A 57,671-nucleotide genomic window follows, 5' to 3' on the forward strand; every position below is an offset into this window, starting at 1 on the left:
ATCGACATGATGCCGGTGGAGTCGCCGCCGCCGTCGCGCCTGAGCGCGGCCGGGGTGGACACGTCGAAGCACTTCTCGCTGCGGGTGGCCTCGGGGAGCACGATGAGGTACCCGTACCGGTCGGCCGCGGTGACGTAGTCGTGCCCGTTGCCGTTGAAGATCGCACTGGCCGAGCCGCCGCAGTAGTGGACCAGCACCAGCAGCGCCGGCCGTGCCGCGACCCTGTCCGGCACGTAGAGGTACATGTTCAGGTTGGTCGGATTGGTGCCGAAACCGGTCACCCGGGTCAGCGACGCCGCCGCCGCGGGCCGGACCCCGAGGAGCATTCCCGCCACCACCAGAGGCAGGGCAGCGGCCGCCAGTATCGCTCTGAGCCTTCGTTTCACGCCATGTCCTTCCATCGTGATGACGCGGATGCCTGTTCAGCCACAGGCGGGTGGCCGGTCGGAGGTGACCGAGATCGGCCCGACAAGTGCCGGCCCTCCCGGGGAGAGGCCGGAGGGCCGGTCACCGGAGGGGACTCAAGCGCTTGTCAGCTCTGTTAGCGCTAACATAAACTGGAAGCTCCTCGTGGCGACCGGCCGGTGGTGGTGCGCCGGAGCAAATCCGACGCGGGGAGGCGCCGTCAAGGGCCCCCGGCGCAGGCCGTTCCACGCCGGCAGGCGAGGCGGACGTCGCCCAACTGGGGTTATCGGCGATGGCCGGGCCTCGATCGGGACGGTATCGTCCTGAAACTTTCATCGACGAATCTTCTCGCTTGGCGAGGCTATCTCCCTGTTTTCGGTGGCTGGAGCCCTCATCAGAACGCACATTGGGCTCGCCTTGAGAGCAGGATCTCCGAAAGTTTCAGGATAGTCTTGACACATTTCGGCGAGGTTTCCAGACTGAGTCCCCGAGGCGGTCCCCCCTGCCAGGTCGGTGGTGAAGTGGCAGGGGGTCGCCGTCCGCGACGCCCCAGTGGCGTGCGTTCCGTGCTGGGACGCGGTGCCGATCCCGCGGATGTCTCGCTTTACGTGTTTCAGTTGGAGGCTCAGGCATGGATACAGACGCCACCCCCTCTCGGCTCCGGCGACCGCGCCGCGGCCGGGTGCTGCTCGCCGGCGCCCTCGGCGTTCTCGGCGCGATCACCGCCGTGGCGGTGTCGGTTCCCGCCGACGCCGCGGCGAGCACCCTGGGTGCGGCGGCCGCGCAGAGCGGCCGCTACTTCGGCACCGCGATCAGTGCGAGCAAGCTGGGTGACTCGGCGTACACCACGATCGCGAACCGCGAGTTCACCATGGTGACGGCCGAGAACGAGATGAAGATCGACGCCACTGAGCCCAACCAGGGGCAGTTCAACTTCACCAGCGCCGACCAGATCTACAACTGGGCGGTGCAGAACGGCAAGCAGGTGCGCGGCCACACGCTGGCCTGGCACTCCCAGCAGCCGGGCTGGATGCAGTCCCTCAGCGGCAGCGCGCTGCGCCAGGCCATGATCAACCACATCAACGGCGTGATGGCCCACTACAAGGGCAAGATCTACGCCTGGGACGTGGTCAACGAGGCCTTCGACGACGGCAGCGGCGGCCGGCGCGACTCCAACCTCCAGCGCACCGGCGACGACTGGATCGAGGTCGCCTTCCGCACCGCGCGGGCCGCCGACCCGGCGGCAAAGCTGTGCTACAACGACTACAACATCGACAACTGGACCTGGGCCAAGACCCAGGGCGTCTACAACATGGTCAAGGACTTCAAGCAGCGCGGCGTGCCCATCGACTGCGTCGGGCTCCAGGGCCACTTCAACAGCGGCAGCGCCTACAACAGCAACTTCCGCACCACACTGCAGAGCTTCGCCGCTCTGGGCGTGGACGTGGCCATCACCGAGCTGGACGTCGAGGGCGCCTCGGCCACCACCTACGCCAACATCGTCAACGACTGCCTCGCGGTCTCGCGATGCGTCGGCATCACCACCTGGGGCGTGCGCGACAGCGACTCCTGGCGCTCGAGTCAAACCCCGCTGCTGTTCGACGGCGACGGCAACAAGAAGCCCGCCTACACCGCGGTCCTCGACGCCCTCAACGCCGCCGGCCCGAACACCTCACCCAGCCCCACCCCACCGGTCAGCCCCAGCCCCACCCCACCCGTGTCGCCGTCGCCGTCGCCGTCGTCGTCGCCGGTTACGGGGGCGTGCTCGGCGACCCTCACGACGATCAACAGCTGGCCCGGCGGCTTCCAGTCCGAGGTCACGGTCCGCGCGGGCAGTTCGGCCATCAACGGCTGGACCGTGAAGTGGACCTGGCCCGGCGGGCAGACCTTCAGCAGCCTGTGGAACGGCACGCAGAGCGTGTCCGGCTCCTCCGTGACGGTCCGCAACGCCCCCTACAACGGCTCCATCGCGGCCGGCTCGTCCACCACCTTCGGCTTCACCGCCAATGGCACCGCGGCCACCCCGTCCGTCACCTGCACCAGCCCCTGATCCCTGACCCCTGACCCCTGACGAAACCGGATCCGGTTCGGACGATGTCCGGCCGGATCCGTTTCGCGTTGTCGCAGCCACATACCGGGTGGAGGAGCGGGCGCCGGCGGCGGGATGATGGTCGTCTGATGGACGGGACTCTGCTGCTGCTGGACGTCGACGGGGTGCTCAACCCCATAAGGCGCTCCTCGCCGCGCTTCCGCCGCTTCGAGTGCGTGCTGGAGGGCGAGGGGTTCCGCCTGCTGCTCGATCCCCGGCACGGCGCCAAGCTGACCGCGCTGCGCCGGGAGACCGGCGCGGCGCTGACCTGGGCGACGACCTGGGGTGAGCGCGCCAACGAGGAGATCGGCCCCAGGATCGGGCTGCCCCCGCTGCCGGTGATCCCGATCGACGGCGACCCTCCCCGCCCGCCCGGGGTGAACCTCAAGACCTGGCACGTCGCCGAGTACGTCCGGGGGCGGCCGTTCGTGTGGTTCGACGACGATCTCGGGCCGAGCGATCTGGAGTTCCTGCGCGGCCATCCGGGGGTCGGCGAGTTCCTGGTCGTGGCCGTCGACCCCAGGGACGGGCTGGGCGACGCCCACCTGGACGCGGCCCGCCGGTGGCTGATCGCGCGGGGAGCGCGAGCCGCCTGGTGACGCGTGGTGGGGTCGCAGGTGAGCAGGGGGTGGATTCTCAGGGAATTCCCCGGAAGCCCCGGTAATCTCGCGGGCCATGACATGGCAGCGGAGGATCAACGGCGCACTCGTCAAGTTCACAGGAGTCCAGCTCACCCGTGTCCGGCCCGCCGCCCCGTCCTCGCCGCAGAGTCCCGCCCCGGCTCCGGCGCCGGAGGAACTGGTGCGTCCTCCCGCCGACCCTCGCACCGACCGCCTCCTCGTCGCGCCGGTGTTCATCATGTCCCCGGTGCGCTCGGGCTCCACCCTGCTGCGGTCGATCCTGAACGCCCACCCCGACATGCACGCCCCGCATGAGCTGCACGTCCGGCGGCTGACCGTCGGGTTCGGGACGCCGCTGGCCCGCGAGGCCATGGAGGCGCTCGGCCACAACCAGGCCGACCTGGAGCACATGTTGTGGGACCGGGTGCTCCACCGCGAACTGGTGCGGAGCGGCAAGCGGACCATCGTGGACAAGACCCCCGCCAACGCCTTCGCGTACGCCCGGATCTCCGCCTGCTGGCCCGACGCCCGGTATGTCTTCCTGCTGCGCCACCCCGCCTCCATCGCCGCCTCCTGGTACGAGGCCGACCCCGTAAAGCGCACCCGGGAGGAGGCCGCCGCCGACGCGCTGCGCTACATGAAGGCGGTGCAGCGGGCCAGGAAGGCCCTCACCGGCCTGACCGTGCGATACGAGGATCTGACCGCCGAGCCGGAGAAGACGACCCGCGCCATCTGCGACTTTCTCGAGGTGGAGTGGGAGCCCGGCATGCTGGCGTACGGCGAGCAGAAGGTGGTGCGGAAGGGCCTGGGCGACTGGAGCGACAAGATCCGGTCGGGCACGGTGCAGCCGGGACGCGACCTGCCCGGGCCGGACCAGATACCCGACCTGCTCAAACCCATCTGCCGCAGCTGGGGCTACCTCCCCAAGGAGGAGGGCCGATGAGGATCCGTTACATGCTCCTGCACGCGTACGGCATGGGCGGCACGATCCGCACCGTGGTCAACCAGGCGAACGCGATGGCGGCGCTCGGCCACGAGGTGGAGATCGTCAGCGTGGTGCGCCGCCGGGACGAGCCGCAGTTCCGCCTGCGTCCCGGCGTGGCGCTCCACACGCTGGTGGACCAGCGGACCGGCGTGCGGGCCGACTCCCTCGGCCGGCGCGTGTGGCGGCGGCTGCGCGGCAAGATCGTGCCGTACGGCGAGTTCGCCGCCGGCTACTTCACCGAGCGGGTCGAGAAGGCGGTCATCGACTACGTCGCCTCGGTGGACGACGGAATCCTCGTCACCACACGACCGGGGCTGAACCTCATCTCCGCGCGCCGCGCCTCCAAGAACGTCGTGCGGGTGGCGCAGGAGCACATGAACCTCGGCACCTATCCCGCCCCGCTGCGCGAGGAGATGGTGCGGCACTACGGCGCGTTCGACGCGGTCGCCGTGCTGACGGCCGGCGACCGGCGCGAGTACGAGCGCGCGCTGCCCGGCACCAGGATCGTGCGCATCCCGAACGCGGTGCACTCGGTGAACCAGGAGCCGTCCCGGCAGGAGCACCCCATCGTGGTCGCCGCCGGCCGCCTGGTCAGGCAGAAGGGCTTCGACCTGCTGCTCCCGGCCTTCGCCCAGGTGGTGAAGGAACATCCGGAATGGCGCCTGCGCGTCTTCGGCACCGGCCCGAGGAAGGCCGCCCTGCGCGCGCTGATCGGCGAGCACGGCCTGTCCGCGCACGTGACGTTGATGGGCAGGACCAACCGTCTCGACGACGAGCTCGCCCGGGCCTCCGTCTACGCGCTGAGCAGCCGATTCGAGGGCCTGCCGATGGTCATGATCGAGGCGATGACCCACGCGCTGCCGATCGTGGCCTTCGACTGCCCGACCGGCCCGCGCGACGTGCTCACCGACGGGACCGACGGCGTCCTGGTGCCCTGCGAGGACGTGGACGCCCTCGCCGCGGCGCTCAACCGGCTCATCGCCGACCGCGACCTGCGCCTGCGCATGGGCGCCGCCGCGGCGGCCACCGCCAGGGAGTACGCGCCGGAGAACGTCATGCCGCTGTGGGAGAACCTGTTCGGCGAACTCCTCCGGGCCAAGGCGGGCAGCGACGCGCGGGCGCGGCGATAACCCTGCTCATGCGGCTCGGGCTCATGCGGCTCCCGCTCCGGTCAACCGGTCGCCCAGGGAACTGCGCCGGTAGAGGACCTGCCGCCCGTCGCGGGCCCGGGTGACCAGGCCCGTGGCGTACAGCACGCGCAGGTGCTGGGACACGGCGCTCGGGGTGACCCTGAGCCGGCGGGCGATCTCGACGGTGGGCAGCGGCTCGCCGAGGAGGCCGAGCAGCCTCGCCCTCGGCGCGCCGAGAAGCGACACGAGGGCGGTCTCGTCCGCGACGGGCGCCGGAGCCCAGAGCGTCGCGACGCCACGGCTGGGATAGACCAGCGAGGGAGGCTCCTCCGGGAGGACCGGGGGCGCGGGCTTGTGCGCGAACACCGAGGGCACGAGCAGCAGTCCCCGCCCGGCCGCCGCGACCCGGAAGCTGCTGATCATCTTGTCGACGTGCAGCACACCGTCGTCCCAGCGCAGGTTCGGGTGCATGCCCGCGAACAGCAGGCGGGCGCCGCCCACGGCCAGCTGCCGCGCCCGGTAGGTCATGTCGGCCTCCAGCACCAGCCGCATCTGCGGCCATATGGGCCTGACGGCGATCTCCCAATACCGTTCCAGGAGATCGCAGACGGCGTCCCTGAGCCGGGCGACCGGTGCGTCCTCGGTGGCGGCGGCGTCGCGCAGCGGCCCGGGCGGCGGGTCCGGCGCGTGCGTGGCCCGCAGGTCGCGGCGGACCAGGCCGGGAGGGGTCCGGCGGACCACCGCCAGCTCATCCTCGAAGTCGGGGGCGAAGGTCCCGGGCCTCGGGGTCAGGAAGTCGGGGACGGTGAACCTCTCCGCCACCAGTGACATCAGCAGGCCCGTGTCGAGCGTGCCGAGCCTGCCGAGAACGGACCTGCGCCATGGGAGATGCACCGCCGACAGGCCCGGATCGCGCAGCACCCGCAGGCTGAGCACCGTCTCGGTCAACGGCGAGAGGGCGAACCTCGTGTCCGCGAGATCCTCGACGCCGAGCACAAAACTGATCATTAAGCCATACGCTACATCCATTGGCGCCGGTAGGCCCGTGGCGTGGACTTCGGTCCATGACCCACGCATCGACCCACGAATCGACCCACGAATCGACCCACGCGTCCCTTGCACGGCGCACGTCGATCGGCGCCGGTGGCCGAAGCATGAGCCGCCGCGTGCTCGCGATCCTGACCGTCGCCTGCGCGGTGGCCGTGGGCAACGTCTACTTCCCGCAGGCGGTCGCTCCGCTGGTCGCCGCCGGGCTGCACCTGCCGCCGGACGCGGGCGCCCTGGTGGTGACCGCAACCCAGGCCGGTTACACGGCCGGGATCGTCCTGCTGGTGCCGCTCGGCGACCGCTTCCCGCACCGCACGTTCCTCGTGGTCCTGCTCGCCCTCACCGGCCTGGGCCTGCTCGCCGCGGGCTGCGCGCCGGCCCTGCCGCCCCTCGTCGCCGCCAGTGCCCTGGTCGGCCTCACCACCGTGGGCGCGCAGGTCGTCGGCCCGCTGGCGGCCGGTCTCGTGGCCGCCGACCGCCGGGGAGCGGTGCTCGGCACGCTGCTGAGCGGATCGACCGGCGGCATGCTGCTGGCCCGCACCTTCAGCGGAACCCTCGGCGAATGGCTGGGCTGGCGGGCCCCGTACCTGGTGGCCGCGGCGCTGGCGCTGCTCCTCTCGGCGGGCCTGGCCGTCACGGTGCCGGTCACGCCCGCGTCCACCCACCGCCGATACCCGGCGCTCCTGGCCGAACCGCTGCGCCTGCTGCGCGCCGAGCCGGACCTGCGCCGCTCCTGCGTCTACCAGGCGGCCGTCTTCGCCGGGTTCTCGGCCGTCTGGACCTGCCTGGCGCTCCTGCTCACCGGCCCGGCGTACGGCCTGGGCGCCCAGGCCGTCGGCATGCTCGCCCTGGTCGGCGCGGCCACCATGCTGTGCACTCCCGTCGCCGGCCGCCTGGTGGACCGCCTGGGGCCCGATCCGGTGAACCTCGTCTGCATGCTCGGGGTTCTCCTCTCGGCGGCGGTCCTCGCCGCGGGGTCGCTCGGCGGCACGGCGGGCCTGGCCGCGCTGACCCTCGGCACGCTGCTGCTCGACGTCGCGATGCAGTCCGGCATGGTCGCCAACCAGGCCCGCGTCTACGCCCTGCGTCCCGACGCGCGCGGCAGGCTCAACACCGCCTACATGACCTGCGCCTACCTCGGGGGCAGCGCGGGGTCCTGGCTCGGGGTCCGCGTCTGGGGCGCGGCCGGCTGGCGGGGCGTGTGCGCGCTCGTCGCGCTGCTCGCCACTCTCGCCCTGACCCGCCACCTCCTGGCACGTGCCCGGTGCCGCCCCAGAAGACGGCGCCGCACCGGAAGACCACGTGCCGGAGCACGCGTGGCGTGCTCCGGCACCGGTCGGGAGCCGGCCGGCACCGGCTCCCCGTCATCAACTCACAGGCGGGCCCTCAGGTAGGCACCGGCCGCGAGCAGTTGTGCGCGGACCGACTCGTCGGTGGCGGTACGAGCCGCCGCCGTGAACCGGTCCAGGGCAGCCTTGGCCTGGGCCGTCCGGCCTGCCGCCGCCGTGGCCTTGGCCGCCTGGAGCTGGCCGAACAGGCGGTCGGCGAGCTCGTCGCCGAGCAGACCCTCCGCCTGGTATCGCCGCACCAGCGCCTGGGTCTTGTCGTAGGTGGCGACGATCTCGAAGGCGACCGTCACCTCCGTGTCGTTGCCGGCCAGGTCGGTCGCCACGACGGTCAGCTTGTGACCGCCCGCCGTGGGCTCGGCACCCGCACCGCTCTCGATCGCCACCCCGTCCAGGCGGAGGGCCACCGAGTCGACGCCCGACGTGGCGTCCCGCGCCGCGGCGGCGATCGGCAGTGAGGTACCGACGTCGTACTTGCCGCCCTTCGCCACGCCGTCCACGCTCACGACCGGGGCCGTGGTGTCGACGCGCAGGGACACCGCTGCCGGGGCGGAGACGTTGCCGGCCTCGTCGATCGCCCGGAACCGCAGCTCCCGCAGGCCGTCCTCGGCGACCCGGACCGGCTCGCGGTACTGGGTCCAGGTGCCGTCGCCTTGGGCGAACTCGATGCGGACCGCGCCATCGCGGTCGTCGCTCGCCGACGCGGTGACCGTCGCCGGCGAGGTGTACCAGCCACGCCGGCCGTTCGGCTGCGCCGGATCGACCGACACGGTCAGGCGCGGCGCCGTCGTGTCGAGGACCCGGAAGTAGTCGAACGCGACCGTGACCGGCTGCGCCTGCTGCGGACCAATCGCCATCAGGCCGAACGAGGTCATCGCGGCGTCGTTGGTGACCGGCTGGCCGAGTGAGGTCCAGTTGACCCCCCCGTCGCTGATCTGGGCCGAGTAGGTGTTCCCACTCCGGCTCAGCCGCAGGTAGTACCAGCCGCTCTCGGACGAGTCGGCGATGTCGATCGACCGGTTGCCGCCGTTGCCGAACTGCGCGTTGCGTTCCGAAACCAGCTCGGCACGCAGGTTGGCCGGCGTTCCGGCGTCATTGTTGGCGACGACGTCGAACTTCACGTAGTTGTCGTCGTTGTTGTAGACCAGGAAGCCGGCCAGCTGCCACTTGTGCAGCATCGTCGGCGTCAGCCTGGTCTCGATCGTCCAGTTGCCGGCGGCGACGTCCGCGGGGATCTTCTGCAGGATGAAGTTCCGCGGCGAGGCGTTGTCGGTGCCGTTGATGTCGCCCGGCTGGGTCTCGATGCGCAGCGCACCGCCGCTCACCGCGACCTTGGATGAGTCGTATCGCACCACCGAGTTCCACCGGCAGCCGTCGACAGCGCTGCCGTCGAACTCGTCGCCGGGCGCGCGGACACCGTCGTCCGTGCCGTCCGGCGTGATGGTGAAGTGGTCGAACACGGCGTTGACCTGCGCCGCCCCGGTGTCCCCGGCGGCCACGAGGCCGACGGTCGCGTTCGGGACGACGTTCGCGGAGCCGGCGAGTGCCGTCCAGGCCTGGCCGTCGGCGGAGTACGCCGCGGTCAGCTTCTGACCGTCGCTGACCAGCCGCAGGTGCGCGGTGGACGGGAAGTCCGCCGGCACACCCACGTTGGCGTGCCAGGTCCGCGTCCCGCCGGCCTCGGTCTGGAACTCCATGATCCGACCGCCGGACGAGTTACGGGTGAACGCCAGCTTGACGTAGTCGTTGTCGGTGCCGTGCATGAGCAGACCGGCGTGCTGCCACTCGCGGTTGTGCGGGATGGTCACCTTCGTGGTGATCGTCCACGGCCCGGTCCTGGCACGCTGGCCGACGTAGCTGATCGGCCCGGCGGCACCCTCGTTGATGTCACCGTTCGTGACCGGCAGCACCAGCCCGCCGTTGGCGACCCGTACGGGCAGGTTCGGCGCGTTCCGCACCGTGCTCCACCGGCTGGTGTTCAGCGTGTCACCGTCGAAGGTGTCCGAGCCGCGGATCGCGCAGATCGGCGCGGTCTCCGGTGGTGACGGGTGGATGGCCCGGTCGACCAGCGAGAAGCCGCTGAACTTCACCTCGCTGGTGGCGGACGCGTTGTGCGCGGTGACCGCGAGGCCGACGTCCTGCGGGCCGGCCGCGCCGGGCAGCGTCACCGGGTCGCCGACCAGGGTGAACGACTTCCCGTCCTTGCTCCAGTAGCCGTAGTACTTCCCGCCGTCCCGCACGATCCGCACCCAGGACGGATAGCTCGTCGTGCCGGCGCCGGTGCTGGCGTCGAGCTGGCCGTTGCCGTCGGTGTCGCGCAGCCACTCGAACCCGAGGCCCGCCCGCATCGTCATCGCCGCGTACCCGGGCGACACGCCGGGACGGGTGATGTCGTTGCGGACGATCAGGCCGGCCTTGGCGGAGTTGTTCGTGTTCGTCTGACTCTCGATCTTCACCGTGGCGGTCCAGGTGTCGCCGGCCGCTGCCGGCAGGTACACCGAGCCGTACTGGTCCGTGCCCTGCCACATGTTCTCTCCGCCGGCCTTGACGATCCAGGTGTCCTGGTCCGGCCGGTCGAAGCTCGCGGTGGTGTTGGCGTAGGTCTGCCAGGCGCCGAAGAGGTCGCCGACCTCGACCTGCACGACGCGGGACTTCGTGCGGTAACCCTTGTCGCTGGTCGCGACCGCGGTCAGCTGGTAGCGCTTCTCGGCGGAGGCGTTCCAGGTCACCGAGTACGGCGCCGTGGTGTCGGTGCCGATCGACGTGCCGTCGGCGAAGAACTCCACCTTGGTGATCTTGTTCTCCGCGTCGCTCGCGTCCGCGGTCACCTGGATCTCGCCCGGCTCCAGCTTGTCGGCCGGCGTCGGAGAGGTCACGGCGACCTTCGGCTTGCTCGTCGGTGAGACGCCCTTGCCGTCGGCCTCGATGAAGTTCAGCCGCCGCTCACCCGCACCCGGGAACACCGCGTACAGGGTGAACGTCTCGCCGGGGTCGGACACGTCGACCGGGACGTCGGCGTAGCCGCCGCTCGCGGTCGCCGGCACCTGCGCGGTGCCGAGCAGCTCACCGTCCGGCGCGCCCCGCCGCAGCTCGATCTTGCTCGCGCCGGCAGCCGACACACGCAGGACCAGCCGGTCGACGTTGTGCAGGTTGACCGGGTCGTACGACGCCCAGGCGCCGTTCTGACCGGTGATGGAGTTCCCGTGCCCCTCGATGTCCCGCGACGGGCCGACCGTCACGTTCGACGAGTCGTCGAAGAACTCCGCCTCCCGCTGCTTCGGGAATATCAGTGTGGTGTCCGAACCCGTCAGGCTCGGGGTGCCACCCGCGCCGCCGGAGTCGGAGTAGCGGCCGTCGAGCGCGTAGAAGACGTTCATGTCCTCGCCGTGCCCGCCGCCGAGAGCGGCGACCGCGGAGCCGGTGCGCCCGTGCAGCGGCTCGGCCGGGTGCGCGTGCTCGTCGTGGCCCATCGCCGGCTGGATCACCACGTCGGCGTCATCGATCTTGGTGTCCTCGGCGTCGGTGACCGACAGGTCCCAGCTCACCTCGTCACCGAAGTCGAAGAACGCGCCGTTGGGCGGCTGGTTGAACTTCACCTCGGGACGGGTGTTGCCGACCGTGATCGGCGCCGTCGTCATCCCGGTCTTGCCGGCCGGGTCGGTCACCGTGAGCCGGGCGTTGTAGACGCCGTTCGCGGTGTAGGTGAACTCCGGCTTCACCTCGGTCGAGTCGACGACGCCGTCGTCGGTGAAGTCCCACTCGTACCGCAGTTGCTCCTTCTCCGGGTCGGTGCTGCCCGAGCCGTCGAAGCGGACCCGCAGCGGCGCCTGGCCGGAGTCCGGCGAGGCGATGATCCTCGCCGTCGGCGAACGCGAGCCGGAGATGTAGTCGACCCGGTAGAGCCCCGAGTTCGGGTTGTCGCGGCCGAACCCGCCACCCCAGTCCAGCACGTACATCGAGCCCTCAGGACCGAACTTCGAGTCGATCGGCGCGAGGAACTGCTGCTGCGGCAGGAACGGATTGACCTTCTCGACCCCACCCTGCCCGTTCGGGATGATCGAGTACATCTTGTTCCGCGACCACTCGTAGAAGAACGGCTTCCCGTCGTAGTACGCCGGGAACTTGGTGTCCGACTGCAGCTTCGGGTCGTAGTCGTAGAACGGGCCGCCCATCGGAGCCAGGCCGCCACCCTGCGGGATGACCGACGGCACGGAGGACCGCTTGTAGCCGTACCACATCTTGGCCGGCTTGGCCGGCGGCAGCTCGGTCAGGCCGGTGTTGCGAATCGAGTCGTTGATCGGCTTGGCGCAGTCGAAGTACGGGCCGACGGTTACCGGGTTCGTCCGGTAGTCGACGTCGCGGAACGGCTCGTTGTTGCCCATGCACAGCGGCCAGCCGTAGAAGCCGGGCTCGGTGATGAGGTTCCACTCGGCGATACCGGCGGGCCCCCGGGTGTCCGGGCTGTCGTTGCTGTTGTCCGGCGAGTAGTCCGCCAGCCCGACGGCCCCGGTCTTCCGGTCGATCGAGAACCTGAACGGGTTGCGGAAGCCCATCGCGTAGATCTCCGGCCGGGTCTTCGGCGTGCCCGGCGCGAACATGTTGCCCTCGGGGATGGAGTAGGTGCCGTCCGACTCCGGGTGGATCCGCAGGAGCTTGCCCCGGAGGTCGTTGGTGTTGGCCGAGGTCGCCCGCGCGTCGTGGAAGGTTCCGTCCCGCTCGGACAGCGGTGCGTAGCCGCCGGACGGCTCGGAGTGCGGGTTCACGTCGTCGCCGACGCCCAGGTAGAGGTTCCCGCCCGGACCGAACGCGAGGCCGCCGCCGGTGTGACCGGGCTCGTCGGGGAGCCGGCGCGCCGGCACCTCCAGCAGGACCTTCTCCGTGGCGCGGTCGATCTGCGAACCCGGCCCGACCGTGAGGCGGGACAGGCGGTTGACGAAGTTCGCCGGGTCGCTGTCGTTCGCACTCGCCGGTGAGTAGTAGATGTAGAGGTAGCCGTTCTTGGCGAAGTCCGGGTCGAGCGCGATGCCGAGCAGCCCGTCCTCACCGCCGGAGTACACCGGGATCGTGATCGCCGTGGAGGTGGTCCTGGTCCGCGGGTCGTAGACGCGGATCTGGCCGCGCACCAGTTCGGTGAAGAAGACTCGGCCGTCGGGCGCGACGTCCATGGCGTACGGGGCGCTGGTGTTCTGGTCCAGCGGGACCCGCTCGAAATTGTCCCAGTTGGTGCCGCCGCAGTCGCCCTTCTCCATCCCGGCGGCCCACTTCACGCCACCCACGATGTGCTGCACCAGCGCCGCCTCGCCCGTGTAGTGGGCGCCGAAGTGGCCCATGCCGGTCATCCAGGCGCGGCCGCCGTCGTACGGCTTGCACCAGGAGATCGGGTGGTCGTAACCCATGGCGTTGCCGCCCGGGGCGTACGTCGTCTCGTCCATCGTGGCGAGCACGTGCGCGTTGCCGCGGACGTTGAGCGCGTAGTTGTACCACTCGTCGGCGCGCCCCCACCGCTGCGGCAGGTGCTTGGTGGACGGGTGGACCTGATCCTCCACCCGGACGGTGCCGGGCAGGCCGGGGCTGGTGCCGGTGGCGGCGTGACCGGGCATCAGCGTGCCGATCATGTTGTCCCACCACGCGTAGTTGCCACGCATGTCGGTGGCGTTGTGGATGGCGACGATGCCGTGGCCGGCCCGCATGTAACGCTCCATGGCCGCCTTCTGGTCGGCGGTCCACGGGTCGCCCGAGGCCTGGAACATCACCAGCGCGTCGAAACGCGCGAGGTCCTCGTCGTTGAAGACAGACGAGTCCTCGGTGTGCTCCGAGGTGATGCCGGCCTCGGCGAAGGCGGCCTCCAGCACGGGAACGCCCTGCTCGATCGCCTCGGTGTGCCGGAACTGAGTGGTCTTCGTGAAGATCAGCACGCGGGCTTCATCCTGCGTGCCCTCGTGCGCGGTCGCCGGCGTCGAGCCGATCATGGTCAGCGCCAGCGCGCCGGCCACGGGTATCGCGAACCACCGTCCCCACCGGGGACGCCAGGTCACGTTCATGAGATGCGGTACCTCCATGACGCGAGGAACTACTGGTGTGGTCGTGACCGTGCGGCGTGCCGGCGCCGTCGGGCTGGTGTTGAGTTGGCCGTCGGGTCCAGGTCGTGTCCCGTGATCTTTCTCGCCTGCTGCGGTCGCTGCGGAAAAAGGTCACGGGACAACTCCCTAGGGCATCACCCCCCGAAGGAACTCGAGTCCGTCCGCGGCGATCGCGTCCTGGCTCACGGCGAGTGGGCGCCAGATGGAGGCGGCTGTCGCGATCGTCGCGTTCTCCGCCGTGAACGACTCGATGCACAGCGGGCCGGCGTAGCCCGCGTCGTCGATCGCGGCGAGGATGGCCGGCCAGTCCAGGTGGTCGGCGCCGGGCGTGCCCCGGTCGTTGCCGCACACCTGGACGTGCGCCACCCGGCCGGCGGCCGCGCGGATCGCCGCCGGGATGTCCGTCTCCTCGATGTTCTGGTGGTAGAGGTCCAGCGCGACGCCGCAGTGCGGCAGGTCGCCGATCGCATCGAGGGTCTGGCCGACGGTGTTGAGCAGGCTCGTCTCGTAGCGGTTGAGCGGTTCGACGGCCACCGTCACGCCGGCCGCGCCCGCGTACTCGACCACGGGGGCGAGGCTGTCCCGCAGTTGCGCGTACGCGGAGGCCCGCTCGGCCGGTGACATCCGCCAGGTCCGGCCGACCGAGGCGTACGCCGGCCCGGCGATCACCGGCGAGCCGACCGTCGCGGCGGCGTCCACCACGCCGAGCAAATAGTCCTGTGTGGACCGGATGGTGGCCGGGTCGGCCGCGGTCAGCTCACGACCGGCCGGCATCACCAGGCATACGGTGGCGCCGAGACCGTGATCGGCGAGCACCTGGGCGGCCCGTCGCGGCTCCCAGTCGCCCAGGTTCTCCACCGGGAGTTCGAGCACGTCGAAGCCCCACCCCGCGACCTTGGCCGCGAGGGCGCCCAAGGTCGCGTCGGTCAGCGGCGAGGTCCACACCCAGGTGTTGACCCCGAGCGGATGTCTGGTCACTTCCACGGCCCCGGGTAGCCCGGCATGTCCTCGCAGCCGCACATCGCGTAGTGCAATGGCGGCATGTCCTGCTTGACGTAGTCCTTGACGCTGTCGCCGGTGATCCGCGGCTGCGGCAGCACCCACTCCTTCGGTACCTGCTCGCCCTTGAGGACCTTCAGCGCCGCGATGATCGGAGTCCGCCACTGATAGGTGGGATAGGTCGGCGCGACCGCGGTCAGGCCCTCGTCGGCCCACAGCCGCAGGAAGTCCTGCTGGTCCTCGCCGACGATGGCGGGGACATCGACCCCGGCGTCCTGGAACGCCTCCGCCGCGGCGACGGCGGTGGCACCGGCGTCCATCCACACGCCGTCGATCTGCCCCTCGCGCTGGATGTAGTCGGTCACGATGCTCTTGGTCTTGGCGGCGTCGCCGTCGGTGAACTCCACGCCGACCACCTTGAGCTCGCTGCCGGCGAAGATCTCGTTGGCGGCCGCCCAGCGCTGCTCGAGCACGTCCACGCCCGGCAGAATGCGCAGGGCGAGGACCTTGCCGCCCGGCTTGACCTTCTCCTTCAGGAACTCCGCACCGTCCGCGCCAAAGGCGAAGCCGCCGATGGGGTGGATGAAGGTGGCCGGGCAGCCGGTGTTGACGCCTCGGTCGAACACGATCACCGGCACGCCGGTCTTGCACGCCTGCTCCACGGCCGGCGTCAGCGTGGCGGTCGTGTTCGGCGAGATGATGATCGCGGAACAGTTCTGGCCCGACAGCGACTGGATGTCACTGATCTGCTTGTCGTCCTTCGCCTCCGCGTCCAGCACGGTGAACTTGGTGATCTCCGGGTGCAGCTTCACCTCCTGCTGCATGGTCTTGTAACCCACCTGCCGCCAGGGGTTGTCCACGGAGGCGTTGGAGAAGCAGAGGGTGTAGTTCCCGCCCGGCTTCGCGAACTTCGCGGTGTCGACCATTTCCGGCTGGAGCATCTGCTCCCACGGCTTGCCGTCCGGGCCTTCCGGCGTGGCGGTACGGAACGCCAGCTGACGGTCGTACTCGGCCTGGTCGAAGAACTTGGACTTGCTCGCGTCCGAACTGGACGATGCCCCGCTCGAACTGGTCGATCCCCCGCTCGGGGCCGCCTTGTCGTCGGGCAGGTCGCTTGAGCACCCTGCGAGCGCGAGCGCGCCCGCCACGACCACCGCGGCCCATCGTCTGGTCATATCGTTGATCTCCTTGCTACCGGGGGGACTTCAGGAGGAGACGGGTTGCGCCGGTCGCGCGGGGTTTCGCTGTTTCGGCCGCAACCCCAGCCGCTGCCGTACGCCGCTGCCGAGGGAGGCGTAGGCGACGGCGGCGATGATGATCACGCCCTGCACGGCCGACTCGAGGGCGCCGCTGACGCCGAGCAGGTTCAGCAGCGTGAACAGGGCCTCCAGGGACAGTGCGCCGGCGGCGGCCGCGACGACCGACCCGCGCCCACCGCCGAGGAGCACACCGCCCAGCACGACAGCGGTGATCGCCCGGAACTCCAGGCCGTTGCCGACCTGCGCCGAGACGCTGGCGAACCCGCCGAGCAGGATCGAGGCGACCGCGGCGAGCAGTCCGGAGAGGACGAACGCGAGCAGCCGGAGCCGGTCGACCCGGCCACCGGAAAGGCGCACGGCGGCCTCGTTGTCACCGGCCGCGACCAGCGCCCGGCCGGTGCCGCCGCGCATGAACAGCGCCGCCGCCACCAGGACCGCCAGCAGGATGAGCACCGACCACGGGACCTTGCCGAGCACCGGGACATCCACGGCGCCGCGCCCGAACATCCGGAACCCGGCGGACAGCGCGCCGCGTGGCGCGCCACCGGTCCACAGGAAGACCGCGCCGTCGAGCACGAGCAGCATGCCGAGCGTGACGATGAACGACGGCACCAGGAGCTTCGTCGTGACCAGACCGTTCACCAGGCCGACCAGCACGCCGAACCCGAGCACGAGCAGGATCACCCACACCGTCGCCGACTCGCTCCCGTTGATGAGCCGGGCCGCGATGACCACGCCCGCGGTCACCAGCGCGCCGACCGACAGGTCGAATCCGCCGGAGACGATGACGAAGTACTGCCCGACCGCGAGGACCATGAGCGGCGCGGCGCGTTTGAGGAGCGCCAGGTAACCGGACGGCTCGTGGTAGGCCGGGCCTACGATCGCCAGGCCCACGAGCAGCAGAAGGAGCACGACGAGCACCGGCGCGGTGCCCTCGGCCAGGCGTGGACGCCAGGTCATGTCAACCTCCCGCGAGCGCGATCGGCCATCATGCGCCGCGCGTAGAGCGCGACCGCGGTCACGAGCACGACGCCGCGCACCACGTCCTTGAAGAACGGATCGACCTCGAGGTCGTCGAAGATCGTGTCCAGGGTGGCCAGGATGAAGACGCCGCCGATGGTGCCGACGACGCCGCCCCGGCCACCGGCCAGCAGCGTCCCGCCGAGCACGACGGCGGCGATCGACTCCAGGTCGTACCCGGCGTCGGTGCCGACGTACGGGGCGCCCGACCCGAGCCGGCTGGCGAGGTAGATCCCGGTGAGGCCGGCGGCGACCGAGCACAGCACGTGCGCGGTGACGATGACCCGGCGGGTCGGCACCCCCGACAGCCGGGCCACCTCGATGTCGCCGCCGACGGCGTACATGTGGTAGCCGGGGCGGGTCCGCGACAGGTACCACCAGGACAGGGCGGCGACGGCCAGCATGAGCAGCGCCGCGACCGGCACCGGGCCGATCCGGTCGTAGCCGAGGTGCTGGAAGCCCCGCGGTACGTCGCCGGCCGGACCGGTGTAGTTGTCCTCGAGGTAGCCGCGCAGGACCAGCGCCACGCCGAGCGTCGCGATGAACGCGTTGGCCTTGAGGACGGTGATGACCAGCCCGTTGACCAGACCGACGCCGGCGGCCACGCCGAGCGCGAGCAGCACTCCGGGCACGATCATGCCGTCCCGCCCGGCCATCGTCTCCGCGGCGATCAGTGAGGTGAGGCCGACCAGATAGGCGACGGACAGGTCGAGGGATCCGGTGAGGATCGCCATCGTCTGTCCTATGGCGACGAGGCCGAGCGCGGTGGCCCGGGTGAAGATGTTGAGGATGCCGCCCTGGTCGAGGAGGACCTCGCCGCGGAGCCCGACGAGCACGCTGCCGACGATCAGAAGTGCGGCGAGTGCGATGTAGACGATGGCGACCGGGGTGAGTCGCCGGTGAACCGCCGGCCGCCTGACCTTCCGCGTGACCGGTACGGTGTTCCCCTCGAGAGCGCTCACGCCGCCTCACCTGCTGTTCGCGACCGCGGGCCGGCAGACCCGGCCGGACCCGCCTCACTCCTCGCGCTCACGCCGCCTCACCGACCCCGTGACCGGTGGCCAGCGCCATCACGGCCTCCTCGCTCGCACCGGCGGGCAGTTCACCGGCCGGCGCACCGTCGTGCATGACGAGGATCCGGTCGCTCATTCCGATCAGCTCGGGGAGCTCCGAAGAGATCATCAGCACCGCCACGCCGCGCCGCGCGAGATCGCGCAGCAGCTCGTGTACGGCCCGCTTCGCGCCGACGTCGATGCCGCGCGTCGGCTCGTCGACGACCAGCACCTTCGGCTCGACCGCCAGCCACTTGGCGAGCACGACCTTCTGCTGGTTGCCGCCGGACAGGTAGCGCACCTCCTGGTGCTCGCCGTGGGCCACCACGGTCACCATGTCGAGCAACGCCTTGACGTCCGACTTCGCGCGGGAGCGTGCGCCACGCAGTGCGGCGCGGCGCACCAGCAGCGTGTTGTCGCGTACGGACTGGCGGAGTGCCAGCCCGTCCCCCTTGCGGTCCTCGGTGACCAGCGCGATCCCGAGGCGCACCGCGATCCGGGGCCGGGTGACCCGCTGTGCCACCCCGTCCACCTCCAGCACGCCACGGGTGAACGGCTCGACGCCGAACACCGCGCGTGCGACCGCCGAGCGGCCGGATCCCTGCAGCCCGGCCAGTCCGACGATCTCTCCGGCGCGCACCTCGATGTCCAGGTCGTGGACGCGGTCGTTGCCGGCGCCGCGCAACGCGAGACGGACCGGCCCGAGGTCGCCGGGGGCGGCCCGGTCCGGGTAATACTCGCCCAGGTCGCGGCCCACCATGTGCCGGACGAGGTCCTCGGAGGTCAGCTCGCCGGTCGGGGCGCAGGTGACGAACCGGCCGTCCTTGAGCACGGTGATCCGGTCGGAGAGGTCGAACACCTCCCGCATGCGGTGCGAGACGTAGAGGATCGCGATGCCCCGCTCGCGCAGCCGGCGCACCAGGTCGTAGAGCAGCTCGACCTCGTGATCGGCGAGCGCTGCGGTCGGCTCGTCCATGCCCAGCACCCGAGCGTCGGTCGACAGCGCCTTGACGATCTCCACGACCTGCCGCTGAGCGACCGACAACGACGACACGGCGTCGGTTGGATCGATTCCCTCCTCGCCGAGCCAGTCCAGCAGCTCGCGGGTGTCGGCCACCATGCGCCGCCGGTCGACCTGCATCCCCCGCACGGGCTCGCGGCCGAGGTAGACGTTCTCGGCGACACTGCGATGCGGCAACAGGGTGAACTCCTGGTGGATGATCGCGATGCCGGCCCGCTGCGCGTCGGTCGGGCCGGCGAAGGACACCTCGGCGCCGTCGACCTCGATGGTGCCGCCGTCTGGGCGGTGCACCCCGGCCAGAACCTTGAGCAGCGTGGACTTGCCCGCGCCGTTCTCGCCCATCAGCGCGTGCACCTCGCCCCCGCGCAGCTCCAGGTCCACACCCTGCAGCACCGGCACGCCGAGGAAGGACTTGGAGATCCCGGTCAGCCGCACGTTCGTCGCGATGCCGGACGTCATACCGGCACCTCTCTCCACGCGCCATCCGCGGCCGCCGAGGCCAGCACCGCCTCGGTGATCCGGACGGCGCGCAGGCCGGCCGCGAAAGTGGGCAGGCCGTCCGGCATGTCCTCGCCGCGCACCGCCCGGTAGGTGTCGGCGACGAACGCGTTGAAGCAGTCCTGGTAGCCCTGCGCGTGCCCGGCCGGCAGCCGGACGTAGCGCGCGGCGGAGGGGTGCAGCGTTCCGGGGTCACGCAGCAGCGTCTGGCCGCCCTCGCGCCGGCCGACCCACAGCCGCTCCGGGTCCTCCTGGTCGAAGCCGAAGCTCGCCTCGGTGCCGGAAAGCTCCAGGTGCAACCGGTTCTTGCGACCCGCGGCGACCTGCGACACCACCAGGGTGCCGACCATGCCGGCGGCGGTGGTGAAGTGCACGGAGGCCAGGTCCTCGGTGGGCTTCCCGTTCCCGCGGGCGCGCTCGTGCACGACCGCGGTGCGCGCGGACAGGCGCGCGATCCGGTCGCCCGTAACGAACTCGAAAAGGTCGCACCAATGCGAACCGATGTCGGCGAACGCCCGCGACGGCCCGCCGAGCGCGGCATCGACCCGCCAGTCGTCGTCTGACGGGCGAGACAGCCAGTCCTGCAGGTAGCCGCCGGTCACGCTGGCGACGACGCCGGCCTCACCCGCGGCCAGCCGCGCCCGCAACTCACGCACCATCGGGTGGAAGCGGTAGACGAACGGCACCATGGCCACCCGGTCGCCGGCCGCCTCGACGAGCGCGACGGCCTCCGCGCTCCCTGTGGCGAGCGGCTTTTCGCAGATGACGTGCACACCGGCGGCGAGCGCGGCGGCGGCGACGGGGGCATGCGACGCGTTGGGCGTACAGACATGCAGCACGTCGATCTCGGCGTCGTCGAGCAGGGCCGCCAGGTCCGGGTAGCCCTCGTCCGCACCGACCGCGCGTGCCGCGGTGGCGGCCCCCTCGGGGCGGGACGCCACCGCTGCCACGACGCTCGCCCCGGCGTGCCTGGCCGCCTCCGCGTGCACCTGTCCCATGAACCCCGCGCCTACAACCGCCACGCGCAGCGGCGGTTGCTCCGACTTGGTCCCACCAGACGCCCGTAATAGATCGGTTACAGACATGCGTTGACGGTAAGCCAACTTATGTCGACGGTCAACGAAAGTTCCTGCATAAAAGCTAGAACTTTTTGTGATCAACGTTTTAAGTGGCCCTGCTTCCGACGAACTAGGGTCGCTTCGCTTTAATTGAGGGGTGAGCCACGGGCAAAGTGCCACCTCAACGTCGCCTGGCGAGCTGCTTTGGCTGCTGCGGGACGGGCAGGCACGCACCCGTACCGAGCTGGCAACCGAGACCGGATTGGCCCGGTCGACCATACGCCTGCGTCTCGACGCGCTCATGAACGCCGGACTGGTCGCCGAGTGGGGCGACGCCGTCACCGGCGGCCGGCCCGCGAGCAGGTTCGCGTTCAACGCCCGCGCGCGAGTGGTGCTGGCGGCCGACGTCGGGGCCACCCACGCCACCGTCGCCATCGCCGACCTGATCAGTGAGCCGCTGGCCGTCGAGAGGCTCGCGCTGGACATCGCCGACGGCCCTGACGCGGTGCTGGGCCTGCTCATCGACACCTGGCGACGCATGCGCGCCGACCACGGCCCCACCGCTCCCGTGGCCGGCGTCGGCATCGGGCTGCCCGGCCCGGTCGAGCACTCGACCGGCAAGCCGGCCCATCCGCCCATCATGCCGGGCTGGAACGGATACGACGTGCCCGCGCGGATCGCCGCCGACTTCGCCGTGCCGGTCCTGGTGGACAACGAGGTCAATCTGATGGCGCTCGGGGAGCACGTCCGCTGCTTCCCCGACGAAGAGAACATGATCTTTGTCAAGGTCGCGACCGGCATCGGCTCCGGCCTGATCAGCAACGGCCGGTTGCATCGAGGCGACGTCGGCGCGGCCGGCGACCTCGGGCACATCCTGGCCCCGCACGCCGGCGACGTGCGCTGCCGCTGTGGCAACAGCGGCTGCCTGGAGGCCGTGGCCGGCGGGCCCGCCATCGCCGCCAAGCTCCGCGCCGCCGGCCTCGATGCGACGACCAACGCCGACGTCGTGGCCCTCCTGCAGGCCGGCGACCCGATCGCCGGCCAGGCGGTGCGGCAGGCGGGCCGGGACATCGGCGAGGTGCTGGCCGCCGGCGTCAGCCTGTTCAACCCATCGCTGATCGTGGTCGGCGGGGCGCTCGCGCAGGCCGGCGAGATGCTGCTGGCGGGCGTGCGGGAATCGATCTACCGTCGCTCGCTGCCGCTGGCCACCGAGCGCCTGCGCATCGTCACCTCACAGGCCGGCGAGAACGCGGGCGTCGTCGGCGCCGCTGCGATGGTCGTCCAGCACGCCCTTTCCCCCACCGTGCTGGACCGCGAGCTGGCCTAGAACTGCCGGGAAGGTACGCCGAGCGCGTGCCGCTGCCCCGCGACCTTCTTCACGGGGTTCCGCGCGACGCGCTCGGCCCTGCCTTCGCAGTGGAATGAACCGATCAGGTCAGGCGGCCGACGTGGGCGAGGGCCTGCTTGAGCAGCACCCCCTGGCCGCCGGTCATCTCCTGCTGCACGATCGGGGAGGCCGCCTCCTCGGGCGTGAACCACTCCAGGTCCAGCGCGTCCTGGCGGGGCCGGCAGTCTCCGCGAACCGGGACGATGTACGCCAGGGAGACCGCGTGCTGGCGGGGATCGTGGAACGGCGTGACCCCCGGGGTGGGGAAGTACTCCGCCACGGTGAACGGCGTCGGCGAGACCGGCACGCTCGGCAGCGCCACCGGCCCGAGGTCCTTCTCCAGGTGGCGCAGGAGGGCGTCGCGGATGCGCTCGTGGTAGTACACCCGCCCGGACACCAGCGCCCGGCTCACGGTGCCGTCGGCGCCGATCCGCAGCAGCAGGCCGACGCGGGTCACGGTGCCCGTGTCGTCCACGCGCACCGGCACGGCGTCCACGTACAGGATCGGCATCCGGCCCCGCACCGACTCGATCTCGTCGGGAGCGAGCCAGCCTGGCGTCGTTTCGGTCATTTCGGTCACGGGTCGATCGTACTTGCCCAGGCGGGGGACGGTTCGCAGGTCGGCGCAACCCGTGCCGCGCCTTCCGCGGCCGGCCGGCGTCAGACCCTGGCGGCGGGGCCGCGGCGGGCGCGGACGATCTGGTTGTGCTGCCAGACACGAGGATTGACATCGGCGGGCGCCGATCCCCTCGGCAGTTCTGCCAGGACCTCCCGGCGCGAAATGCGGGCCACGGCGACTCGCCGCCGGTAGTCGCGGAAAATCTGCATCTCGCCTTCGCTGCGATATGGCCCCATGCGATTGGAGCCGTCGAGATAGACGTAGTCCATGCCGTGGTACCAGTGCTCGCCGAGCATGGCCGCGTCGACGGCCCACAGGCGCAGCCGGGACGGCGGGGCACGGAAGACCAGCGCGCCGCCGGCCCGTTCCACGGCCGCGCCCCTGTCGTCCACGGGCGGCTCCCAGGCGGGCCAGCGGCGCTGCTCCTGGCGCTCGCGAACGCGGGCCACCTCGCTGTCCAGCCCCCACGTGTGCCACCGTACGGTTCCCAGCGAGGCCGCCCGCGTCGGGAGTCGGCGGCGCAGCTCCCGGATGCCCTGCCGGGTAAGGGTCGTCAGATGGGCGGGGACCAGCACGATCGGGTCGGCAGGTTCGGCGTCGAACGGGTTCGGGTCGAGGTGCGGCCGGTCGATGACGACCACGGTGCCCGGCAGGCGCTGGAAGGACAGGCCCCACAGCAGGCGGCTCAGCAGCAGGGCGCCGTGCCGGTCGGACAGGATGTGCCAGGTCTCGTGGAAGCGGTTGGTGGAGAAACGGGCCCGCGTGCCGGGCCTCAGGGTGATGACGCTGTAGTCGCGCCGGTCCGCCCGCAGCGGACGGCGGTGCAGCTTGAGGCGATCCCCATCGTCGCCCGCGGTCCTCGGTCTCGGTCGCTTATGCTCCGGCACGTCTCACCGTCGTCTCCCTCCCCGGCTCTGGCACTGCTCATGAAAGCCTCGCCCGCACCTGAGCACAACTGAATTAGCCGGGCCGGTGCCGCCGGTGGTCCGCGCCGTGCGGGGGGCCGAGCGGGCGGGCGAGACCGGGGTGGGGCTCGTGCCGCTCCAGCCAGTGGGCGGTCGACAGGGTGGCTCGCTCGATCATGTCGGCCGTACCACGGAAGTCGACGGGCAGCACCTCGACCGGGCAGAGCGGCGGCAGCACGTGCAGGCGGGTGCGCCGCCTGTTCTGCCGGATCGAGGCGCTGATGCGCTGCTCACTGAGCAGGTTGTAACCGTGCAGGGCCATGGCGATCGCCGTCGAGGGCGCGGCCGGCAGGTGGCAGGAGAATCCGGGCGCCAGCAGGTACGCCTCGTCGGCCCCCGCGTCGACGGCGTAGTCCAGGGTGGTCAGGTCCGCGACGCCGCCGTCCATGAGCACGTGGTCCCCTATCGTCACCGTGGGATACAGGGCCGGGATCGCGGTGCTGGCCAGCAGGGCCGGCAGCGCGGGCCCTCGCGACAGGACCACCGGCCGCCCCGTCCGCACATCCGCGGTGAGCACCGACAGCGGGGTCAGCGTCTCCTCCAGGGCGCGGATCGGCAGGATGCGTTCGAGGAACCGCCGCAGGGAGGAGTTGTCGAACAGGTAGTTGCGACGGCCGAGCGCGGCCGCGGCCAGGGTGGCCGGATTGAGCGGGAAGGTGTAGTTGAGCATGCCCAGCGCCTGCAGGGCTCCCCGCAGGGGATGGAAGGGCAGGCTTCCCGCCAGCGTGCGGAGCACGTCGGGCCCGCTCACCGGGTACACGTCGTGGCTGCTCACCGACAGCCACAGCCGGGCCAGTTCCTCCACCCCCGCGGCGTCGGGGCGTGAGGCGTAGTAGGCGCCGTTGAGCGCACCGATGGAGGCGCCCACCACCATGTCGGCGCGGATCCCGTGAGCGGTGAGCGCGCGGAGCATGCCGACCTGCGCGGCTCCCAGGCTGCCGCCTCCCCACAGGATGAACGCCGTCGTCATCGGCCGCTTCCCCACGCTCCCCCGGCCCCGGTCCCCCTTCCTACCCGTACGGGCCCATGCGCCGTCTTTCGCCGCCATCACGAGAGGGCAAAAGGGGGCGAGGACGGGGGTGCCGTGACGCCCACCAGGCGGCGGGCAGGTCCCGCATCGGCCCGGCCTCCCCTGCCGTGCGGGACGGAAGACCGGATCACACGGGCAGGACAGCCTCCGTTCACCCGGCGCACCGGAGCGCGTCGAACGGCCCTTCTACCGTTGCAGCCGCTCTGAGTACGGTCCCCCTGAACTCCGTATTGGAGGCGCCCCCCATGGAACGCCGTACCTTCCTCCGTTCGTCGGTGCTCGGCGCGAGCGCCCTGGCCTTCACCGGCAGCCTCTGGCAGGAGGCCCTCGCGGCCCCGGCGCAGAACGCCCCCGGCCCCTACGGCCCGCTGCTGGCCGCTGACGCCAACGGCATCCAGCTCCCGGCCGGCTTCACCAGCACCGTGATCGCCCGATCCGGTCAGCCGGTGCCCGGCACCTCGTACCGATGGCACCCGGCACCCGACGGCGGCGCCTGCTTCGCCGACGGCAGCGGCTGGATCTACGTGTCCAACTCCGAGGTCGACCCGGGCGGCGGCGCCTCGGCGATCCGCTTCGACTCGGCGGGCAGCGTCCTGTCGGCGGCCTCGATCCTGTCGGGCACCCGGCAGAACTGCGCCGGCGGCGCGACGCCGTGGAACACCTGGCTGTCGTGCGAGGAGGTCAGCCTCGGCTACGTGTACGAGACCTACCCGTTCGGCGGCGCGGCGGTGCGGCGGCCCGCGATGGGCCGCTTCAAGCACGAGGCCGCCGCGGCCGACCCGGTCCGCAAGGTGGTCTACCTGACCGAGGACGAGACCAACGGCCGCTTCTACCGGTTCATCCCGAACACCTGGGGCGACCTGTCGTCCGGCCGGCTGCAGGTGCTGTGCGCCGGGTCGGCCACCTCCGGCACGTTCACCTGGGCCGACGTTCCCGACCCCGACGGCTCCCCGACCGCCACCCGCAACCAGGTGAGCGCTTCGAAGTCCTTCAACGGCGGTGAGGGCTGCTACTACGCCGACGACACCGTGTGGTTCACGACCAAGGGCGACAACCGCGTCTGGCAGGTGAACCTGGCCGCCGGCACCTACGAGCTCGCCTACGACGACAGCCTCGTCAGTCCGGGCACTCCCCCGCTCACCGGCGTCGACAACGTGACCGGCTCGTCGTCCGGAGACCTGTACGTGGCCGAGGACGGCGGCAACATGGAGATCTGCCTGATCACCCCGGACGACACCGTCTCACCGTTCCTGCGGATCAACGGCCAGAGCTCCTCCGAGATCACCGGACCGGCCTTCAACCCGGCGGGCGACCGCCTGTACTTCTCGTCCCAGCGCGGCACGTCCGGCTCCTCCTCCGGAGGGATCACCTACTGCGTGACGGGTCCGTTCCGCGGATGACCCCGCGGGGCCGTACGGCGTCGCCCCGCGACGCGAAGCGCCGTACGGCCCCGGCGCCGGGCGCCGGTCACCCGCCCGGCGGTTCCCATGTGCCGAGGTCCGCCGCCGCCTGCCCGCGGACAACCCGATTTCCGGATCAGGAGCGTGAGATGGTCGCGCGCACAGATCGGCAGTTGATTGAGCATTGCTCCCGTCACCGGAATCAGCTCAGGTCGATTCGCCCTGTACGAGCCAGTATTCGCCCACCCCTGTGAGACCGTCGTCGGTTGTGTCGTCCTGCTGGGTGACGGCTCGCGCGAGGCTCCGCATGTCCGTGTCCATGTCGAAGCCGATGGTGGTCAGGCGGGGGGTGGTCTGGGTGGCCACCGGGGTGTCGTCCACCCCGACGAAGCCCAGGTCCTGTGGCACCCGCCTGCCGATCACCCGTGCGGCTCCCAGTGCCGCGGCGGCGGTGTCGTCGTTGTAACAGGCGATGCCCGTGCCGGCCGGCAACGAGGCGATCACCTCCAGGTCGGCGTCAGCGCGGAGCGCCACGGTGATCACCTGGGGCTCGGCCAGGCCGGCGAGCCTGCACGCCTCGCGCACGCCCAGCTCGCGAGCGTGCATGAGAACGTCGTTGCGGGCTTCGGAGAGCCGGGCATAGACGATGCGCCGATATCCGCGCCCTATCAGGTGCTCAGCCTGTACACGTCCCATGGTCCAGTTCCAGCCGCCGGGGCGGGAGGTCGCCCGGGCGACGTCGAGGGTGCGTACCCCCGTCGAGTCCACCACGGCGCGCTCCGCCTCGGTCAGATCCGAAAGGGCGATGACCGCTCGAGGCCGGACAGTGGTGATCATGGCACGGAAGGACTCCGGGGAGGAGGTGGCCGAGCGCATGAGCAAGGACAGGCCCTGCTCGGCCAGCGCGTCGGTCAACACGTCGATCGCCTCCCCGAACCGGCCGTTCGCCGCGATGGGCATCACGAGGAGGACCAGATCGCTCTGCCCCCGTGCGAGCGCACGCCCGGCGGCTTGGGGGCGGTAACCGAGTTCGGCCACAGCTCGCTCGACGGCCTCGCGGGTTGCCGGACTGAACCGGTCGCCGTGCCCGTTGAGGATGTAGCTCACGGTCGAGCGGGACACGCCCGCGCGACGGGCGACGTCTTCGCTACTGACCGTCAACGATCATCTCCTTCTTCCGCGCTCCTCGCCGTTTTTCTCTCGGTCAGATGCTAGACGGCACGGTCGGCCACCGCCTACGCTCGCTGTTCACGCGCGTGTTCACGCGCGTGAACAAGATCGAAAGGTGCCCTTCGTGGCCGATCCCACCTCCACCCGACCCGGCGGCAGCGGCTGCCACCGACGCCGATACGGCCAGGAGCGGCCGCATCCGTAGCCGCGCTGGGCCCGGCCCTGCCGGTGCGCCTCATCAAAGGTGTCCGCTGACGGGCACGTCCCCCCGCCCGCCCACGGTTGGGGCGCGGCATCGTTTCCCAGGAGAGCCATGATTCGCGAATCGTTGAACGACGGATGGCGCGTCGCCGCGCGTACGTCCGTCTTCGAGCAACTGGGCGGAGCCGGCAACGCCCAGGCGGTCCCGGTGACACTGCCGCACGACGCGATGCTCGCCGGCGGCAGGTCGGCCGAGGGCTCGGACGGCTCCCACACCGGCTACCACCGGCCCGGCGCATGGCAGTACCAGAAAGACCTCGAGGTGCCCGCCGCGTGGGTGCGCAAGCGGGTCACCCTCGAGTTCGAGGGCGTCTACCGCGACGCCATGGTGTTCATCAACGGCGCGTTCGCCGGGCAGTGGGCTGGAGGCTACTCCACCTTCCACATCGCCGCCGACCCGTACCTGCGATACGGCCAGACCAACACCATCCGGGTGGAGGCCCAGGCACACCAGGACTCGCGCTGGTACAGCGGCGGCGGCATCCACCGTCCCGTGCACCTGCTGATCGGTGGCCTGCTGCACGTCACACCGGCGGGACTGCGGGTGACCACCCCGCAGATCGACGACGAGCTCGCCGTCGCGGCGGTCTGCACGGAAGTGGCGAACGAGGACATCACCACCCGGACCGTCGAGGTGATGCTGGAGGTGCACGACGGCGCCGGAGCGGTCGTGGCCTGCGACCGCGCCCCGCTTACCGTGCTCGCCGGTGAGCGGGCAGTCGTCCGCCAGCGGGCCTACATCCGCAACCCCGCCCTGTGGAGCGTGGAGGAGCCGCATCTGTACACGGCCACCGTGCGCCTGGTCGACGCGGACGGGCAGGCCGACGAGGCCCGCACGACGTTCGGCATCCGCAGCGTGTCGGTGGACCCGATCCGGGGCCTGCGCATCAACGGCGCCACCGTCAAACTGCGCGGCGCATGCGTGCACCACGACAACGGTCCCCTCGGAGCCGCTGCCATCGGCCGGGCCGAGGAGCGTCGCGTGCGGCTCCTCAAGGAGGCCGGGTTCAACGCCATCCGCTCCGCGCACAACCCGATCAGCACCGCCATGCTGGAAGCCTGCGACAGGCTCGGCATGCTCGTCATGGACGAGACGTTCGACATGTGGGCGCAGTCGAAGAGCAACGACGACTACTCGCGCCGGTTCCCGCAGTGGTGGGAACGCGACATCGACGCCCTGGTCGCCAAGGACTTCAACCATCCCAGCGTGATCTTCTACTCGATCGGCAACGAGATCCTCGAAGCCGGCACCCCGCACGGCGCCCGCCTGGGGCGCCTGCTCGCCGAGCGCGTACGGGCCCAGGACCCTACGCGCCTGCTCACCAATGCCCTCAACGGCATGCTGGCGGTGCTGGACAAGATGCCCGAGCTCATGGCTCAGGGGCGTGACGACTCCACCGGGGACGGTGTCTCCGGCGGCGGTTTCAACGACGCGCTGGGGTCCATGGCCGAGGTCGTGGCCGGGCTCACGGCCCTGCCCGAAGTCGGCGAACGGCTCGCCGAGTCCGCCGCGGTGCTGGACGTCGTCGGTCTCAACTACGGCGATTCCCGTTACCTCAGCGACCAGGACACCTTCCCCAACCGGGTGGTGGTGGGCTCGGAGACGTTCCCGACATTGATCGACCGGTACTGGAAGCTGGTCACCGAGCACGGGCACATCATCGGCGACTTCACCTGGACGGGCTGGGACTACCTGGGCGAGAGCGGCATCGGCCGTCCCGTCTACCCCGGGGAGGGTCCCTCCTTCGGCGCTCCGTACCCATGGCTCACCGCCTCGACCGGCGATCTCGACATCACCGGCCGGCGACGCCCTGTCTCCTACTACCGCGAGATCGTCTTCGGCCTGCGCGGCACCCCGTACCTGGCGGTGCAACGCCCCGAACACCGCGAGCATCCCTTCGAGGCCAACGCCTGGTCCTGGACCGACTCGATGGCAAGCTGGACCTGGGACATCCCGGTCGGCACGCCTGTCTGTGTGGAGGCCTACGCCGACGCGGACGAAATCGAGTTCCTCCTCAACCGTGACGTCGCGGCCCGCGTCCCTGTCGGCGGCGGCAAGGCGTTCGTGGCCACGGCCGAGCTACCGTACCGGCCCGGCACGCTGGAGGCCGTCGCCTACCGGGACGGCGCCGAGACCGGCCGGTGCCGGCTCGTCACCGCGGCAGCACCCTCGCGACTGCGGCTCACCCCTGACCGCGAGCAGGTGAGCGCGGACCAGCAGGACCTCGCCTACCTCGACATCGCCTTGATCGACGAGCACGGCACCATCAACCCGATCAGCGACCGCGTCATCACCGTCACGCTTGACGGCCCGGCCACCCTGCAAGCCCTGGGCACCGCACGACCGTCGACCGAGGAGTCCTTCCTGGCCACCTCCTGCACCACCTACGAAGGCCAGGCGCTTGCCGTGCTCCGCCCCACCGGCGCCGAAGGTGTGGTGACGGTCACCGTCCACGCCGACGGACTCCAGCCCGCCGCCGTCTCCGTCAACCTGTGCACCCCGATCAGCAGGGCTCTTTCCACCGGCGGAAGCGGCTGGAGCCGAAGCGGCGCGCGGCCGACGGGCCCCTCATCGCCCCTGTGACGTCGCCCCTGTGACGTCGCCCCTGTGACGAGCCGGCCCACGGCGCGGCACACGGAATCACCCCATTTCACGGAAGAACCGAAGGAGATCCTTCATGTCCACTGCCGATGTGTCCGGCAAGTCCCTGACCGACCTCGTTTCCCTGCGAGGGCGATGTGCGGTTGTGACCGGAGGCGGCCGGGGGCTGGGCAAGGCCATCGCGCTCCGCCTCGCCGAGGCCGGCGCCGACCTGCTGATCGGTGACATCGACGAAGAACCAGCCGTGACCGCCGCCGAGCAGCTCGCCGAACGTCACGGAGTGCGCGCGATCGGCGTCGCCATGGACGTCACCGACGCGGCGTCCGTCGCCGCGGCGGCGGACCGCGCGGTCGCCGAGTTCGGCGGCCTGGACGTCTGGGTGAACAACGCCGGCGTCTTCCCGAACATCCCCCTGCTGGAGATGAGCGAGGAGGCCTGGGACAAGGTGTTCGCGGTGAACGCCCGCGGGGTTTTCACGGGCGCGCGTGAGGCGGCACGCCGCATGGCGGCCGCGGGCCCCGACGGTGGCAGGGGCGGCGTCATCGTGAACATCGTCTCGACCGCCGGCTTCCGTGGCAGCGCTCCGGGCCTGGCCGCCTACGTCGGATCCAAACACGCCGCCCGCGGCCTCACCCGGGAACTGGCCCTCGAACTCGCCCCGCTGGGCATCCGCGTACTCGGGGTCGCACCCAGCTACGTTCCCACGGAAGGCAACATGATGGCGGCCGCGGCCGCGGGCGTGAACCCCGGCGACATCCCGCCCACCGACCTCATGGCGACCAGCCCCATCGGCCGCAGCGGCGTCCCTGACGACATCGCACGCGTCGTCCTGTTCTGCGCCTCGGACCTGTCGGCCTTCATGACCGGCAGCACGCTGCTCGCGGACGGCGGCGCCACCGCCTGACAGTGATGATGTCCCCGCGTCGGCGGGTCCACAGGGGAACCGGTGGGCCCGCATCGGCGGCACTGAGCGGGTGCGGGCCGCCTTGACCGGCACAGGCACATGGGCAAGATCGTGATCTACGGCCGGAGTGGCTAGCGGACGGGGAGGCCGGTGACGGCGCGGCCGATGATGAGGCGCTGGATCTCGCTGGTGCCCTCGAAGATCGTGAAAATCTTGGCGTCGCGGTGGAAGCGCTCGACCGGGTGCTCGCGGGTGTATCCGGCCCCGCCGAGGATCTGGATGGCCTGCTCGGTCGCCCAGACGGCCGTCTCGCTCGCGACCAGCTTGCTCATCGAGCCTTCGGCCTGCTCGAACCGCCGGCCGTGCCGGGCCATCCACGCCGCCCGCCAGGTCATCAGCCGGGCGACGTCCACCCGGGTGGCCATGTCGGCCAGCAGGAACGCGACCGCCTGGTTCTCCCCGATCCTGCGGCCGAACTGCTCACGTTCACGGGCGTAGTCCCGCGCGTACTCGAAGGCGGCGCGGGCGACGCCGACGGCCATCGCGGCGACGAGGGGGCGAGTGGTCTCGAAGGTCCGCATCGCGGCCTGCTCGCCGGACCGCGCGCCGGCGCGCACCCGGGCGAGCCGCTCGTCCAGCTTCTCCTTGCCGCCCACCAGGCACCGGCCGGGCACCCGTACGTCGTCCAGGACGACCTCGGCGGTGTGCGAGGCGCGGATGCCGTGCTTCTTGAACTTCTGCCCCTGGGACAGGCCGCGCGTGCCGGGCGGGACCACGAAGGACGCCTGGCCCCGGGTGCCCAGCGAGGGGTCGACCGAGGCCACGATGACGTGGACGTTGGCGATGCCGCCGTTGGTGGCCCAGGTCTTCACGCCGTTGAGGACCCACTCGTCCTTGGCCTCGTCGTAGACGGCCCGCGTCCTGATCGCGCCGACGTCACTGCCGGCGTCCGGCTCCGAGGAGCAGAACGCGCCGAGCTTGACGTCGTCGGGAGTGCCGAACATCTGGGGCAGCCACTCCCCCATCTGCTCGGGGGTGCCGTTCGCGGCGATGGAGGCGGCGGCGAGGCCGGTGCCCACGATCGACAGGCCGATGCCGGCGTCCCCCCAGAACAACTCCTCGAACGCCACGGGCAGGCCGAGTCCCGACTCCTCGAACCACTGCTGCGCGAAGAAGTCCAGCGAGTACAGCCCGATCTTGGCGGCCTCCTGGATGACCGGCCAGGGCGTCTCCTCACGCTCGTCCCACTCCGCTCCCGCCGGGCGGATGACGTCCCGGGCGAACTCGTGAACCCAGTCGCGCAGCTCGCGGACGTCGTCGCTCAACTCGGGGCAGAAGGTCATCGGGGGCTCTCCTCTCCTTGGTGTTACCAACGGTAACACCTCGGCCGGAGGTGCCGGTCAGCGCAGCCGGGACGCGTACTGCGGGATCGTCGCCATCGGCGGGCGCTCGGCCACCCCGACGTCTCGCGTCAGCGGGCGGTGCCCGGCGGGGCCGCGCTCGAACTGGACGAGCCGCGCGGACGGCTCGTGCAACGGAACGATCTTGTCCTGGCGCTCCAGCCGAGCCCAGGCGGTGTGCATGATCTGCCCGGCCATCCCGCCGAGCGCCTCCGTCGACTGGTGGGAGTGGACGCGGCGGCCCAGGTCGACCTGGGCGAGCGCGTCGAGTCCCACCAGGTCAAGCAGGTCGATGAGGAGCCCCAGCTCCACGCCGTACCCGGTGACGAACGGCACCCGCTCCAGGACCGCGCGGCGGCCGGCGTACTCGCCCGCGAGCGGCTGCACGAACCCGGCGAGCAGCGGCCAGTGCAGGTTGAGCAGCGGCCGGGCGACCAGCTCGGTGACCCTGCCCCCGGCGTTCGGTTCCGCCGCGCCGAGCAGCGGCCGGTCGTAGCACGCCTTCACGTATCCGACGGCGGGGTCGGCCAGCAGGGGCCCCAGCAGGCCGGTCACGAACGAGGTGCGGAACTCGCGCAGGTCGGCGTCGACGAACACCACCAGGTCGCCGGTCGTCACCGCGAGGGACTTCCACAGCGCCTCGCCCTTGCCGTCGTAGCGCGGATCGTGCAGCTCGGGCAGGATCTCGTCCTGCGCGAAGACCTTCGCCCCGGCGCGTAAGGCCCGGGCCGCCGTGTCGTCGGCCGACCGGGAGTCGATCACGACCAGCTCGTCCACCAGCGGCACGGCCTCGACGAGGTCGCGGCGCACGGCGGAGACGATCTCCCCGACCGTCTCCTCCTCGTTCCTGGCCGGCAGCACCACCGAGATGGTGGCGCCTCGCTTGGCTGACAGCAGGGTGCGGGCCGGCCAGTCGGCCGCCGACGAGGTACGCCGACTCAGCCAGGCCTCCACCTCAGGCAGCACGCCCGTCCTCCCCCTGTCCGCCACGTTCACTGGCATCACCTTATGCGGCGGCCGGAGGAGGCGATCAGCACGAGCCCCCCTCCCAGCGCGAGCACCCCCGCCACGCCGTACATGAGGGCGGCGAAGCCGTACGGCGCGGCGGCCGAGGCCGCGACCGGGCCGACGCTGGCTCCGGTGAACAGGAAGAAGGTGAACAGGGAGACGGCCGTGCCCCGCGCGGGACCGGCCAGCAGGCCCACGGTCTCGATCACGGCGGGGGCGGCGACGCCGATCGCGAAGGCGAAGACGGCCAGCAGCACCGCCAGTGCGGCGACACCGGGGGCGGCCAGCCCGACCACCAGCGCGAGCGCCGCGGCGAGCCCGAGGGCCAGGGCCGCCCTGCGGGCCGGGGAGATCCGGGCCAGGTACGGCGTGGTGAACGGGATGGCGATGATCGCCGGCAGCGCGGTGGCGCGCAGCGTCAGCAGCGCGGAGGGGTCGCCGGCGATGCCCGCGGGGCCTTCGAGCTGCAACGCGGTGTAGAGGGCGACGAACGCGCCGAGGACCGTCAGCGTGGCGGCGTACACCAGGACCAGGCGCGGGTCGCGCAGCAGCACCGGGACGGCGGCGTAGGGGTTCGTTCCGGCCCTGGGGGCGGTGTCGGGCAGCATCACCCGGCGCAGCACCACGGTCACGACGGCGAACGCGGCGCCGCCGAGCAGGAAGACCGGCCGCCACCCGAGCAGGTCGGCGAGGGCCTTGGCGGCGAGCTGGGCGACCACGGCCGAGGCGAACAGCGCGCTGACCACGGAGGTCATCGTCACGGCCCGGCGGCGCGGTTCGACGCGCTCGGCGATGTACGCGAACGCGGTGGGGGCGAAGACGGCGGTGGTGACGCCCTCGACCACCCGCAGGGCGAGCGCCACCCCGGGCCCGGGGCTCAGCGCGACCAGCGAGGTCGTCACCGCCGTGGCCGCCATGCCCCAGGTCATCACGCGGCGCCTGCCGCACAGGTCGGACAGCGGGCCGAACAGCAGGAAGCCGCCCGCGTAACCGAGGCCGAACGCGCTGACGAGCCAGGTGAGGACGGCGGCGGGGGCGCCCCAATCGGCCGACATCCGGGCCAGCAGGGGGATCACGACGTAGAGGTGCCCGGTGGCGAGCAGGCCGGCCGGCACGAACGCGGCCACGGTGCGCCGCGCCGGGGCGTAGGTCTCGCCGGCCGCGGGTGGGAGGAGGACGGGCGTCGATGTGCTCATGGCGAGGACGGTAACCAACCAACCAGTTGGATGTCAACCAACTAGTTGGTGGCAGGTGTGGGTATGCTGAGGGAACACCCGTGAGCCCCGTCCGCCCATGAACACGGAGGAAGCCGATGTCGCCCCGCAAAGACGCCAAGGACCCCACCGCCGCCACCAAGGCCGCCCTGCTGGAGGCCGCGCGGACGGAGTTCGCGGCGTACGGCGTGGCGGGCGCCCGGGTGGACCGCATCGCCGAGCGGGCCGGCGTCAACAAGGAGCGGATCTACGGGCACTTCGGCAGCAAGGAGAAGCTGTTCGACACCGTCATCAAGTCGGCGATGGACGAGGTCGCCGCGGCGGTGGCGCTGCCGGGCAAGGACCCGGCGGAGTACGTCAGCAACCTCTTCGACTTCTACTCCACCCACCCCGACCTGGTACGCCTGCTGATGTGGGAGGCCCTGCACTACCGGGGCGAGGACGACCTACTGCCCGGCCAGGAGCTCCGGGTGGACAAGTGCCGGTCGAAGACCGAATCGCTCGCCGAGGGCCTCGGCCGGGAGCCGGACGTCTCGGTCGCCCGGATGGTGTTCACGTTGGTGGGCATGGCGATGTGGCCGAGTGTCATGCCGCAGCTCGCCCGGATCACGGTCGGGGAGGAGGCGGCGACCCCCGAGGGCCGCGAGGCGCTGCGCGAGCACCTCGTGGCGTTCGTCCGCGCCGCCGTGGAGGGCCGGGCCGGGGACGGCCTCTCCGCCGTCGGGGGCCGGCCCTGAGGCGCGTTCCGCGACGCGCGGCGGCCAGGTCGCCCCGCACAGTCCGGGGGATTGGGTTGCCACGAGGTCTCCGAGCTGACGGTCGTCCCGGTCTACGATCCGTCCGCCGGAGACCTCGCTGTTCGGCCCCCGCCGTCGCGCGGCGGGCGGGCCGTCCCTATAAAACGGCCACTCGCCCCTATGCCTGCGGGCAGAGCACCGTCTTGGCCGCTTGCCGGGTGACGTCGTTCATGGCGTTGCGTTCGCCGTCGGACATGGCCAGCGTGGTAGACACGGCGAACTGCATGCGGCCGTCGGCCGACGTGTAGGTGACGGAGACGAACCCGGGGAAGCTACCCGCGATCGCGGGGGCGATCTCGGGACTGCCGCCGCACATGCCGCCGGTCGGCAGCGGGGGCAGCCCCTCCGGCGGATCCGTGATCACCTTCTGCAGCGACGCCGGCAGCAGCTTGCCCCGCCGGAAGGCGCGCTGGAAGGCGCTCATGTCGTGCGCGGTGGACACCACACCCCCGGCGCCCAGCAGGAAGCTGGCGTTGACCCGGTCGACGTCGCGCATCCTGCCCGTGTCGTCGGCGGCGTAGCCGTGCCCGTGCGGGCCGGTGATTCCCTGCGGCGGCGCGACAGGCAGGTAGGTGTCCTTCATCCCAAGTGGAGTGAACAGCCGCCGCTTGAACTCGGTTGCCAGGCTGTGGCCGGTCAACTTCTCGATGATGAGGCCGAGGAGGATGTAGTTGGTGTTGGAGTACTGGTAGGTCCCGATCTCGACGGTCCGGGACTTCTTCCGCGAGAGCGCCAGCAGGTCGGCCGGGCTGTAGCGGGTGGTGAAGTCGAACAGGCCCACCGGCATGTAGTCGGGAATGCCGCTGAGGTGCCGGAGCAGATGCCGTACCGTGATCTCTCCCGCCCGCTCCACCTGGTTCTTCGTCACCACGTCCGGCAGGACGTCGGCAAGCTTGTCATCCAGACTGATCTTTCCTTCCTCCACGAGTTGCAACAGCAGCGTGGCCGTCATCTGCTTGGTCTGCGAGCCGATCCGGTAGCGGGCACCGGAAGGAATCTTGCCGCCCTTGCCGCCGAGCAGGCGGGAGCCGGCCGAGCCCGCGCCGACGCGTTTGCCGTCGACGTACACCTCGCCGATGGCGCCGACGACGCCGGAGGTCTTGGCCAGGGTCTCCATGGCCTGCTGAACGTCGCCCACCCGCGGCTTGGTCCCAGTCGTTGTAGTGGCGGCGGTCGCGGGCACCGCGGTGCCCAGTGTCAGGACCGCGCAGGACAGAGCGGCCGCCCGGGCCGCCCTTGAGAGTTCGCGTCGAATCATGTGATCACCTTGGTGGCCGCGCGGCCCTGCCCGCGTCTGGCGGCGGTCACATGAACGCCTCTGTCCGAGGATGTACGCGAGGGGCGAGATGTCCCTCCTGAGGCAGACGTGACGGCACACGAGCGGACCCTAGACTTGGCAAAACCATGACAAAGCCCCACACCACGACAGAGCACAGTGCGGCCGTCCTGCGCGGTTGGGTGCGCCGGGCAGTGGTGCAGGACACCGCGCTGGGGGCCGGGCTGCTGGCGGCCTGCGTGACGGTGAACCGCCCGCAGGCCACGGTGGAGGCCGCGCCCGGCGCCCATGGCATGGCCGGCCTGTGGGTGTGGTGGGGCATGACGGCGCTCATCGTGACCGGTGTCGCGTTGCGCCGGAGCCTGCCGCTGCCGATGCTGGCGCTGTCCACGGCAGCGGCCGGGGTGCACCTGGCCGCGAATGTGCCCCCGATGATCGTCGATCTGGGGGTGCTGATCGCGCTCTACACGGTCGCCGCCCGCACCACTCGGATCGTCTCCGCTGCGGTGCTGGCCGCCCTGCTGCTGCTCGTCACGGCGTGGAGCCTGTACCAGGGGCTCGCCGGTCTGCCGACCCCGGTCTTCCAGGTGCGCCACGCTCAGAACCCGCCGCCCGGGCCCGAGCAGGCGGCGACCGCGGGCCGAGAAGACGGGCGGGTCGCCTGGAGCGGCGTGTTCGTCCTGGGCTCGGGGCTGGTGTCCGCCTGGGCGATCGGATCGAGCGCGCGCAGCCGCCGCGCCTACCTGAAACAGCTCCACGAACGCGCCCGCGACCTGGAACGCGAACGCGACCAGCAGGCGGCGCTGGCCGTGGCCGCCGAGCGCGGGCGGATCAGCCGGGAGATGCACGACGTCGTGGCGCACGGCCTGTCGCTGATCGTCATCCAGGCCCAGGGCGCCGCCGCCGCGCTGGACCAGCGGCCCGCCGACACCCGCGCCGCCCTGGAGACCATCGTCACGACCGGGCGGGCCAGCCTGGCCGACATGCGACGGGCGCTCGGCGCACTCGGCGAGGTGGACGACGCCTGGCATCCCCAGCCCGGGCTGGCCCAGCTCCCCGCCCTGCTGGCTCGGGTACGGCGAGCGGGCACACCGGTGCGGCTGCGCGTCGACGGTGTCCCCGCCACCCTGACCGCCCCGGTGGACCTGACGGCATACCGGATCGTCCAGGAGGCGCTGACCAACACCATGAAGCACGCTGGCGCCGGCGCGAGCGCCGACGTGGTCCTGACCTATGGCGACACGGCAGTGAACATCGAGGTCACCGATGACGGGCAGGGCCCACGACACGACCCGCGCCACGGCAACGGACTGCGCGGCATGCACGAGCGCGTGAAGCTGCTCGGCGGCACCCTCCGCACCGGGCCGGCGGCCCGGGCCGGCTTCACCGTGCGGGCGGCGCTGCCGGTGGACGAGCCGGTTGACGGGCCACGCGCATGATCCGCGTCCTGCTCGCCGATGACCAGGCCCTGGTCCGCACCGGCTTCCGCATGATCCTGGAGAACGCCCCCGACATGGAGGTGGTCGGCGAGGCCGGCGACGGCGCCCAAGCGGCCGTGATGGCGCGCGAGCTGCGGCCGGACATCGTGCTGATGGACGTGCGCATGCCGGATGTGGACGGCGTCGAGGCGACCCGCCGCATCTGCGCCGGCGCCGAGGACGGTCCTGGAACAACTGTCCGGATTCTGATGCTGACGACCTTCGATTTGGACGAATACGTCTACGCCGCCCTTCACGCCGGCGCGAGCGGCTTCCTGCTCAAAGACACCCTCGCGCCCGATCTGCTGTCGGCGATCCGCGTGGTCGCCCGCGGCGACGCGGTCGTCGCGCCCAGCGTGACCCGCCGGCTCCTCGAGCGCTACGTCGGCACCGGCCCCCCGCCTGCCGCATCCGCCACCCGTCCCGACGCCCTGACCGAACGCGAACGCGAAGTGCTCGCGCTCATCGCCCGCGGCCTTTCCAACAGCGAGATCGCCGGCCTCCTGCACCTCACCGAGGGCACCGTCAAGACGCACGTCAGCCGGATACTGTCCAAGCTCGGCCTGCGCGACCGGGTCCAGGCCGTGGTGTACGCCTACGAATCCGGTGCGGTACGCCCGGGAGCCGGCTGAACCTTGAGCGGGACGACGGGGCGGCGTGGCGGGCCACGCCTGAGGCTTCAGCCGTGGGCGGCGTGGCGCTCCAGGAACGCGTACACGTCGGCCTCGTCGACACCCGGGAACGACCCGGGCGGCAGCGCGGCGAGCACGTGGGAGTTGGCGCGGGCCGACGGCCAGGCGTAGCCCTCCCAGCGCTGCGCGAGCTCGGCCGGCGGGCGGCGGCAGCACTCGCCGTTCGGGCAGTTCGACTTGGTGCGGTGGGTGGTCTCGCGCCCGCGGAACCACCGCGACTCCCGGTACGGCACGCCCAGCGTGATCGCGAAGTCCTTCTCCTGCGACGGGTCCACGTGGGCGACGCAGAAGTACGTGCCGGTGGGCGAGTCGGAGTACTGGTAGTACAGCGAGAACCGGTCGGGCGAGTGGAACACCTGGCGGCCCGACCACTGCTGGCACATCCGCTGGCCCTCGATCGCCCCCTGCTCGTCGGCCGGGAAGACGATGCCGTCGTTCTCGTACGCCTTGTAGATGATCCCTCCGGCGTCGTTGCGCACGAAGTGGCAGACGAGGTCGAGGTGGCGGGTGGCGAGGTTGGTGAACCGGTGCGCCGCCATCTCGTAGGACACCGCGAACACGTCGCGCAGGTCCTCCACCGACAGCGCCTTGTCCTGCTTGGCCTCCCGCAGGTAGGGCACGGCCGCCGCCTCGGGCACGAGGACGGCCGCGGCGAAGTAGTTGGCCTCCACCCGCTGGCGCAGGAAGTCGGCGAAGTCGCGCGGCTTGTGGTGCTGGAGCGCGATGTGCCCGAGCGTCTGCAGCAGCACGGTACGCGGCGTGTGCATGCCCAGTTGCTGGCGTTTGACGTAGATGCGCCGGTTGCGCAGGTCGGTCACCGACCGCGCCGACCGCGGCAGGTCGGGGGCGGTGTGCACGGCGAACCCGAAGTGCGACACCAGCGCCTGCACCGTGCTCTCCGACAGCGCGCCGGTCCGGTAGCCGACGGCGGTCAGCGCCTCGGCGGCGGCCTTCTCGATCTCCTCGAAGTAGTTGCCCAGCTCGCGCTGCTTGCGCCGCAGCTCGGCGTTGGCCGCCCGCGCCTCCTCCGGGGTGGCCGTGCCCTTCGCCTCCCGGGCCTTGAGCTCCTCGAACAGGCTCAGGATGTGCTCCAGCACGTCGTTGGGCACCCGTGAGGAGACCTTCAGCCGGCTCAGTCCGAGCCCCGCGTAGAGCGGGTCGCGCTGGGCCTCCTCCAGGGCGATCTCGAGCTGGGCCCGCCGGTTCGGCGCCTGCCTGCGCAGCAGCTCCTCCACCGGCACGTTGAGCGCGGCGGCCAGCGACTTCAGCAGCGAGAGCTTGGGCTCGCGCTTGCCGTTCTCCAGCAACGACAGCTGGCTGGGCGCGCGCCCGACGCGCTCCCCGAGCTCGGAGAGCGTGAGACCACGCTGCTTGCGCAGGTGCTTGAGCCGCTGACCGAAGGCCAGGAGATCGAGCTCGTGCGTCAAAGACAGCGGTTCTTCGCCCAGGACGGAGGTCATAACCCGATCTTATGCGGAAAATCGGCGTTTCTTCCAACCGCACGTGATCCACCTCACACGGATTGGTCTAGTCCATAGCGAAAACTCTGCAATTCTTCACTGTCGAATACCCACCAGTCTTCCCAGAAGCAGAAATTTTGGCGTTCTTTCGGCTGGAAGCACCTTGTGAGTGTCTTGATATCGACACAAACTCGGAAGCAAGCCCCAGGTGACGACAACGCACGCAACAAGGGAGTGACCGGAGATGTCGGATCGCCTCACCACAGCCGCCCAGCGGCTGCAGCAAGACTGGGACAGCAATCCGCGGTGGACGAACGTCGAGCGGACCTACACGGCCGAGGACGTGATCCGCCTGCGCGGCTCGGTGCAGGAGGAGCACACGCTGGCCAGGCTCGGCGCGGAGCGCCTGTGGAGTCTGCTGCACCACGAGGACTACGTCCACGCCCTGGGCGCGCTGACCGGCAACCAGGCGGTCCAGCAGGTGAAGGCGGGCCTCAAGGCCATCTACCTGTCCGGCTGGCAGGTGGCGGCCGACGCCAACCTCAGCGGTCACACCTACCCCGACCAGAGCCTCTACCCGGCCAACTCGGTCCCCGCCGTGGTCCGCCGGATCAACAACGCGCTGCTGCGGGCCGACCAGATCAGCTGGGCGGAGGGCGACGAGGACGCCCCGCACTGGCTGGCGCCCATCGTGGCCGACGCGGAGGCCGGCTTCGGGGGCGTGCTCAACGCGTTCGAGCTGATGAAGGCCATGATCGCGGCCGGCGCGGCGGGCGTGCACTGGGAGGACCAGCTCGCCTCGGAGAAGAAGTGCGGCCACCTCGGCGGCAAGGTGCTGATCCCCACCGGCCAGCACATCAAGACCCTCAACGCGGCCCGCCTCGCGGCCGACGTGGCGGGCGTCCCCTCCCTGGTCATCGCGCGGACCGACGCCCAGGCCGCGACGCTCCTGACCAGCGACGTGGACCCCCGCGACCGCGCCTTCTGCACCGGCGACCGCACCCCCGAGGGCTTCTACCGGGTCCGCAACGGCGTCGACGCCTGCATCGCCAGGGGCCTCGCCTACGCGCCGTTCGCCGACCTGCTGTGGATGGAGACCTCCACGCCCGACCTCGACGTGGCCCGCGAGTTCGCGGAGGCGGTCAAGCGGGAGTACCCCGACCAGATGCTGGCCTACAACTGCTCGCCGTCGTTCAACTGGAAGAAGCACCTGGACGACGCGACGATCGCCAAGTTCCAGCGCGAGCTGGGCCACATGGGATACAAGTTCCAGTTCATCACCCTGGCCGGCTTCCACTCGCTGAACTACTCGATGTTCGACCTGGCCCGCGGCTACGCCGAGGAGGGCATGACGGCGTACGTCGGGCTCCAGGAGGCCGAGTTCGCCGCCGAGCAGCGCGGCTACACCGCCACCCGCCACCAGCGCGAGGTCGGCACCGGATACTTCGACCTGGTCAGCACGGCCGTCGCGCCGGACTCCTCCACGACGGCCCTGAAGGGCTCGACGGAGGAGGCGCAGTTCGCCGGGGCTCACTAACCACAGCGGACATCTCGGACACAGGTCGGTGGCGGGCCCCGCCGCCCATCCGCAGGTCACCCCCGGGGATCTGACGGATCGGCGGCGGGGCCTCGCCGTACGCGGGGCCGGTCAGACGCGCAGCGCGCGGGCGTACCAGCGGCCGTCCAGCGAGTCGATGCGCAGCCGCCGGCCGAAGCAGTCGGACAGGTTCCGCCCGGTGAGCACCTCCCCCACGGGACCGGCGGTCAGGATGCGGGTGTCCCGCATCAGCAGGGCGTGCGTGGTGGTGGCCGGCACCTCCTCCAGGTGGTGCGTGACCATCACGGTCGTGAGCCCCTGCCGGGTGCGGGCCAGGTCCTCCAGCGCCTCGATCAGGTCCTCCCGCGCCGGCAGGTCGAGGCCCGCGAACGGCTCGTCGAGCAGCAGGATCGCCGGGTCGGCCATCAGCGCCCTGGCCACCCGGATCCGGGCCCGCTCCCCCTGCGAGCACACCTGGAACCTCCGGTCGGCCAGGTCCTTGCAGCCGAGGTCGGCCAGCAGCCGATGCGCCCGCTCCCGCTCCTCGTCGCCGTACCGGTCCCACAACGGCGCGCTCGTCCCGGTGTGCCCGGTGAGCACGACGGTCAGCGCGGTGGCGCCCTCCTCCTCCAGCAGCGACTCGTCCACGAGCCGCTGGCTGGCCGCGACCAGGCCGATGCTCCGGCGCAGCTCCCGCAGGTCGACCCGGCCGAGCCGCCGCCCGAGCACCGTGGCCGTCCCCGAACTCGGGTGCCGTACGGCCGCGGCGACCGAGAGCATCGTCGTCTTCCCGGCGCCGTTGGGGCCGAGGATCACCCAGTGCTGGCCGTGCTCCACCCGCCAGTCGGCCCCGGTCACCAGGGTCCGGCCGACCACGCGGACGGTCACGTCGTCAAGTTCGAGAGCTGCGTCCATGAACACACAGCATGCTGCATCGAGGCACCCGATCGAGACCGCGTTTCAGGGGATGGACGGCGCGGGCGTGGCCACCACGCTGGGCGGCGGGCTCTCCGGCGGCGGGCTGGGGCTCGGCGGGGGCGACTCCCCGTCGCCCCACTGCGGCTCCGGGCTGATCGCCGGGGGCGAGATCGGGGAGCGGGTCTGCCCGGGCCATCCGGGCTGCCCAGGCCGGCCGGGCTGTCCCGCCTGTCCCGGCGGTGAGGGCCGGGTGGAACGGCAGTCCCTCGGCCGCCCGGTCACGCAGTGCCCGTCCGCCGGCGGGCGCAGGGTCACCCCGACCGGCGGCGAGGGCACCGAGGTGGTCCGCGCGCCGTCCGGAGTCGCCGGCGGCGGCATGGTCCGCGTGGCCGTCACCGTCGCCTTGGGCCGGGCGGCGTCGGCGATGGGCACCACCGGCGGCCGGGTGGTGCCGAGCACGTCCTCCGGCGGCAGGGCGCTGTCCTCGCCGGGGATGACCACGGGCAGCGCGGGCGGCGGGTCGGCGGTGCCCTGCATGCGGGCCGCCCCGGTGCCCGCCGCGACCACGGTCACCGCGGCGATCGTCACGGTGGCGAGCGCCGCGAAACCCGCGTGGGACACCTGTGCCCGCGAGCGCGCCGCCCGGCGCCGCGCCGCCCTCCCCTGCACCGGCTCCTGCGCCGGCCACCGATCCGGCCCCTGGTCCGGCCCCTGATCCGACCTCTGTGTGGCCCTGCCCCGGGTGCGCTGACCGCGTACGGCCCGGCCGGGGGCGGTCCCCGACGGGTGGGGCACGGGCTGCCAGATCTCGTCGAGTACGGCGGCGACCGCCCGCCGGGGGTCGGCGGTCGCGTGGACCCCGCCCGCCGCGAGCAGGGCGGCCAGCAGCCGGGCCGCGTCCGGACGGTCGGCCGGCTCGCGCCGCAGCGCCGCCGCCACGCCGTCCCGCAGCGGCTTCGGCACGGTGTCGATCCGCGGCTCCTCGACCAGGATGCGCCGGGTGAGCACGTCGAGGTCTCCGGCGCCGAACGGATGCAGCCCGGTCGCCGCGAACGCGACCAGGCAGCCCCAGGAGAAGACGTCAGAGGCGGGGATGGCATGGTGTCCGCGGAGCCGCTCCGGCGCGACCCAGCCCGGGCTGCCCATGATCTGCCCGGCCTGCGTGTGCGCCATCGCGACGTCCAGGTCGCGGGCGATCCCGAAATCGATGACGAACGGCCCGCGAGGCGACAGCAGCACGTTGCCGGGCTTGAGGTCCCGGTGGACCAGCCCGGCCTGGTGCGTGGCCATGAGCGCGGCGGCCGTGCCGAGGGCCACGCCGTACGCGAGGTCGGGGGTGAGCGGTCCCCGGGCGGCGACGACCTGGGAGAGCGCGGGGCCGGGGACGTACTCGGTGACGAGGTAGGGCCGGTCGCCGTCGAGACCGTCCTCAAGGACGGCGGCCGTGCAGAACGGCACCACCCGCCGGGAGAACGCGACCTCCTCGGCGAAGCGGGCCCGCAGCGTGGGATCCCCCAGGTGCACCGGATGCGGCGTCTTCAGCGCGACGTACCCCCCGGCGGGGTGCTCGGCCAGGTAGACCACGCCCATTCCGCCGCTGCCCAGCCGCCCCAGCAGCAGGTAGCGCCCGATGACGACCGGGTCGCCCACGGTCAGCGGGCGCACACCGGGAGGCATGCCGTTCTGGGGGGCCGTTCCGCCACGTGCCATACGGAAGCTACCTCTCTCGAAGTGCCGCACAGCCACTGTGGCCGTTTGGAACGCACCACGTGCTCAAGTAGCGCCAAGCGGCATGAGAGGTAAGCCCAATGGCACCGTTCGGTTAGGCCAGAGGACGAAACCGCAGGTCACATAGGTCTCATAAGCCACAAAAAGATCCACCCTCGACGGGTGCCGAGTTCGGCCGGATTCGTGGATCATGTGGTTGTCCGGCGCGATCCGGACGCCCGCATCGCCACACGCGAGGCTTTCAGATGTCCTTCTTGACCACAGCGGCGAAACGGAAGGCCACCTCACCCCAGGCGGCCCGCGACAGGGGGTCGGCGGTCACGGCGGCGGCGTACAGCTCGTCGAGGTCGAGACCCCGCCGGCGGGTGTGCTCGGCGTCCCACCGCAGGATGCGTTCGGGCCTCACCTCGGGGTGGAACTGCACGCCCCAGGCGCGATCGCCCAGCCGGAAGGCCTGGTAGGGGCAGCGTTCGGTCTCGGCGAGCCAGACCGCGCCCGGCGGCAGGGCCGTGATGGCGTCGATGTGGTTCTCGATCGCCGGGACGGCGGCGGGCAGCCCGCCGAAGACCACGTCGTCCGCCGCCTCGGCTCTGATGGTGATGGACGTGCTGCCGTGCTCGGGGGCCCCGGCGTCGCCCTGGACCTTCCCGCCGCCGGCCGAGGCCAGCATCTGCCCGCCCAGGCAGATGCCGAAGAACGGCACCGACCGGGCGAGGGCCTGCTCGACGAGGGCGCGGGTGGCCGGCAGCCAGGGCGCCTTGTCGTCGTCGTCCGGCAGGTAGCCGCCTCCGAGCACGATCAGGCCGTCGTGCTCCAGCCGTGACGGGAGGGCGGACCCCTCGAAGGCGGCGATCACGTCGACGGCGACCCCGGCGGCGTCCAGCCATTCCCCGAACCGCCCAGGACCACCGTTCGCTCCGTTCTGTACGGCAAGCACTCGCGGCGTTTCCGGCATGAGCCCCGACTCTACCGGCCCCGCCTCATGCACTCCCCTCGGCGGGGAGACCCCCGGATCAGGCGGCCTCGGCGCCGGAGGCGGAGTGGTGGGCGTGGACGGCGTCGAGGAAGCGGGAGACGTGCTCGAAGAACAGGCGGCCCTCGGGGAGGACGTCGGCAAGGAGGGGGAAGATGTGCGGCATGCGGTTCCACTCCTCGTAGGTCACCTGCACGCCGTTCTCGCGGGCGCTGACGGCGACCCGGCGGGCCTCGTCGCGCAGGACCTCGGTGGAGCCGGTGACGATCATCAGCGGGGGAATGCCGGTGTAGTCGCCGTACACGGGGGACACGAGGGGGTCGAAGCAGTCGAGGCCGTCGGTCCAGCGGCGGGCGAGCCAGTCGACGCGGCCGGCGGGGAGCATGGGGTCGGACCAGACGTTGGCGCGCCGACGGCTGGAGCTGAGGTCGGCCCAGGGGGACAGGCAGATCCCGGCGGCGGGGAGGGGCATGCCCCGGTCGCGGAGGGACAGCAGCGTGGCGAGGGTGAGATGGCCTCCGGCGGAGTCCCCGGCCAGCACGATGTCCTGGGCGGCGTACCCGAGGTCGAGCAGGCACTCGTACGCCTGGAGCGCGTCCGACAGCGACTCGGCGAGGGAGTGGACCGGCCCCTGGCGGTAGTCGAGGGAGAACACCGGGCGGCCGGTGACGGCCGACAGCCGCCAGGTGATCGGCCGGTGGGTGGCCGGGGAGCAGACGAAGTACGCCCCGCCGTGGAAGTAGAGCACCACCTTGCCCTCGTCCAGGCCGGTCCCGCCGTGCACCCATTCCCCGGTGCACGAGCCGAATTCGTCTGGAACGATGGACACGTGCTTGGGGAGGATGCCGGGGACCCGCTCGCCGAGGCAGATGATACGGCTGGCCACGGCCATCCCCGCGGTGTTGCGCACGAGGATGGTGGAGATCGGCTTCATGGTGCCCCGCAGGACCCCGTTGATCGCGGCGGCCTGCCAGCTGACCGGATATTCCGGACGGATGTCTACATTCAGCCCATGCCCCATGCAAGCCTCCCAAAAGGGACATTCCCCATTTGGTCATCCGTTCTACCGGTACGTATGTTTCACTCTCCTTACAGCGGTGTTACGAGAAGGTAACGGCCGCAGGACATGAGGCACCCATGAATGGATATCCGGGGGCACCGCTGCCCCGGAAGCTCGGTGTCAAGCCCGGCCACCGCGTCTTGCTGGTAAACGCTCCGCAAAATCTGCCGATCGACGGCCACGAGAAGGACGACGGAAGCCCCGAGCCGTACGACGTGATCGTGATGTTCTGCCCCGACGAGGCCGCCCTGCGGGCCGGGTTCCCCCGGGCACGCGAGCGCCTGGCGCGGGACGGCGGCCTGTGGGTGGGCTGGCCCAAGAAGTCGAGCGGCGTCGTCACCGACCTGTCGGGCGACGTCGTCCGCGCCTTCGGGCTCGGCGAGGGCCTGGTGGACAACAAGGTGTGCGCCGTGGACGAGGTGTGGTCGGGGCTGCGCTTCGTCTACCGCCTCGCCGACCGGTGATCCTCGCCCACGGCGCCGCCGTCTCCCTCTATCCGCGGCTGGCCTGGTACGGCTTCCGCAGGCACGCGACCTACTGGGCCGCCGCCCTGGCCGGGGCGTTCACCAACACCGTCTTCGGGGTGCTGCGCGCGTACGTGCTGATCGCGCTGTGGCAGGCCCGCCCCGGCCTCGGCGGGTACGACGTGGCGGGCGTGGTCACCTACACGTTCCTCACCCAGGCGTGCATCGGCCCGATGCAGCTGTTCGGCGGCGGCCTGGACCTGCCGCAGCGGATCCGCAGCGGCGACGTGGCGCTCGACCTGGTCCGTCCGGCGCCGCTGCAACTGTGGTGCCTGTCGGAGGACCTGGGCCGGGCGGCGTACCTGTTCGTCGTCCGCGGCGCCCCGCCGACCCTCGCGGGCGCGCTGCTGTTCGGCATCGTCGCCCCGCGCGCGCCGGCCGCTTTCCTGGCGAGCGTGGCGCTGGGGGTGGTGGTGAGCTTCGGCTGGCGCTACATCGTCGCCCTGGCCACCTGCTGGGTGATGGACGAGCGCGGGCTCTCGGTGTTCTCCCTGGTCGTCACCACGTTCTTCAGCGGGCTGATGCTGCCTCTGGCGATCTTCCCCGGATGGTTCGGCGCGCTGGCCCGGGCGCTGCCGTGGTCGGCGATGGCGCAGGTGCCCGCCGACGTCTACCTGGGCACGGCCGACCCGGCCCGCGCCCTGGCCTTCCAGGCCCTGTGGGCCGCCATCCTGCTGGCGCTGGGCGCGCTCATGACCGGCGCCGCCCGCAGGAAGGTCGTGATCCAGGGTGGTTGAGCGCCTGTGATCAGGACGTACGCGCTGCTCGCCTGGACATGGACGCGGGCGGCGGCGCAGTACCGGGTCTCGTTCGCGATCATGACGGCGGGCGCGTTCGTGATCGGCGGCCTCGACATCGCCGTGATCTGGATCATCTTCGCCAACACCGGCTCGCTGGCCGGGTTCGGCCTGACCGAGGTCATGTTCCTGTACGGCGCGTCGGAACTGGCCTTCGCGCTCGCCGACCTGCTGTTCGGCAACGTCGACCGGATCAGCCAGCAGATCAGGACCGGGACGTTCGACGTGATGCTGATCCGGCCGGCCTCCTCGTGGGTGCAGATGGCGACCGACCGGTTCACGCCGCACCGGGTCGGCCGCGCCGTCCAGGCCGGAACGGTGCTGGGCGTGGCCCTGGCACGGCTGGACATCCCGCTCACCCGGGGCTGGATGGTGCCCGTCATGGTGGTCTCGGGCATCGTGATCTTCGCGGCGCTCTTCACGCTCGGCGGGGCGCTGCAGTTCCTGCTCACCGACGCCACCGAGGTGGCGAGCGCGTTCACCTACGGCGGGGCGATGCTCAACCAGTATCCGCTGAGCGTCTACGACGCCCGCATCGTCCGGGGGCTGACCTTCGTGCTGCCGCTGGCGTTCGTCAACTGGCAGCCGGGCCTCTACGTGCTCGGCCGGCCCGATCCGCTCGGCCTGCCCTCCTGGACGGGCCTGCTGTCCCCCGCCGCCGCCCTCGCGTTGGCCGCCGTCGCCGCGCTCGGGTGGCGGGCGGGCATCCGCCGCTACCGATCGACAGGGAGCTGACCAGTGATCGAGGCAGAGGGGCTCGGCCGTGTCTTCAAGGTCCGCCGCCGGGTCGTGCACGCCGTACGGGACCTGTCCTTCCGCGTCGCGGCCGGGGAGTTCGTCGCCTGCCTCGGCCCGAACGGCGCGGGCAAGTCCACGACGATCAAGATGCTGACCGGGATCCTCACGCCGACGTCGGGCCGGATCAGGGTGGCCGGTCTCGATCCCTCCCGGCGCCGTACGGCTCTCGCGCGCAGGATCGGCGTCGTCTTCGGCCAGCGGACGACGCTGTGGTGGGACCTGCCGCTGCGGGACAGCCTGGAACTGGTCCGGCTCCTTTACAAAGTAGATCGTAAGGTGTTCCGCGAACGGCTGGACGAGATGTGCGACCTGCTCGACCTGGGCGGCTTCCTCGGGACGCCGGTGCGCCAGCTCAGCCTGGGGCAGCGGATGCGGGGCGACATCACCGCCGCCCTGCTGCACGACCCCGCCGTGCTGGTGCTGGACGAGCCGACGATCGGGCTCGACGTCGTCAGCAAGGCGGAGGTGCGCGACTTCCTGCGGCGGCTGAACACCGAACGCGGGACGACGGTGCTGCTGACCACCCACGACCTGGGCGACGTGGAGCGACTGTGCCGCCGGGTGCTGCTGATCGACCACGGCCGGCTGGCCTTCGACGGCACCGTGGACGACCTGCGGGCGACGGCGCCGGGGCACGCGTCGATCGAGGACGTCGTGGCCGACCTCTATCTCAGTAGCCGAGGGACTCCTCGTACTCCTCCTGCTCCTCGTCCAGCTCCGGACGGGCCCAGCGGGACGGCATGAGCACCGGGAGGAACAGCGCGACGCCGAGCAGGCCGTACACGCCGGTGGACAGCAGCGTGAGCATGCCCCGGCCGGCCTGCAGCAGCTCGGTTTGCACCGACGGCCCGGTCGGCACGAGGCTCGCGGCGCGCGACACGTCGAGGACGTAGACCACGGTCCAGGCCAGCAGCGCCATCGACGGGACGAACGCCGCCAGCGGAGACGCCCGGCCGACCAGCACCAGCCCGAGCAGCAGGCCGACGACGGCCATCACGCCCAGGGCGATCAGCATCCGCGTGTCCTTGGCCGGGTCGACGATCTGCGCCGCCCCCCGGACCGCCTCCTGGGACGCCCATCCACCACCGAGGAGAAGAGCCGCCGCGACGACAACGCCCAGGAGCAGCCCGAAGAAGTGCCGCATGAACACCGCCTTGGGTGAGAGGTCCGCGGCAACACTAGCGACAAAGAACGCCGATGGGCACCACTTCTTCGGCCGCGGCCCTGAACCGGGATCGCGCCGGCTCGGGAGCGGCCCCGACCACGTTGACGCGGCCTTCCCTCCGGCCTGACGCCCGCCGTACGGCGGGCTTCAGGCGGTGATGTCCTTGCTCGTGAGGCGCGACCAGGCGAAGGAGCCGAAGACCAGGACGTACGCGGCGAAGGCGAGCAGCCCCTGCCCCATCTGGTCGAACGCCACCGGCGCCCGCAACGCCCCGTCGAACGCGCTCCACCACGAGGTCAGCAGGAACGGCCGTACGGCCGCCAGCTGCGGGATCGCGGTCAGGACCTGGCTGACCACCACCAGCACGACGCTCGCGGCCACCGCACCGATCGGCGCCTCGGTCAGCGTGGAGACCGCGAGCGCGACCGCGCCGAGCGCGGCCAGCCCCGCGGTGGCGTACAGGACGACCACTCCGACGCGCAGCAGGGCGTCGGCCGCCGGGATCGTCACACCGGACAGGAGCGTCACCGGCCCGGCCGGGAACAGCACCAGCCCGGCCGCCAGCGCCGACAGCGCCACCAGCGCGCACGCCGCCAGGCAGAAGACCACGACATTGGCGTACTTGAGCGCGAGCAGCCTGGTCCGGCCCGCCGGGGCGACGAGCAGATAGCGCAGCGTGCCCTGGGCCGCCTCGCCGGCGATCGCGTCGCCGGCCACGACCGCCACGGTCAGCGGCAGCACGATCGGCATCATGACGCCGAACGCGGCGAACGTCAGCATCAGGCCGTTGCCCGCGATCTGGCCGATGATCGAGCCGCCCACGTCCCCGTCCGACGCGACCCGGACCGCGATCCCGACCAGCACCGGCACGACCGCGAGCACCCCGAGCATGGCGAGGTTGCGCGGGCGGCGGAACGTCAGCCCGATCTCGGAGGCCAGCAGCCGCGTCAGGTGCCGCGTCGCCCGCCCTGTCGTCCGCCCTGTCGCCGGGCCCGTCGCCTGGCCCGTCGCCCGGCCCGTCGACGGCCCGCGCGGGGCGGGCTCGGTGGCGTGGGCAGGCGACCGCTCCTCCTGCGGCGCCGTCGGCGCCTCCTCCCGCCCCGGCGACCGTGCCTGCGGGGGTGCCTGCGAGGGCGCCTGCGACACCGCTGTCCCGTTCTCATGCACCGACATCGAACCCCTCCCCCGTCAGGCCGACGAAGACCTCCTCAAGCGTGGGACGGACCACGCCGAACCCGCGCACGGCCACGCCCTCCCCGACGAGCAGCGCGCAGATCCGTTCCGGCGCCGCCTCGCCGATGCCGGCCGTGACCTCGCCGTCGCCGGCGCGCACGTCGTCCAGCCCGGCCCGGGACAGCACGGCCGCCGCCGCGCCGACGTCCGGCGTCTCCACGCGCAGGCGCGGCCTCTCGCCCGACGCGCGCAGCGCGGCGATCGGGCCCTGGGCGACCAGCCTGCCGGTACGCATGACGCCCACGTGCGTGCACAACTGCTCGACCTCGCTCAGCAGGTGGGAGGAGACGAAGACGGTCGTGCCGTCCTCGGCGATCCTCCTGATCAGGGTGCGGACCTCCCGGGTGCCCTGCGGGTCGAGGCCGTTGGTCGGCTCGTCCAGCACGAGCAGCTCCCTCGGGACCAGCAGCGCGGCCGCGATGGCCAGGCGCTGCCGCATGCCGAGCGAGTAGGCGCGGTAGCGCTTGCCCGCCGCCGCCGTCAGTCCCACCCGCTCCAGTGCCGCGCCGATCCTGGCCCGCGCCGTACGCCCGTCGGCCCGCGGGTCGGCCGCGTCGAAGCGGCGCAGGTTGGCCTCGCCCGACAGGTACGGATAGAAGGCCGGCCCCTCGACCACCGCGCCGACGCGCGGCAGCGCCCGGGCCAGCCCGGCGGGCATGGGCGTCCCGAGCAGCGACCACGTGCCGGAGGTCGGGGCGACCAGGCCGAGCAGCATGCGGATCGTCGTGGTCTTGCCCGAGCCGTTGGGGCCGAGGAAGCCGAAGACCGATCCGCGCGGCACGGCCAGGTCGACGCCGTCGACCGCCACCTGACCGCCGCGGAAGCGCTTGGTGAGACCGGACGTGACGATGGCGTGCGCGCCCGCCCCCTCGGGGGAGGGCGGGGGCGCCCCGGTGTCTTCCCGTGGCGCCCCCGCGCGCGTGCCCACCGTCACCGCGTCCACCGCGTCGACCGCGACCCCCGCTCGTCCGCGGTGCGTGGGCTCGGTCATCCCTTGGTACCCGTCTCCTGGTTCTGGGCCGCCCGGTAGAGGGCCTCCGGGGTCACGGCGCCGGCGAGCAGGCGGCCGTCGTCGGTGATCAGGATCGACACGACCTTGGTGCGCAGCAGCCGGCCGCTCCCCCAGTCTCCGCTGACCGGGGCGGCCGACGCCTTCAGGCCGTCGAGCAACGCGGCCACGTCCGGGCCGCCACGCCCCTTCTCGTCCTGCTTCTGGGCGGGGACGGCGGGCAGGGAGGTGACGAGCACGCTGTCCCAGCCGGAGCCGACGACGCGTCCCCGGTCGTGCGCCTCGGCGGCCTCCTCGGGCCGGTGGCCGAACGGCGGCGTGGCCGTCCCCTGCTCGACCTTCGCGCCGGGCGGCGGCGTGAAGGAGAAGTTCTCCGGCGCGGGTGCGGTGAACGACAGCGACTCGAAGCCGACCTCGAAGGCCGGCTCGGCCGCCCCCTTGGCGTACACCTGGACGCGCAGCGGCATCAGCTTCTCGCCGTCGAGCGCGATCCGGATGTCCTTGATCAGCGAGTCGGCCGGCTTGGGCGTCAGCACGATCTGGTAGGCCGCGCGGCCCGCGACCGTGACGTTCTCGCCGACGCTGATCGCGGTGTCGGACCCGGCCGTCTCCAGCGCCTGCCGCGCGGCCTGCTCCGGCGTCGCGAACGGCGACGCGGATCCGGACGGCAGCGGGAACGCGGTGTGCGGTGTGCCGGCGGAGGCCGGCGGGGCGGTGAGACGGGTCGCCGTGTTGGCGGCGCTGTCCCACAGCCACACCTGGTCGCCGTCGGCGATCAGGTCGGTCTCGCTCATCTCCCCCGGCAGCATGAGGCGGAACCGGTTCTCCCCCGCGTACCAGATCTTGAGCTGGTGCGACCCCGACAGCAGCGACGCCGCCATGCTCCCGGACGCTCCCGGCGACCCGGACGACCCGGACGACCCGGACGACCCGGACAGGCCGGGCAGCGCGGGCAGGCCGAGCGACGCCGTCTCCACGATCGTGCCGGACATCTGCGGCACCCGGCCGCTCTGCCAGGTGCGCGCGACGTCGGCCAGCAACTGCTCCGCCGTACGGTCCGGCAGCGAGGGGTCGCTGCGCACCGCCGCGATCACCGGGCCGGTCCCGACGGCCGCCGCCACGACGGCCACCGCCGCCACCGGCACTCCCCACCTCACGGCGCGGGCTCTCTTCGCCATTTCACATCTCCCACTATGGGCGGAAAACCTGACGACCCGAGACTGCCGGGACGTTCCTGTGCCGACGCTGAGAGGCTGAGAGGGCTCTCAGGCTCGCCGCACCCCGCACCTGCGAAAGGGTCCACACTGGGGCAATGCGGGTTCTGGTGGTGGAGGACGAGCGGCGGATGGCGGCGGCGCTGCGCCGCGGGCTGCAGGCGGAGGGCTTCGCCGTGGACCTGGCGCACGACGGGAACGAGGGCCTGCACCTGGCCCGCGTCGGCGACTACGACGTGGTCGTGCTCGACATCATGCTGCCCGGCATGTCCGGCTACAACGTGTGCAAGCGGTTGCGCGCGGAGGAGAACTGGGTGCCGATCCTCATGCTGTCGGCCAAGGACGGCGAGTACGACATGGCCGACGGGCTCGACCTCGGCGCCGACGACTACCTCACCAAGCCGTTCTCGTACGTGGTGCTGGTGGCCCGGATCCGGGCGCTGCTGCGCCGCGGCGGCGGGCGCAGGCCCGCCGTCCTGCGCGCGGGCGACCTGTCGCTCGACCCCGCGGCGCGGCTCGTCACGCGGGGCGAGGCGCCGGTCGAGCTGACGCCCAGGGAGTTCGCCCTGCTCGAGTACCTGATGCGCCGCCCGGGCGAGGTGGTGTCGAAGCCGGAGATCCTGGAGCACGTGTGGGACACCTACGACACCGACCCGAACGTGGTCGAGGTGTACGTCGGGTATCTCCGCAGGAAGATCGACACGCCCTTCGGCCGCGCCGCCCTGCAGACCGTGCGCGGGGCCGGATACCGGCTCGCGAGCGACGGCGGCTGAGCCGTGCCGGAATCACCCGGGCCCGAAATGCCCGCGCCCGAACCAGCCGCGCCCGAACCTGCCGCGCCCGAACCACGCGTGCCCGATCGCGCCGTGCCCGCTGCCGCGGAGGGCCGGCGCCTGGCGCGCGGCACGGTGGCCGTGCTCGCGCGCCCGGTGGTGTGGTGGCGGCGGCAGAGCCTGCGGTTCCGGGTGACCGCCGCGGCGACGGCCGTGCTGGCGCTCGCCCTCGCGGCGTCGGCGTACGTGTTCGTCGCGGTGCTCGGCGAAGCGCTCGTCCGCGGCATCGACGACCAGGTCTACCAGCGGGGCCGTGAGATCGTCGCGCTGTCCGACGCGAACCGGCTGTCCGATCCCGTCGTCTCGGTGGACAACACGATCGTGCAGGTGCTCGACCGGGACGGGCGGATCGTCGACGCCACCCCGAACACCGACCGCCTGGTCCCCCTGCTGCCGGCGCGGGCGCGGGAGGCGGCCGTGCGCTCCGGCGCGCCCCGGTTCCTGGACGGCAGGCCGTACGCGCTGCCGGGGCCGCTGCGGGTGCGGGCGCTCAGCGCGGACCGCGGCGTGACGGTGATCGTGGCGCGGTCGTTCGCCGAGGTGGAGAGCAGCCTGGTGACCACCGGGCACGTGCTGCTGGTCGGGATGCCACTCCTGCTCGCGCTGCTGGCGGCGGCCTCGTGGCTGGTCGTCGGGCGCACGCTGCGGCCGATCGCGCTGCTGCGGCGGGGCGCGGCCGAGGTGGGCGCCTCGGCGCGGTCCCGGCGGCTGCCGGTGCCCCAGGCGCGCGACGAGGTCCACGCGCTCGCCACGACCCTCAACGACATGCTCGGGCGGCTGGAGGAGGCCGACGCGCGGCAGCGGGCGCTGGTCTCCGACGCGGCGCACGAGTTGCGCAGCCCGCTCGCGAGCATCCGGCTGCAACTGGAGGTCGCGCTCAGCCACCCGGAGGGGCAGGACTGGAAGGAGACGGCCGAGGGGGTGCTGGAGGACACCCTCCGGCTGTCCCGCCTCGCCGAGGACCTGCTCGCGCTCGCCCGGCTCGACGAGGGCCGCCTGGGCCGGCGGGAACCGGTCGACCTGGCGGAGCTGGCCCGCCGTACGGCGGAGCGGTACGGCCTCGGCCTCGACCTCGCGCCCAGTGCGTCTCCCGTCGTAGCGCGTCCCGTCGTGCTGGGCGACGCGCTGGACCTGCGGCGGGTGCTCGCCAACCTGGTCGACAACGCGCTGCGGCACGCGGCCTCGGCGGTCCGGATCGGCGTACGCGCCGAGGGGAGCGCCGCCGAGCTCACCGTCACCGACGACGGGCCGGGCATCCCGGCCGAGGACCGCGAGCGGGTCTTCGACCGGTTCACCCGGCTCGACGACGCGCGCAGCCGCGACGACGGCGGCGCCGGGCTCGGTCTCGCGATCGTGCGCACCACGGTCGAGGCGCACGGCGGTACGGTCCACCTGGAGGACGCCTCCCCCGGACTGCGCGCCGTCGTCCGGCTCCCCCTGGCACGTTGAGGAGTTCCATGCTTCCCGAGTACGGCAGGCCCGTCACCGAACTGCTCGAAGAGCTGACCGCGCTGAAGGCGGCCGACCTGCCGGTGCGCGGCGGCAAGGTGACGGCCTACGTCTACGACACCGGCCTGCCGGAGGTGCACGAGGCCGCGCACCGGGCGTACGCGGAGATGCTCGACGTCAACATGCTCGACCCGACGGCCTTCCCCAGCATGGTCACGCTGGAGCGGCAGGTGGTCGGGGCGGTGGCCGAGCTGCTCGGGCGGCCCGGTGCGCCGGGCATCTTCACCAGCGGCGGCACCGAGTCGATCATGCTGGCGGTGAAGGCCGCCCGTGACGCCCGTCCCGGCGCCACCCGGATCGTGCTGCCGGTCACCGCGCACCCGGCGTTCCACAAGGCCGCGCACTACCTCGGCATGGAGATCGTGCCGGTCCCGGTGGACCCGGTCACCTACCGCGCCCGCGTCCCGGCGTTCGAGGCCGCGCTCGACGAGCGTACGGCGCTGGCGGTGGTCTCCGCGCCGTCCTATCCGCAGGGCGTCGTCGACCCGGTCGAGGAGGTCGCCGCGCTCGCCGCCGCGCGCGGCGTGCCGTGCCACGTGGACGCCTGCGTCGGCGGATGGCTGCTGCCGTGGCTGCGCGAGGCGGGCGCCGCGATCCCGCCCTTCGACCTGGGCGTGCCCGGCGTCACCTCGGTCTCGTGCGACCTGCACAAGTTCGGGTACGCGCCGAAGGGGGCGTCGGTGCTGCTGTTCCGCGACGCGGAGCTGCGCCGCCGGGCCTACTTCGCCTCGGCGGCCTGGCCCGGCTACACGATCATCAACGCGACCGTGCAGAGCTCGCGCTCGGCCGGGCCGCTCGGCGGCGCCTGGGCCACCCTGCAGGCCCTCGGCCGGGAGGGCTACCTGGAGCTCGGCCGCAGGACGCTGGAGGCCACCCGGCGGCTGGTGGAGGGCGTGCGGAAGATCCCCGGGCTGCGGGTGCTCGGGGAGCCCGAGGCCGCGCTGGTCGCGATCGCCGGATCCGCCGAGGTGGACGTCTTCGTGCTCGCCGACGAGGCGCGCAGGCTCGGCTGGTTCCTCCAGCCGCAGCTGTCGTACGCCGGGATCCCGGCCAACATCCACGTCACGGTCACGGGCGTGACGCTGGCGGGGGTGGACGCGATGCTGGAGGTGATCGCGGAGGCGGCCGAGGCCGCCCGGCGGCGGGGGCCCGCCGACGTGCCCGAGGGCCTGCCCGAGCTCATCGCGTCCCTCGACCTCGACGCGCTGGACGACGCCACGTTCGCCGAGCTCGCCGCGTCGGTGGGGATCGACCTCACCGCGACGGGACAGCCCGGCATGGCGGTCGTGAACGCCGTGCTCGACGCGCTGCCGGCCGCGACCCGCGAGGCGATCCTCGTCCGCTTCCTTTCGGTCCTGTACTCCTGAGGAGTCGACCGACTTTTCGCCGAACCGTTACGCGGGTCATGCCCGGCTGTCGAGCCGGGCTCGTTGTACTTATCGGTCGCTCCCTGCCGTCCCGTGCGGTCGTCGCGAAGGGAGTCGGTATGCGCAGTCGCGGAGCGGTGACCCGCGCCCTCGTCGCCGGGGCCGGCGTCACGCTGCTGGGCATAGGCGTCGCGACGGCCGGTGCCGGCGTGTTCGACGCGGGGCCGCGGCCCCGCGTCGAAGAAAACGACGGCACCGCCGTCATCCCGGTGGGATACCGGGTCACCCCGGCCGGGTCGCAGAGCGCGCTCGGGGACCTTCCACTCGTCGCCAAGCCGTTCCCGGACGGGCGGGCGGTGCTCGTGGTCAACGCGGGCCAGGGCGTCCAGTCCGTCCAGGTGGTCTCCCCGCGGGACGGCGGCGTGCCGCAGACCATCCGGTACGCCTCGCCCCAGGCGGTGTTCGCGGGGGCGGCCTTCAGCCCGGACGGGACGAAGGCGTACGTCAGCGCCGGCGGCAACAACAAGATCCGCGTATACGCCGTCGCCGGAGACCGGCTGACCGAGACCACCTCGATCCCGCTGCCCGTCACGAACCCGGACGGCCAGACGATCAATCCCTATCCGGCTCAGATCGCCGTCACCCCCGACGGCGCGAGGCTGGTCGTCGCCGATCACCTCGCCGACGCGGCCACCGTGATCACACTCGCCGACGGGACGAGCAGGACCGTGGCC

Annotated in this window: 46 protein-coding genes and 1 pseudogene (1 of these 47 running past the window's edge); 21 read left to right on the plus strand and 26 right to left on the minus strand. The window is 71.9% G+C overall.

The features are described 5' to 3' along the window. A pseudogene (locus ABZ857_RS35390) lies at positions 1–386 on the minus strand (esterase); the annotation flags it as partial. Positions 387–1,036: 650 nt separating this feature from the next. Between ABZ857_RS35390 and ABZ857_RS35395 the strand changes: the two are divergent. The 4 genes from ABZ857_RS35395 (at position 1,037) to ABZ857_RS35410 (ending at position 5,229) form a co-directional block, all read left to right on the plus strand. After that, complete coding sequence (locus tag ABZ857_RS35395) at positions 1,037–2,455, plus strand: endo-1,4-beta-xylanase (RefSeq protein WP_357052235.1); 1,419 nt, start codon at positions 1,037–1,039, stop codon at positions 2,453–2,455. Between the two features lie 128 nt (positions 2,456–2,583). Further along, the gene (locus ABZ857_RS35400) at positions 2,584–3,093 is read left to right on the plus strand and encodes an HAD domain-containing protein (protein ID WP_357052238.1); all 510 of its coding nucleotides are present in this window, start codon (positions 2,584–2,586) and stop codon (positions 3,091–3,093) included. A gap of 76 nt (positions 3,094–3,169) precedes the next feature. Beyond that, complete coding sequence (locus ABZ857_RS35405; protein WP_357052241.1) at positions 3,170–4,057, plus strand: sulfotransferase; 888 nt, start codon at positions 3,170–3,172, stop codon at positions 4,055–4,057. Next, positions 4,054–5,229, plus strand: coding sequence for a glycosyltransferase family 4 protein (locus ABZ857_RS35410; protein WP_357052244.1), 1,176 nt, complete (start codon positions 4,054–4,056; stop codon positions 5,227–5,229). The genes ABZ857_RS35405 and ABZ857_RS35410 overlap by 4 nt, the downstream gene beginning before the upstream one ends. Before the next feature lie 21 nt (positions 5,230–5,250). Here ABZ857_RS35410 and ABZ857_RS35415 read toward each other — a convergent pair whose 3' ends face one another. Further along, a complete protein-coding gene (locus ABZ857_RS35415; RefSeq protein ID WP_357052246.1) occupies positions 5,251–6,237 on the minus strand; it encodes a helix-turn-helix domain-containing protein in 987 nt (328 codons plus the stop codon). A 146-nt stretch (positions 6,238–6,383) separates the two neighbouring features. Between ABZ857_RS35415 and ABZ857_RS35420 the strand changes: the two genes are divergently transcribed. Beyond that, positions 6,384–7,670 carry an MFS transporter gene (locus ABZ857_RS35420; protein WP_357052249.1) on the plus strand — a complete coding sequence of 429 codons (1,287 nt, stop codon included), beginning with the start codon at positions 6,384–6,386 and terminating at the stop codon, positions 7,668–7,670. On the opposite strand, the gene ABZ857_RS35425 is transcribed toward ABZ857_RS35420, so the two are convergent. The 7 genes from ABZ857_RS35425 to ABZ857_RS35455 all read right to left on the minus strand — a co-directional run bounded on the left by ABZ857_RS35425 (position 7,649) and on the right by ABZ857_RS35455 (position 20,636). Next, positions 7,649–13,663, minus strand: coding sequence for a ThuA domain-containing protein (locus tag ABZ857_RS35425; RefSeq protein ID WP_357052252.1), 6,015 nt, complete (start codon positions 13,661–13,663; stop codon positions 7,649–7,651). The two genes, ABZ857_RS35420 and ABZ857_RS35425, sit on opposite strands and share 22 nt — an antisense overlap. Positions 13,664–13,828: 165 nt before the next feature. Then, the gene (locus ABZ857_RS35430; RefSeq protein ID WP_357052255.1) at positions 13,829–14,680 is read right to left on the minus strand and encodes a sugar phosphate isomerase/epimerase family protein; all 852 of its coding nucleotides are present in this window, start codon (positions 14,678–14,680) and stop codon (positions 13,829–13,831) included. Further along, positions 14,677–15,876, minus strand: coding sequence for a substrate-binding domain-containing protein (locus tag ABZ857_RS35435; protein WP_357052258.1), 1,200 nt, complete (start codon positions 15,874–15,876; stop codon positions 14,677–14,679). The genes ABZ857_RS35430 and ABZ857_RS35435 overlap by 4 nt, the downstream gene beginning before the upstream one ends. 30 nt (positions 15,877–15,906) lie before the next feature. Next, positions 15,907–16,920, minus strand: coding sequence for an ABC transporter permease (locus ABZ857_RS35440; RefSeq protein ID WP_357052261.1), 1,014 nt, complete (start codon positions 16,918–16,920; stop codon positions 15,907–15,909). Next, on the minus strand, positions 16,917–17,942 hold the full coding sequence (locus ABZ857_RS35445; RefSeq protein ID WP_357052264.1) for an ABC transporter permease: 1,026 nt from the start codon (positions 17,940–17,942) through the stop codon (positions 16,917–16,919). Before ABZ857_RS35445 ends, ABZ857_RS35440 begins: the two co-directional genes overlap by 4 nt. A gap of 67 nt (positions 17,943–18,009) precedes the next feature. Next, complete coding sequence (locus ABZ857_RS35450; RefSeq protein WP_357052268.1) at positions 18,010–19,512, minus strand: sugar ABC transporter ATP-binding protein; 1,503 nt, start codon at positions 19,510–19,512, stop codon at positions 18,010–18,012. Then, on the minus strand, positions 19,509–20,636 hold the full coding sequence (locus ABZ857_RS35455) for a Gfo/Idh/MocA family oxidoreductase (RefSeq protein ID WP_357052271.1): 1,128 nt from the start codon (positions 20,634–20,636) through the stop codon (positions 19,509–19,511). Before ABZ857_RS35455 ends, ABZ857_RS35450 begins: the two co-directional genes overlap by 4 nt. Before the next feature lie 274 nt (positions 20,637–20,910). Between ABZ857_RS35455 and ABZ857_RS35460 the strand changes: the two genes are divergently transcribed. Continuing rightward, positions 20,911–21,936 (plus strand): ROK family protein, encoded by a 1,026-nt coding sequence (locus ABZ857_RS35460; protein ID WP_357052274.1) that lies wholly within the window; start codon positions 20,911–20,913, stop codon positions 21,934–21,936. 103 nt (positions 21,937–22,039) lie between these two features. Here ABZ857_RS35460 and ABZ857_RS35465 read toward each other — a convergent pair whose 3' ends face one another. The 3 genes from ABZ857_RS35465 to ABZ857_RS35475 form a co-directional block, all read right to left on the minus strand. Next, a complete protein-coding gene (locus ABZ857_RS35465) occupies positions 22,040–22,567 on the minus strand; it encodes an NUDIX hydrolase family protein (protein WP_357052442.1) in 528 nt (175 codons plus the stop codon). Between the two features lie 89 nt (positions 22,568–22,656). Continuing rightward, the gene (locus ABZ857_RS35470) at positions 22,657–23,502 is read right to left on the minus strand and encodes a hypothetical protein (protein WP_357052277.1); all 846 of its coding nucleotides are present in this window, start codon (positions 23,500–23,502) and stop codon (positions 22,657–22,659) included. Between the two features lie 73 nt (positions 23,503–23,575). Further along, positions 23,576–24,550 carry a patatin-like phospholipase family protein gene (locus ABZ857_RS35475; protein WP_357052280.1) on the minus strand — a complete coding sequence of 325 codons (975 nt, stop codon included), beginning with the start codon at positions 24,548–24,550 and terminating at the stop codon, positions 23,576–23,578. Between the two features lie 305 nt (positions 24,551–24,855). On the opposite strand from ABZ857_RS35475, the gene ABZ857_RS35480 reads away from it, so the two are divergent. Continuing rightward, positions 24,856–26,010: an alkaline phosphatase PhoX gene (locus ABZ857_RS35480; RefSeq protein WP_357052282.1), complete on the plus strand. Its 1,155-nt coding sequence runs from the start codon at positions 24,856–24,858 to the stop codon at positions 26,008–26,010. A 207-nt stretch (positions 26,011–26,217) separates the two neighbouring features. Here the strand turns inward: ABZ857_RS35480 and ABZ857_RS35485 are convergent, their stop codons facing one another. Further along, a complete protein-coding gene (locus ABZ857_RS35485; RefSeq protein ID WP_357052284.1) occupies positions 26,218–27,171 on the minus strand; it encodes a LacI family DNA-binding transcriptional regulator in 954 nt (317 codons plus the stop codon). Between the two features lie 322 nt (positions 27,172–27,493). Between ABZ857_RS35485 and ABZ857_RS35490 the strand changes: the two genes are divergently transcribed. Then, complete coding sequence (locus tag ABZ857_RS35490) at positions 27,494–30,025, plus strand: glycoside hydrolase family 2 TIM barrel-domain containing protein (RefSeq protein WP_357052287.1); 2,532 nt, start codon at positions 27,494–27,496, stop codon at positions 30,023–30,025. Positions 30,026–30,119: 94 nt separating this feature from the next. Further along, positions 30,120–30,947 (plus strand): glucose 1-dehydrogenase, encoded by an 828-nt coding sequence (locus ABZ857_RS35495; RefSeq protein WP_357052290.1) that lies wholly within the window; start codon positions 30,120–30,122, stop codon positions 30,945–30,947. Between the two features lie 131 nt (positions 30,948–31,078). Here the strand turns inward: ABZ857_RS35495 and ABZ857_RS35500 are convergent, their stop codons facing one another. The 3 genes from ABZ857_RS35500 to ABZ857_RS35510 are packed head-to-tail and all read right to left on the minus strand — an operon-like array spanning position 31,079 to position 34,551. Beyond that, a complete protein-coding gene (locus ABZ857_RS35500; protein ID WP_357052292.1) occupies positions 31,079–32,290 on the minus strand; it encodes an acyl-CoA dehydrogenase family protein in 1,212 nt (403 codons plus the stop codon). A gap of 57 nt (positions 32,291–32,347) precedes the next feature. Beyond that, entirely contained in the window at positions 32,348–33,313 is a 966-nt protein-coding gene (locus ABZ857_RS35505) for a glucosyl-3-phosphoglycerate synthase (protein WP_357052445.1), read from the minus strand. Positions 33,314–33,348: 35 nt separating this feature from the next. Then, positions 33,349–34,551, minus strand: a complete 1,203-nt coding sequence (locus ABZ857_RS35510) for an MFS transporter (protein ID WP_357052294.1) — start codon at positions 34,549–34,551, stop codon at positions 33,349–33,351. Between the two features lie 116 nt (positions 34,552–34,667). Here ABZ857_RS35510 and ABZ857_RS35515 point away from each other — a divergent pair, with 116 nt between their 5' ends. Beyond that, complete coding sequence (locus ABZ857_RS35515; RefSeq protein ID WP_357052296.1) at positions 34,668–35,306, plus strand: TetR/AcrR family transcriptional regulator; 639 nt, start codon at positions 34,668–34,670, stop codon at positions 35,304–35,306. A gap of 178 nt (positions 35,307–35,484) precedes the next feature. Here ABZ857_RS35515 and ABZ857_RS35520 read toward each other — a convergent pair whose 3' ends face one another. Next, a complete protein-coding gene (locus ABZ857_RS35520; RefSeq protein WP_357052297.1) occupies positions 35,485–36,624 on the minus strand; it encodes a serine hydrolase domain-containing protein in 1,140 nt (379 codons plus the stop codon). A gap of 146 nt (positions 36,625–36,770) precedes the next feature. On the opposite strand from ABZ857_RS35520, the gene ABZ857_RS35525 reads away from it, so the two are divergent. Together ABZ857_RS35525 and ABZ857_RS35530 are read left to right on the plus strand one after the other, a co-directional pair. Beyond that, positions 36,771–38,081, plus strand: coding sequence for a sensor histidine kinase (locus ABZ857_RS35525; RefSeq protein ID WP_357052300.1), 1,311 nt, complete (start codon positions 36,771–36,773; stop codon positions 38,079–38,081). Beyond that, the gene (locus ABZ857_RS35530; RefSeq protein ID WP_357052303.1) at positions 38,078–38,752 is read left to right on the plus strand and encodes a response regulator transcription factor; all 675 of its coding nucleotides are present in this window, start codon (positions 38,078–38,080) and stop codon (positions 38,750–38,752) included. Before ABZ857_RS35525 ends, ABZ857_RS35530 begins: the two co-directional genes overlap by 4 nt. Positions 38,753–38,799: 47 nt before the next feature. On the opposite strand, the gene ABZ857_RS35535 is transcribed toward ABZ857_RS35530, so the two are convergent. After that, on the minus strand, positions 38,800–40,272 hold the full coding sequence (locus ABZ857_RS35535; RefSeq protein ID WP_357052306.1) for a helix-turn-helix domain-containing protein: 1,473 nt from the start codon (positions 40,270–40,272) through the stop codon (positions 38,800–38,802). A 244-nt stretch (positions 40,273–40,516) separates the two neighbouring features. Here ABZ857_RS35535 and aceA point away from each other — a divergent pair, with 244 nt between their 5' ends. Next, positions 40,517–41,809 (plus strand): isocitrate lyase, encoded by a 1,293-nt coding sequence (gene aceA, locus ABZ857_RS35540; RefSeq protein ID WP_357052308.1) that lies wholly within the window; start codon positions 40,517–40,519, stop codon positions 41,807–41,809. A 111-nt stretch (positions 41,810–41,920) separates the two neighbouring features. Here aceA and ABZ857_RS35545 read toward each other — a convergent pair whose 3' ends face one another. The 4 genes from ABZ857_RS35545 to ABZ857_RS35560 all read right to left on the minus strand — a co-directional run bounded on the left by ABZ857_RS35545 (position 41,921) and on the right by ABZ857_RS35560 (position 46,449). Further along, positions 41,921–42,724, minus strand: coding sequence for an ATP-binding cassette domain-containing protein (locus tag ABZ857_RS35545; RefSeq protein WP_357052311.1), 804 nt, complete (start codon positions 42,722–42,724; stop codon positions 41,921–41,923). A 45-nt stretch (positions 42,725–42,769) separates the two neighbouring features. Further along, the gene (locus ABZ857_RS35550; RefSeq protein WP_357052314.1) at positions 42,770–44,437 is read right to left on the minus strand and encodes a protein kinase; all 1,668 of its coding nucleotides are present in this window, start codon (positions 44,435–44,437) and stop codon (positions 42,770–42,772) included. Between the two features lie 259 nt (positions 44,438–44,696). Then, complete coding sequence (locus tag ABZ857_RS35555) at positions 44,697–45,410, minus strand: type 1 glutamine amidotransferase (RefSeq protein WP_357052317.1); 714 nt, start codon at positions 45,408–45,410, stop codon at positions 44,697–44,699. 58 nt (positions 45,411–45,468) lie between these two features. Next, entirely contained in the window at positions 45,469–46,449 is a 981-nt protein-coding gene (locus ABZ857_RS35560) for an alpha/beta hydrolase (RefSeq protein ID WP_357052320.1), read from the minus strand. 116 nt (positions 46,450–46,565) lie between these two features. Between ABZ857_RS35560 and ABZ857_RS35565 the strand changes: the two genes are divergently transcribed. Genes ABZ857_RS35565 through ABZ857_RS35580 form a run of 4 tightly spaced genes read left to right on the plus strand, consistent with a single transcriptional unit; the run spans position 46,566 to position 49,351 of the window. Continuing rightward, positions 46,566–46,952, plus strand: coding sequence for a hypothetical protein (locus tag ABZ857_RS35565; protein WP_357052323.1), 387 nt, complete (start codon positions 46,566–46,568; stop codon positions 46,950–46,952). Next, a complete protein-coding gene (locus tag ABZ857_RS35570; protein ID WP_357052326.1) occupies positions 46,949–47,749 on the plus strand; it encodes an ABC-2 family transporter protein in 801 nt (266 codons plus the stop codon). Before ABZ857_RS35565 ends, ABZ857_RS35570 begins: the two co-directional genes overlap by 4 nt. Positions 47,750–47,755: 6 nt before the next feature. Continuing rightward, positions 47,756–48,544 (plus strand): ABC-2 family transporter protein, encoded by a 789-nt coding sequence (locus ABZ857_RS35575; RefSeq protein WP_357052329.1) that lies wholly within the window; start codon positions 47,756–47,758, stop codon positions 48,542–48,544. 3 nt (positions 48,545–48,547) lie between these two features. Next, positions 48,548–49,351: an ATP-binding cassette domain-containing protein gene (locus ABZ857_RS35580; RefSeq protein ID WP_357052331.1), complete on the plus strand. Its 804-nt coding sequence runs from the start codon at positions 48,548–48,550 to the stop codon at positions 49,349–49,351. On the opposite strand, the gene ABZ857_RS35585 is transcribed toward ABZ857_RS35580, so the two are convergent. The 4 genes from ABZ857_RS35585 to ABZ857_RS35600 all read right to left on the minus strand — a co-directional run bounded on the left by ABZ857_RS35585 (position 49,278) and on the right by ABZ857_RS35600 (position 53,192). After that, entirely contained in the window at positions 49,278–49,751 is a 474-nt protein-coding gene (locus tag ABZ857_RS35585) for a hypothetical protein (RefSeq protein WP_357052334.1), read from the minus strand. The genes ABZ857_RS35580 and ABZ857_RS35585 overlap by 74 nt on opposite strands. Positions 49,752–49,919: 168 nt before the next feature. Then, complete coding sequence (locus tag ABZ857_RS35590; RefSeq protein WP_357052337.1) at positions 49,920–50,945, minus strand: ABC transporter permease subunit; 1,026 nt, start codon at positions 50,943–50,945, stop codon at positions 49,920–49,922. Further along, positions 50,932–51,996: an ABC transporter ATP-binding protein gene (locus tag ABZ857_RS35595; protein WP_357052340.1), complete on the minus strand. Its 1,065-nt coding sequence runs from the start codon at positions 51,994–51,996 to the stop codon at positions 50,932–50,934. The genes ABZ857_RS35590 and ABZ857_RS35595 overlap by 14 nt, the downstream gene beginning before the upstream one ends. Further along, a complete protein-coding gene (locus ABZ857_RS35600) occupies positions 51,993–53,192 on the minus strand; it encodes a DUF2092 domain-containing protein (protein WP_357052343.1) in 1,200 nt (399 codons plus the stop codon). The genes ABZ857_RS35595 and ABZ857_RS35600 overlap by 4 nt, the downstream gene beginning before the upstream one ends. Positions 53,193–53,326: 134 nt before the next feature. Here ABZ857_RS35600 and ABZ857_RS35605 point away from each other — a divergent pair, with 134 nt between their 5' ends. The 4 genes from ABZ857_RS35605 to ABZ857_RS35620 all read left to right on the plus strand — a co-directional run. Beyond that, on the plus strand, positions 53,327–54,001 hold the full coding sequence (locus ABZ857_RS35605) for a response regulator transcription factor (protein WP_357052346.1): 675 nt from the start codon (positions 53,327–53,329) through the stop codon (positions 53,999–54,001). 93 nt (positions 54,002–54,094) lie between these two features. Continuing rightward, entirely contained in the window at positions 54,095–55,510 is a 1,416-nt protein-coding gene (locus ABZ857_RS35610) for an ATP-binding protein (protein WP_357052348.1), read from the plus strand. Positions 55,511–55,518: 8 nt separating this feature from the next. Beyond that, positions 55,519–56,937, plus strand: a complete 1,419-nt coding sequence (locus ABZ857_RS35615) for an aspartate aminotransferase family protein (protein ID WP_357052351.1) — start codon at positions 55,519–55,521, stop codon at positions 56,935–56,937. Between the two features lie 119 nt (positions 56,938–57,056). Further along, positions 57,057–57,671 carry the start of a bifunctional YncE family protein/alkaline phosphatase family protein gene (locus ABZ857_RS35620; RefSeq protein ID WP_357052354.1) on the plus strand. The gene runs 1,932 nt beyond the window's last position, so only the first 615 of its 2,547 coding nucleotides appear in the window; it begins with the start codon at positions 57,057–57,059; its stop codon lies off the right edge, out of view.

Origin of the sequence: Microbispora sp. NPDC046933 (genome assembly GCF_040644635.1) — a bacterium.
GTDB lineage: Bacteria > Actinomycetota > Actinomycetes > Streptosporangiales > Streptosporangiaceae > Microbispora.

Coding starts and splice junctions, on each gene's coding strand:
- ABZ857_RS35520 (WP_357052297.1), bottom strand. CDS start 36,624: ATGATTCGACGCGAACTCTCAAGGGCGGCCCGGGCGGCCGCTCTGTCC.
- ABZ857_RS35585 (WP_357052334.1), bottom strand. CDS start 49,751: ATGCGGCACTTCTTCGGGCTGCTCCTGGGCGTTGTCGTCGCGGCGGCT.
- ABZ857_RS35495 (WP_357052290.1), top strand. CDS start 30,120: ATGTCCACTGCCGATGTGTCCGGCAAGTCCCTGACCGACCTCGTTTCC.
- ABZ857_RS35500 (WP_357052292.1), bottom strand. CDS start 32,290: ATGACCTTCTGCCCCGAGTTGAGCGACGACGTCCGCGAGCTGCGCGAC.
- ABZ857_RS35435 (WP_357052258.1), bottom strand. CDS start 15,876: ATGACCAGACGATGGGCCGCGGTGGTCGTGGCGGGCGCGCTCGCGCTC.
- ABZ857_RS35395 (WP_357052235.1), top strand. CDS start 1,037: ATGGATACAGACGCCACCCCCTCTCGGCTCCGGCGACCGCGCCGCGGC.
- ABZ857_RS35555 (WP_357052317.1), bottom strand. CDS start 45,410: ATGCCGGAAACGCCGCGAGTGCTTGCCGTACAGAACGGAGCGAACGGT.
- aceA (WP_357052308.1), top strand. CDS start 40,517: ATGTCGGATCGCCTCACCACAGCCGCCCAGCGGCTGCAGCAAGACTGG.
- ABZ857_RS35420 (WP_357052249.1), top strand. CDS start 6,384: ATGAGCCGCCGCGTGCTCGCGATCCTGACCGTCGCCTGCGCGGTGGCC.
- ABZ857_RS35550 (WP_357052314.1), bottom strand. CDS start 44,437: ATGGCACGTGGCGGAACGGCCCCCCAGAACGGCATGCCTCCCGGTGTG.
- ABZ857_RS35415 (WP_357052246.1), bottom strand. CDS start 6,237: ATGATCAGTTTTGTGCTCGGCGTCGAGGATCTCGCGGACACGAGGTTC.
- ABZ857_RS35410 (WP_357052244.1), top strand. CDS start 4,054: ATGAGGATCCGTTACATGCTCCTGCACGCGTACGGCATGGGCGGCACG.
- ABZ857_RS35605 (WP_357052346.1), top strand. CDS start 53,327: ATGCGGGTTCTGGTGGTGGAGGACGAGCGGCGGATGGCGGCGGCGCTG.
- ABZ857_RS35400 (WP_357052238.1), top strand. CDS start 2,584: ATGGACGGGACTCTGCTGCTGCTGGACGTCGACGGGGTGCTCAACCCC.
- ABZ857_RS35565 (WP_357052323.1), top strand. CDS start 46,566: ATGAATGGATATCCGGGGGCACCGCTGCCCCGGAAGCTCGGTGTCAAG.
- ABZ857_RS35530 (WP_357052303.1), top strand. CDS start 38,078: ATGATCCGCGTCCTGCTCGCCGATGACCAGGCCCTGGTCCGCACCGGC.
- ABZ857_RS35615 (WP_357052351.1), top strand. CDS start 55,519: ATGCTTCCCGAGTACGGCAGGCCCGTCACCGAACTGCTCGAAGAGCTG.
- ABZ857_RS35450 (WP_357052268.1), bottom strand. CDS start 19,512: ATGACGTCCGGCATCGCGACGAACGTGCGGCTGACCGGGATCTCCAAG.
- ABZ857_RS35460 (WP_357052274.1), top strand. CDS start 20,911: ATGAACGCCGGACTGGTCGCCGAGTGGGGCGACGCCGTCACCGGCGGC.
- ABZ857_RS35475 (WP_357052280.1), bottom strand. CDS start 24,550: ATGACGACGGCGTTCATCCTGTGGGGAGGCGGCAGCCTGGGAGCCGCG.
- ABZ857_RS35425 (WP_357052252.1), bottom strand. CDS start 13,663: ATGAACGTGACCTGGCGTCCCCGGTGGGGACGGTGGTTCGCGATACCC.
- ABZ857_RS35510 (WP_357052294.1), bottom strand. CDS start 34,551: ATGAGCACATCGACGCCCGTCCTCCTCCCACCCGCGGCCGGCGAGACC.
- ABZ857_RS35590 (WP_357052337.1), bottom strand. CDS start 50,945: ATGTCGGTGCATGAGAACGGGACAGCGGTGTCGCAGGCGCCCTCGCAG.
- ABZ857_RS35525 (WP_357052300.1), top strand. CDS start 36,771: ATGACAAAGCCCCACACCACGACAGAGCACAGTGCGGCCGTCCTGCGC.
- ABZ857_RS35490 (WP_357052287.1), top strand. CDS start 27,494: ATGATTCGCGAATCGTTGAACGACGGATGGCGCGTCGCCGCGCGTACG.
- ABZ857_RS35600 (WP_357052343.1), bottom strand. CDS start 53,192: ATGGCGAAGAGAGCCCGCGCCGTGAGGTGGGGAGTGCCGGTGGCGGCG.
- ABZ857_RS35515 (WP_357052296.1), top strand. CDS start 34,668: ATGTCGCCCCGCAAAGACGCCAAGGACCCCACCGCCGCCACCAAGGCC.
- ABZ857_RS35480 (WP_357052282.1), top strand. CDS start 24,856: ATGGAACGCCGTACCTTCCTCCGTTCGTCGGTGCTCGGCGCGAGCGCC.
- ABZ857_RS35440 (WP_357052261.1), bottom strand. CDS start 16,920: ATGACCTGGCGTCCACGCCTGGCCGAGGGCACCGCGCCGGTGCTCGTC.
- ABZ857_RS35595 (WP_357052340.1), bottom strand. CDS start 51,996: ATGACCGAGCCCACGCACCGCGGACGAGCGGGGGTCGCGGTCGACGCG.
- ABZ857_RS35535 (WP_357052306.1), bottom strand. CDS start 40,272: ATGACCTCCGTCCTGGGCGAAGAACCGCTGTCTTTGACGCACGAGCTC.
- ABZ857_RS35560 (WP_357052320.1), bottom strand. CDS start 46,449: ATGGGGCATGGGCTGAATGTAGACATCCGTCCGGAATATCCGGTCAGC.
- ABZ857_RS35465 (WP_357052442.1), bottom strand. CDS start 22,567: ATGACCGAAACGACGCCAGGCTGGCTCGCTCCCGACGAGATCGAGTCG.
- ABZ857_RS35455 (WP_357052271.1), bottom strand. CDS start 20,636: ATGTCTGTAACCGATCTATTACGGGCGTCTGGTGGGACCAAGTCGGAG.
- ABZ857_RS35545 (WP_357052311.1), bottom strand. CDS start 42,724: ATGGACGCAGCTCTCGAACTTGACGACGTGACCGTCCGCGTGGTCGGC.
- ABZ857_RS35405 (WP_357052241.1), top strand. CDS start 3,170: ATGACATGGCAGCGGAGGATCAACGGCGCACTCGTCAAGTTCACAGGA.